Below are 55239 nucleotides of genomic sequence, written 5' to 3'. Positions count from 1 at the left end.
AATGCCGGATCCTCGACGTAGTCTGGCCCCGCGCCGTACACCGCGGCCGACGAGGCGTACAGGAAAGGCACCATCACGCGCTGACAGTACTCGAACAGCTCCAGCGTGTAGCGGTAGTTGTTCTCGAGCATGTAGCGCCCGTTGCGCTCGGTGGTATCCGAGCACGCGCCCTGGTGCAGCACGGCCCGCACCGCCGGCAGCTTGCCATGCGCGACGCGCTGGCGAAACTCATCCTTGTCCAGGTAGTCTGCAATGGCGCAGTCGGCCAGGTTGTTGAACTTGTCGCCGTCGGTCAGGTCGTCGACCGCGATGATGTCGTGGATGCCGCGTTCATTCAGCCCCTTGACCAGGTTGCTGCCGATGAAGCCCGCGGCGCCGGTGACGATGATCATGGTTGCAGTTCCTCGGGGGTGATGATGGAGGTGCCGAGCTTGCCGACGACAATGCCGGCGGCCCGGTTGGCCCATTGCATCGCAGCGTGCCAGTCCAGCCCGGCCGCGCGGCACACCGCCAGTGTGGCGAGCACGGTGTCGCCGGCGCCCGAGACGTCGAAGACTTCGTGCGCCTGGGCATCGACGTGATCGCGGCCGGCGTCCGTGAAGAGCGTCATGCCCTGCTCGGAGCGGGTGACGAGCAGGGCCTCGATGTCCAGGCGCGAGCGCAGGGCCTGGGCGCGGCCGAGCAGGTCGCCTTCGTCGCGCCAGCGCCCGACGGCGTCGAGCATCTCCGAGCGGTTCGGGCTGACCAGGCTGGCGCCCCGGTACCGATCGTAGTCGTCGCCCTTGGGGTCGACCAGCGCCAGCTTGCCGGCCTCGCGGGCCGCCGCGATCAGGGCCTGCACCTGGCCCAGCGCGCCCTTGGCATAATCGGACAGGACCACCACGTCGTGGCCCGCGATCAACGGCAGCACGCGCGCCGTGAGCCCGGCCACCGCCGCGGCGTCCGGCATCGCCTCGAAATCCACCCGCAGCAACTGCTGCTGACGGCCGAGCACCCGCATCTTGACCGTGGTCGGCGCGTCCGCGGCCACGAGCGCGTGCGCAATGCCTTCGGCTTCGGCCAGGCGGGCCACCACGCCCGCGGTCTCGTCGCGGCCGACCAGCCCGGCCAGCGTCACCTGAGCGCCGAGCGCGGCGATGTTGCGCGCCACGTTGGCGGCGCCGCCTAGACGGTCCTCGCTGCGCGAGACGTGCACGACGGGTACCGGCGCCTCGGGCGAGATGCGGTGCACATCGCCGAACCAGTAGCGGTCGATCATGACATCGCCGACGACCAGGATGCGCGAACGCGCAATGGCCTCGGCGGGGAATACGGAATCAGGAGCCTTCAAGTTCTTCGAGCCGCTTGGGCAAATAGGTTTCCCAGGCATTGCAGCCGGGGCACTGCCAATAGAACCGCTTGGCGCGGAACCCGCACGCCCGGCAGGCATAGCGCCCGAGCCGCTGGGTATGGCGGTTGATGAGGCTGCGCACCAGGGCCGCGTCCTCGTCGGAAATCCATTCGTCGCGCTCGTCGGCGCCGCGTTCCGGCGCCTCTCCCAGCGGCCGCTGCAACTGAGCCTGCAGCAGGCGGTCCAGGCCGAGTAGCGAGGGCCGTTTCTTCAGCGCCTGGCGGGCGAACACCCAGGCCGCACCGACGCCCCGATCGGCGTTCAAGCCCTGGAAGATGGCGTCGAACAGGTCCTGGGAAGGATAGCGCGCGTACACGTCCTGCAACAGCGCGAGCGCATCGGCCGGATTGCCGTCCTTGCGGTAGTTGGCGATCAGCGCAGGTGCGGCCATGCCGGCGAAATCCGGGCTTTCGCTCACCACGTGCTGCAGGAAGGTGCGCTCGGCCCGAACATCGCCTTCCAGCGCCGCGAGGCGGGCCTGCAGCAGGGCCACGCGTACGCGTCCGGGCGCGGTACCGGGCCGCGCGGCGGCGTCCGCTGCGTCGACGTCCATGCCGGCCAGCCGGGTGGCGGTATCCAGGGCTCGATGGGCCGCGTCCAGATCCGGCGGTGTCTGCGCCAGCGCAGCACCGGCCTGCTCGCAGTAGTAGTGCACGGCGAACGGCATCGGCTGGTCGACCAGGCCCTGCAGGGTGTTGACGGCCGCGATCGCCTTGGGCCAGTCGTGCTCGGCCTCGTAGATGCGGATCAGCGCACGCAGGGCCTCTGCGGCAAAGCGGGTGGACTTCAGGCGCTCGAAGCCGTCCTCGGCCCGGTCCAGCATGCCCGCCTTGAGATAGTCCTGGGCCAGTTCCAGCAGCGCCTGATCGCGCTGGTTGTCCGGCAGGTCATTGCGTTGCAGCAGATTCTGGTGCACCCGGATCGCCCGTTCGAGTTCGCCGCGCCGGCGAAACAGGCTGCCCAGGGCGAAGTGCAGCTCGACCGTCTCGGGATCGAGCTTGGCGACCTCGATGAAGGCGTCGATCGCGCGGTCGGGCTCTTCGTTGAGCAGGAAGTTCAGACCGCGGAAATAGGAGTCCGGCAGCTTGCGGTGCTCGGACAGCATCTGGCGCACGTCCACGCGCGCCGCGATCCAGCCGAGCCCGAAGAGCACCGGAACGAGAATGAGCCACCAGAGATCGAAATCCACGTGTTGCGTCCTGCCGTGAACCGCGCGCTCAGATCGGCGACAGCGGGGCGACCTCGTCGGGCGACGGCTGGGCCGTCGTGCTCTCGCGCCCGGCGCGGCTCGCCTCGGCCTCGCGCAGCCGCTCCAGCTCGCGGCGCACCTTGGCCAGTTCGCGCCGGCGACGCAGCCCGGCGGGCACCGTCAGCAGCAGCCCGAAGATGCCGCCCACGACGAAAGTCGCCAGCATGACCACGATCAGCGGGACTTCGGCGACGAGATGATCGGCATAGAAACGCACCGTGACCGGGTCGGTATTCTTGAGTGCGAACATGAGCACCGCGACGAACACCAGCAGCCGCAGGGCCCAGATCAGATAACGCATGTTGTCCGCTCCGGAAAATGGGAACCGTGATTGTAGCGGGTCGCTGCGCCCGCCCGGCATGCCGAGGATGCGCTGCGCGCTATGTGCGCCGCAGGCGTAGCTGGGTGCTCGCGCGCAAATCCGCCTCGGCCTCCTCCTGCGTCGTCGGCAAGAAACGCACCGGCTCCTTGGGCCGCGCCTGACAGACGCGCCCGAAGTCCAGCGGGTGCACGAAACCGATGACCGGGTAGCCGCCCATGGTCTGCCGATCCGCAGCCAGTACGATCGGCTGGCCATCGGGCGGCACCTGGATCGCACCCCAGACCATGCCCTGCGACCACTGCCGCGCGGGCGCCGACAATGGGCGCTCGCCCTTCAGGCGGATGCCCTTGCGATCCGAATCCACCGAGACTTCCCACGGCTGTCCATAGAAACGCTCCATCGCGTCGGGCTCGAAGGCGCCCTCGCCGAGATTCGGAATGACGCGGATGACGGCGTTGCGCGCGTAGTCGGGGACGAGTTCGGCGACGGGCCGCGCGCGGTGCCGATGCGCGTGCGGTGCCGGCGCACACGCCAGCCAATCGTCGCGCCGCAGCGGCGCGCCGTCCCCGTGCAGCCCGCCCAGCCCGTCCTGCACGTGCGTGGCCACGCTGCCGAGTACCGGCGTGGCGGCGAAGCCGCCGACCGCCGCCAGGTAGGCGCGCTGCCCCCATCGCGCATAGCCCAGCACCAGATGCTGCCCCCGGCGCACCGCAAACCTAGACCAGCCGGCCAGGCGGCGGCCATCCAGGGTCAGGGGCATGTCGGCGCCGGTGACCGCCAGCCACGTATCGACCTCGACCGCGAAGGCCACGCCCCCCAACGCCATCTCGACCACCGACGTGTTGCGCGGGTTGTCGAGCAAGCGGTTGGCCCATGCCGCGGCATACGGGTCCATCGGCCCCGCGGGCGACACGCCGATGTGCTGCCAACCTCGCCGGCCGCCATCCTGCAGCAGGCTGAGCGGCCCGGACTTGATGACGCGCAAGCCGCAGGCAGGCTCGGCCTGCGTGGCGTCGCCCGTGTGCGCCCCCATTTGCACTGCGTCGCGCTTCATGCCTGCCCTCCCGCCGCCCGATAGAAGGCTTCGTCCACGGCCTCGAACCGCACATGGTCGCCCGCCGCGATCAGGCACGGCGGGTCGCGGCGGGCGTCGAAGGGGCGCCATGCGGTGTAGCCCAGCACGTGCCAGCCTCCTGGCGAGACCTGGGGATAGATCGTGCTCTGCCGCTCGGCGATCGCCACGCTGCCCGCGGGCAGGCGCACGCGGGGCGTGCGCCGGCGCGGCAGGGCCAGGCGGGCGTCGAGCGGGCCGAGATACGCCTGGCCGGGCGCGAATCCGATGGCGCCGACGAGGAACTCCTGTCCGCTGTGCAAGGCGACGACTTCGTCCTCGCCCATACCGCAGGCCTTGGCGACGGCGGCCAGGTCGGGGCCTGCATACCAGACCGGCACCACGTGCAGCGCGGATGCGCGCTCGGCAACCCGCGCGCCCTGCTGTTGCCAGGCCTGGAGCACCGGCGCAAGGCACTCGCGCAATTGCGCCAGCGTGAGCGCGAACGGGTCGTAGTGCACCGTCAAGGTGTTCCAGCCGGGAACCAGGTCGGTCAAGCGCGCGCCCAACGCCTGGCGCACACCGTCGGCCAGCGCTTCGATGCGTGCGGGCGTGTCGCGCTGCGGCTCCTGCGGCAGGCTCAGGCAGGCGGCGCCGATGCCGAAACCGTCGATACGCATCAGAGAGCCTCCAGCGCACGGCGCAGCCGCGCCACGACGGCCAGCGATTCGGCATTGTCGCCATGCACGCACAAGGTGTGCGCTTCCAGGCGGACCGGCTCCCCGTCGAGACCGTCGAACGCCTCGCCGCGGGCGATGGCCAGGCCCTGCGCGAAAATGCGCTCGGGATCGTGGTGCACCGCGCCCGCGACGCTGCGCGGCACCATCTCGCCACCGTTGCGATAGGCCCGGTCGGCAAAGGCCTCGAACAGCAAGGGCACGCCCGCAGCCTGGGCGAGGCTGCGCTCGCGCGCGTTGTCCGCGCACGCGCCCGTCATCAGGGGCAAGCCGCCCAAGCTCGCACACGCGCGCAGCACGGCGCCGAAAACGGCGTCGTCGCGCGCCATATCGTTATAGAGGGCGCCATGAGGTTTGACGTAGTCCACCTGGGTGCCGTGGGCCCGGCAGAACGCCTGCAGCGCCCCGACCTGATACATGACGATGGCCTGAATCTCGTGCGCGGCGCAAGCCATGTGGCGGCGGCCAAAGCCGACCAGGTCGGGATAGGCAGGGTGGGCCCCGATGCTCACACCATGGCGCGCCGCCAGCGCCACCGTGCGCGCCATCGTGACCGGGTCGGACGCGTGAAAACCGCAGGCGAGATTGGCCTGGTCGACATGGACGATCGCAGCCTCGTCATCGCCCATGGTCCAGGCGCCGAAGCTCTCGCCCATGTCGCAATTCAAGAGTAGACGTTTCATGCAGACCCCGCTCGGCCACGACGACGGCGCGAACGCGCCTGCCAGGGGCCAAGCATAGCCCAGGAGCCCGGCAGGCGTAACCGGGCGCGGACGGGCGAGGCATCTGCCGCGGCGCCATGGCACGGCAGCCGGAAAGCACGAAGCCCTCCTTGCGGAGGGCTTCGTTCCTGCTTCATCGAGGCCAGCGTCAGCTTACTGGCCCGTGGCTTTCATATCCACGCGTTCGCGCAATTCCTTGCCGGGCTTGAAGTGCGGCACCCGTTTCTCGGGTACCAGCACCTGCTGGCCCGACTTGGGATTGCGCCCGACGCGCGGCGGCCGGCATGACAGCGAAAAGCTGCCAAAACCGCGGATCTCGATGCGCTGGCCGGCCTCGAGGGCCTGCGCCATGGCGTCGAGCACGGTCTTGACGGCCAGGTCCACGTCGCGCGCCGCCAACTGCGGGTAGCGCGCGGCCAGACGTGCGATGAGTTCCGACTTGGTCACGGGCTCGTCTGCGCGCCGCGTGACTTAGTTGTCACGCTGTTCGAGCTTGGCCTTGAGCAGCGCACCCAGGTTGGTCGTACCCGAGGAAGCGCTGGCGTCGGACATGCGCTGGATCGCGGTAGCGGTCTCGGCATTGTCCTTGGCCTTGATCGACAACTGGATCGAACGCGCCTTGCGGTCGATGTTGATGATCATGGCTTCGACGGTATCGCCGGCGTTCAGCACCGTGGTGGCGTCCTCGACGCGGCCCTGGGAGATTTCCGAGGCGCGCAGGTAGCCGTCCACGTCCACCGACAGGGTCACGACGGCGCCCTTGGGCTCGACGGACTTGACGGTACCCGACATGACGGCGCCCTTGTCGTAGGTGGCCACGAAGTTGTTGAACGGATCGCCTTCGAGCTGCTTGATGCCCAGGGAGATGCGCTCCTTGTCGGTGTCGATGCCGAGCACGACGGCCTCGACTTCGTCGCCCTTCTTGAAGTTGCGCACGGCTTCCTCGCCCGTCTCGCTCCAGGAGAGGTCGGACAGGTGCACCAGGCCGTCGATGCCGCCGGGCAGGCCGACGAACACGCCGAAGTCGGTGATCGACTTGATGGCGCCGCGGACCTTGTCGCCACGCTTGTGGTTGATCGCGAACTCTTCCCACGGGTTGGCGCGGCACTGCTTCATGCCCAGCGAGATGCGGCGACGGTCTTCGTCGATCTCGAGCACCATGACTTCGACTTCGTCGCCCAGGGTCACGACCTTGCGCGGATCGACGTTCTTGTTGGTCCAGTCCATTTCGGACACGTGGACCAGGCCTTCGATGCCGGCTTCGACTTCGACGAACGCACCGTAGTCGGTCAGGTTGGTGACCTTGCCGAACAGGCGCGTGCCTTGCGGGTAGCGGCGAGCCAGGCCGATCCAGGGATCTTCGCCCAGTTGCTTGACGCCCAGCGAGACGCGGTTCTTTTCCTGGTCGAACTTGAGGACCTTGGCTTCGACTTCCTGGCCCACGGACAGGACTTCGGACGGGTGACGCACACGGCGCCAGGCCATGTCGGTGATGTGCAGCAGGCCGTCGATGCCGCCCAGGTCGATGAACGCACCGTAGTCGGTGATGTTCTTGACGATACCCTTGACGATCGCGCCTTCGTGCAGCGTCTCGAGCAGCTTCTCGCGCTCTTCGCCCATGTTGGCTTCGAGCACGGCGCGGCGCGACAGCACCACGTTGTTGCGCTTGCGGTCGAGCTTGATGACCTTGAATTCGAGGGTCTTGCCTTCGTACGGCGTGGTGTCCTTGACGGGACGCAGGTCGACCAGCGAGCCCGGCAGGAACGCGCGGATGCCGTTGGTCATGACCGTCAGGCCGCCCTTGACCTTGCCGGTGATCGTGCCGGTGATCAGTTCGCCGGTTTCCAGCGCGGTCTCGAGGTTGAGCCAGGCCGACAGGCGCTTGGCACGGTCGCGCGACAGCACCGTGTCGCCGTAGCCGTTCTCGAGCGAGTCGATGGCCACCGAGACGAAGTCGCCTTCTTCGACTTCGAGCTCACCCTGGTCGTTGAGGAATTCCTCGAGGGGGATCAGCGCTTCGGACTTCAGCCCGGCGTTGACGACGACGAAGTTGTGGTCGATGCGGACCACTTCGGCGGAGATGACCTCGCCGGACTTCATCTGCTGATTCTTGATGCTTTCTTCGAACAGGGCGGCGAAGCTTTCCAGGCCGCTCTCGGGGGTTTGGGTGGAAACCGAAGACATTAAGTTGGATCCATGGCCAACGTTGGCCAGTTGCACACCGACGACGACGGGATTGCCGTGCCAGTGGTGTTCAAAAACCCCGGGTCGTATGGACGAACCGAGGGCCTCGTTTGCACTGCGAAACTACGAATCTGGGGTGCTGCAAGCGGGTTTCAAGGCCTGGCCGGTTGCCAGGCGCCGCACCCGCTCATAGCGGGCGCGCGGCGTTACGCGCGCGAATCCGCGGGCGACGATACACCAGCATTGCCATACCATGTCAAGATCTGCTGCACGGTTTCTTCGATGCTGAGCTCGGACGAATCGAGGATTCTGGCCCCGTGGGCGGGCTTGAGCGGCGCGGCCTGCCGGCCCGTGTCGCGCGCATCGCGTGCCTGCAAATCTTCTAGCAGGTCTCGAATATTAGCAGAAATACCCTTTTCCAACAATTGCTTATAGCGGCGTTCGGCGCGCGCCTGGGCGCTGGCGACCAGGAACACCTTGAGCTGGGCGTCGGGAAACACCACGGTGCCCATGTCGCGCCCGTCGGCCACCAGGCCAGGCACGCGACGGAACGCCTGCTGGCGCGCGAGCAGGGCCTCGCGCACGGCCGGATAGGCCGCCACGCGCGACGCCAGATTGCCGACCGCCTCCTGGCGGATCGCCTCCGAGACCTCCTCGCCGTCCAGCCAGACGCCGTCGCCGAAGCAGACGTCGAGCTCGCGCGCGAGACGCGCAGCCTGCTCCGGATCGTCGCCGCTCACGCCCGCGCGCCGGCAGGCCAGCGCGGTGAGCCGGTACAGCGCGCCGCTGTCCAGCACGTGCCAGTCGCCCAGCGCGCGCGCCACCAGTGCCGCGATCGTCCCCTTGCCCGAGGCGGTGGGCCCGTCGATGGTGATGACCGGAATATTCATGGCTTTAGCTCCTGTCGCCGGGCGGCCGGGCTGGGGGCGCTCATGCCACCAATCCCGCGTAGACATCGAAATAGGTCGGGAAGGTCTTGCCCACGCAGCCGGGGTCGAGGATGGTGACGGCGGTGGGGCCGAAGGCGGCGAGCGAGAAGCTCATGGCCATGCGATGGTCGTCCCAGGTGCCGATCTCGGCGGCGCCGGCCCAGCCTCCCGCCAGTTCGGGCGGCGTCACGCGCAGCCAGTCGTCGCCAGTCTGCACGCCGGCGCCGAGCTTGGCGAGTTCGACCGCCATCGCGTGGATGCGATCGGTCTCCTTCACACGCCAGCTCCCGATGTTGCGCAAGCGGCACGGGCCGTCCGCATACAGGGCGAGCACGGCGGCCGTCATCGCCGCGTCGGGAATCAGATTGAAGTCGGTGTCGAAGGCGCGCAGGCGCGCGCCTGCGGCCACCGGCGCCCCGCGCGTCTCGATCCAGTCCGCGCCGCGGACCACCTCCGCCCCCATGGCGGCGAGCGTGTCGGCGAAGGCGATGTCGCCTTGGATGCTGTTCGCGCCGACGCCGGTGATGCGCACCGGGCCGCCCCCGAGCAGGCCGAGGGCGAGGAAATACGAGGCCGACGAGGCGTCGCCCTCGACCGCATAGGCGCCCGGCGCCCGATAGGCGGCCGTCGCGGGTACCCGGAAGCGCCGCCAGCCCTCGCGCCCGACCTGCACGCCGAAGCGCGCCATGAGGTTCAGCGTGATGTCGATGTACGGCTTGGAAATGAGCTCGCCCTGCACCTCGAACACCACGTCTCGCCCGGCCTGGCGTGCGACCAAAGGCGCGGCCATCAGCAGCGCCGTGAGGAACTGGCTCGAGACGTTGCCGGCGACCGGAATCGGCGCCTCGGCGCACACCTGAGCGAGCGCCTCGATGCGCAGCGGCGGATAGCCTTCGTTCGTCTCGTAGCCCACCTGCGCGCCGAGCGCGCGCAAGGCATCGACCAGATCGCCGATAGGCCGCTCGTGCATGCGCGGCACGCCGCTCAGGCGATACCGGCCGCCGTTGCCGGCGAGCGCGAGTGCGGCCGTGAGCGGCCGGAACGCCGTGCCGGCGTTGCCGAGGAAGATGTCGGCCTCGCGCACCGGAAACCGCCCCTCGCCGCGCACGATCACGTCGCCGGGCGCACTGCCCTCGAGGGCCACGCCGAGTGTGCGCAAGGCCGCCAGCATGACGCGCGTGTCATCGGAATCGAGCAGCCCCGAGATACGGGTCTCGCCCTCGGCGAGCGCGGCCAGCAGCAGGGCCCGGTTGGAAATGCTCTTGGAGCCGGGCATGGGCGCGACACCGCTGGCGCGGCGCGCGCGCGGCAGGGCCAGGCGGTCTGGACGATCGGACGAGGAGGACATGTGTGGCATGGGAACGACAATTCGACGGGGAGCCCGGCCTGGCGGCCCTTATGACCGAAGACCGCACCTGCGATAACTCCGGATTAGAACAAAAAGGCGCAAAATGTGCGCTATGCCCGCGCGGGCAGCCGGCTCGGCAATCCGCGCGATGCACACATCGCATTCGTCCTGCCTGCGCCATGAACGCCGTCTTGTCCCCTGCGCCCTGCCCGTCCACGTTCCGCCTGCTCACGTCAGAAGAGCGGCAAGCCTCGATGCACGCCACGCTGGCCTGCGGCTGGAACGGCAGCGAGGACGTCTGGATATTCGGCTATGGCTCGCTCATCTGGCGACCCGAGTTCGACCACGCCGAGCAGCGCCTGGGCCTGGTGCGCGGCTACCATCGGTCGCTGTGCCTCTGGTCGCGGATCAACCGCGGCACTCCCGAGAACCCCGGGCTGGTGTTCGGACTGGATCGCGGCGGCGCCTGCCGCGGCATGGTGTTCCGGCTGCGCTCGGACGACGTGGCCATGGTGTTCCCTGCGCTCTGGGAGCGCGAGATGGCCTCGGGCGCCTACCTGCCCCGCTGGCTGCGCTGCGAGACGGTCCATGGCGACGTGCGCGCCCTGGTGTTCGTCATGGACCGCGACAGCCCCAGCTATGCCGGCCAGCTCGCCAGCGACGCGGTGCTGGCCGCCGTGCGCAACGGGATCGGCAAGTACGGCCGCTGCGTCGAGTACGTCGCCAGTACCGCACGCGCCCTGCGCGAGCACGGCATTGCCGATCACCGCCTGGAGCGCATCGTCCACCAGCTCGCCGAGTAGGCCGGCGCGGCCGGTTACACTCGAGGCGCACGCGCGCTTCCCATCGAGGCGCGTGCCGCCCCCACGAGTCCACCCCATGTCCCTAGCCGATCTTCGCGAAAACTACGAGAAAGGCGTGCTGCTCGAAGCCGACGTTGCCGCCTCGCCCTACGTGCAGTTCCAGCACTGGTTCGACGAGGCGCTCGCCGCCCGCGTGCCCGAAGCCAACGCGATGACCCTCGCCACGGCGAATCCCGACGGCAGGCCCGCCGCACGCATCGTCCTGCTCAAGGGCTTCGACGAGCGCGGCTTCGTCTTCTACACCAATTACACCTCGCGCAAGGCCGAGGAGATCGAGGCCGGCCGCTGGGCGGCCCTGCTCTTCTTCTGGCAGCCGCTGGAACGGCAGGTCCGCATCGAAGGCCGCGTCGAGCGCGTCAGCGACGAGGAGTCCGATGCCTACTTCGCCAGCCGCCCGCTCGGCTCGCGCATCGGCGCCTGGAGTTCGCCCCAGAGCCAGCCCATCCCCGATCGCGAGGTGCTGGTGCTGCGCGAGGCCGAGATGCGCCAGCGTTTCGGCGACGCTCCGCCCCGTCCGCCGCACTGGGGCGGCTACCGTGTCATCCCCGATGCCATCGAATTCTGGCAGGGCCGCTCTTCGCGCCTGCACGATCGTCTCGTCTACCGTCTCGATGCCCAGGGCGCCTGGCGCATCGTCCGCCTCGCCCCCTGATGTCGCCCTCCACTGCACGCGCTCCCGAATTCGACGATCTCGCCTTTCGCCGCACGCTCGGGCGCTTCCCGACCGGCGTGACGATCATCACCGCCCGCGGCGCGGACGACCGCCCGGTGGGCCTCACCGTCAGCTCGTTCAACTCCGTCTCGCTCGCGCCACCCCTGGTGCTGTGGAGCCTTGCCCGGCGTTCGACCTCGCTGGAAGTCTTCCAGACCGTGGAACGCTACGCCATCCATGTGCTTGCCTCGGGCCAGGCCAGCCTGGCCCGCCAGTTCGCCTTGCCGGGAGACCGCTTCGCCAATGTCGACTGGTCGTTCAACGCCGACGGCGTGCCCATCCTGCGCGACGCCTGCACGGCCGCAAGGCTGGAGTGTTTCAACCGGAGCCGTTACCCTGAAGGCGATCACATCATCCTGGTCGGCGAGGTCGAACGCTGCGAGCACAACACGCAGATGCCCCTGGTCTTTCATGCCGGAGGCTTCCACCTGACCCCGGGACACGAGACACCCTAACGCCGGTCGACGCCGCGGCTGCCCCTGCGTCAGCCGGCACAGGCCCGCAGCCTGAACGCGCGGGCCTTGCATCGGAGACACGCGCATGAGCACCCAACCCACCACGGCAAGCTCCCCGGCCCACGATGGCGCACACCGCGCGCCCGGCGCCCGGCCCGGAGGCCGCATCCTCGTCGACCAGCTACGCGCGCATGGCGTGCAGCACGTGTTCTGCGTGCCCGGCGAAAGCTATCTCGCCGTCCTCGACGCCTTGCACGACACCGAGGTCGCGATCACGGTTTGCCGTCAGGAAGGCGGCGCGGCCATGATGGCGGAGGCCCACGGCAAGCTCACGGGCGAACCCGGCATCTGCCTCGTCACCCGCGCGCCCGGCGCGACCAACGCCTCGGCCGGCATCCACATCGCAATGCAGGACTCCACGCCGATGATCGTGTTCGTCGGCCAGATCGAACGCGGCATGCGCGATCGCGAGGCCTTCCAGGAACTCGACTACCGCGCCGCCTTCGGCGCGCAGGCCAAATGGGCCACCGAAATCGACGACGTGCGCCGCCTGCCGGAGATCGTATCCCGGGCCTTTCACGTCGCCACCTCGGGCCGGCCGGGCCCGGTCGTGATCGCCCTGCCGGAAGACATGCTGACCGAGGTCGCGGACGTGGCCGACGCACCGCGCTATGCGCCGGTGCAGCCCTCCCCCGCCGCGACGCACCTGGCTCAGTTGGGCCACCTGCTCGAACGCGCCGAGCGTCCGCTCGCGATCCTGGGCGGCAGCACCTGGGATGCCGAAGCGGTCACGCGCTTTGCCCGCTTCGCCGAGCAGAGCCAATTGCCGGTCGCCGTCTCGTTCCGTCGCCAGATGCTGTTCCCGGCCACGCATCCCTGCTATGTCGGAGACCTGGGTCTGGGCGCCAACCCCGCCCTGCTCCAGGCGGTGCGCGAGGCCGACCTGATCCTCATGGTGGGCGGCCGTTTCTCCGAAGTGCCCAGCCAGGCCTACACCCTGCTCGACATCCCCGCGCCGGCGCAGACGCTGGTCCACGTGCACCCGGACAGCAACGAGCTGAACCGCGTCTACCGCGCCGCCGTGCCCATCAATGCCGACGCGCGGGCCTTCTGCTCGGCCCTGGGCGTGGTCCCCAACCTGGCCGGCATCCCATGGGCCGAGCGCACCCGGGCCCTGCACGCGTCCTATCTGGCCTGGAGCGATCCGGGCGCCATCCGCAGCCCCGGGCCCCTCCAGATGGGCGAGATCATGGCCTGGCTGGGCGAGCACCTGCCGGCCGACGCCATCCTGTGCAACGGCGCCGGCAACTACGCCACCTGGCTGCATCGCTTTCACCGCTACAACGCCTACGGCACTCAGCTCGCTCCCACCTCCGGGTCCATGGGCTACGGGGTGCCCGCCGCCATCGGCGCCAAGCGCATCCAGCCCGAGCGCACCGTCGTGGCCTTCGCGGGCGACGGCTGCTTTCTCATGCATGGGCAGGAGTTCGCCACCGCGGTGCAATACGGCCTGGCCGTCATCGTCGTCGTGATCGACAACGGCATGTACGGCACGATCCGCATGCACCAGGAGCGCAACTATCCGGGGCGTGAATCCGCCACTGCGCTGCACAACCCCGATTTCGCCGCCTACGCGGTGGCCTTCGGCGGCCACGGCGAGCGGGTCGAGCGCACCGAGCAGTTCGCCCCGGCCTTCGAGCACGCGGTGGCCAGCGGCAAGCCGGCCATCCTGCACTGCCTGCTCGATCCCGAAGCGATCACGCCCAGCGCCACGCTCAGCCAGATCCGCGAGCAGGGCTTGCGCGCACAGGGCTGAAGCGGGCCGCGGCTCGCGCTCGGCGGTTCATGCCGCCGTGTGATCCAGGGCCTCTCCAGCGCGGGGCCTGCCGCGGCATGGCCCGCCGGTCGTCCTGGCGCTTGTTGACAGGCCCTAAGGGTTTTCCGGACTGCCCCGCCCCGCTCAAGCTCTCTAACCTCGGGTTTCCGGCCCACACCCGGGCCGACACCACAAAGGGGGAGACGATGCGCAGTTCCTGGAGCAAGCGCCTGCGGCTGGGCCTGATCGGCACGGCCTTCGTGGCGGCACCCGCCCTCGCGGCGGACTATCCCGAGCGCGACATCACCATGGTCGTGCCGTTCCCGCCTGGCGGCACGACCGACATCATCGGGCGCATCGTCGCCAACGACCTCGGCAAGGCCCTGGGCCGCAACGTCATCGTCGAGAACAAGGGCGGCGCGGGCGGCAACATCGGCGCGGCCGAGGTCGCGCGCGCCAAACCCGACGGCTACACCATCATGATGGGCACGGTCGGCACCCAGTCGATCAACCAGTATCTGTACGCCAACCTGCCCTACGACCCCGACAAGGATTTCGTGCCGGTGGCCCTCGCCGCCTCGGTGCCCAACGTGCTGGTCCTCAATCCCGGGTTCGCCGAGAAGCACCAGATCGCGAGCGTCCAGGACCTGATCAAGTACCTGCAGGCCAACCCGGGCAAGGGCAACGTGGGCTCGAGCGGCAACGGCACGTCGATCCACCTGGCGGCCGAGCTATTCAAGAGCATGACCGGCACCGACTTCGCCCATGTTCCGTTCCGCGGCAGCGGCCCCGCGGTGACGGCGCTCATGGCGGGCGACGTGGACTTCATGTTCGACAACCTGCCTTCGTCCATGGGCGCGATCCAGGGCGGCCGCCTCAAGGCGATTGCGGTGACGAGCGCCGAGCGCTCCGAGTCGCTGCCCGACGTGCCCACCATCGCGGAGTCCGGCGTACCGGGGTTCGACGCAACCAGTTGGTTCGGCGTAGTCGCACCGGCCGGTACGCCACCGGCTGCGGTGGCCAAGCTCAACCAGACCATCGTTCAGAACACCCAGCGTCCCGAGGCCCAGGAGCAGTTCCTCAAGCAAGGGGCGGTGGCATCGGACATGGACCCTCAGGCCTTCGGCGAATTCATCGCGCGCGAACGGGAGAAGTGGGCCAAGGTGGTCAAGGAATCCGGCGCCAAGGTCGACTGACCTCGCCTGTTCCGGCTGCTCCCGCACGAGCAGAAACGACGATCCCCCTGCGCCGCACCGGCACAGGGGGATCGCTCACGTTCACGCGCCGGCGGGCGGATGCCGCCGCCGCGCGACCGCTCAGCCCTGGCGGTTGGTGACTTCCACGAGGTGATAGCCGAACTGCGTCTTCACCGGGCCTTGGACCACACCGACCGGCGCGGAGAACACCACCTGGTCGAACTCCGGCACCATCATGCCGGGGCTGAAGGTGCCCAGTTCGCCGCCTTGCGCACGCGAAGGGCAGCTCGAGTTCTCGCGGGCGACCTGGGCGAAGTCGGCGCCGTTTTCAATGGCGGTCTTCAGTTCGTTGCACTTGGCCTCACTGGAGACGAGGATGTGGCGGGCGGATGCTTGAGCCATGATTGCTCCGTCAAAAAGGACCTCATAGCGTAACCGATCCGCCGCAGCCAGGCAGGCGCACAACGGCGATCACCGTGAGCGGCTCTACATCACCGTCCCCTGGCCGCCAGCGCCCTGTCGGGCAGCGCACCGCCCGTTCAAACCGTATGTCCACCTGCCGATCCAGCCGCACTGTGCGGCCATCTGCGTTCAACGTACGTAAACACCATTCATCATCTGCGTCTTGTGTTTCGCATTCAACGAAAGCCGTTTCGCTATGCGAACGGCATGGCGCCGTTTCGTTGACGAAACAGAAAAGCTTTCAATACTCTCGGCGGCCTGGCTTTCCGAGCCATCCTCATCCATGCATTCATAGATAGAGACAGACGCAACATGCAACGCTCCCGCTTCCTGGGCTTTGGCGCCTCTCTGGCCTGCGCCTTCACCTTTGCCGCCGCTCCGGCGCTCGCCGCCGACTACCCCGCACGCGACGTCACCCTGATGATCCCCTTCCCGCCCGGGGGCACGACCGACATCATCGGCCGCATCGTCGGCAACCAACTGAGCAAGGCCTGGGGCAAGAACGTCATCGTCGAGAACAAAGGCGGCGCCGGCGGCAACATCGGCGCCGCCGATGTGTCGCGCGCCAAGGGCGACGGCTATTACCTGCTGATGGGCACGGTCGGCACGCACGCCATCAACCAATACCTGTACGCCAACCTGCCCTACGACCCGGACAAGAGCTTCGAGCCGGTCGCGCTGGCCGCCACCGTCCCCAACATCCTGGTTCTCAACCCCGCGTTCGCCGAGCAGAACCAGATCGACAGCGTGCAGGATCTCATCGAGTACCTGAAGGCCAATCCGGGCAAGGCCAACGTCGGCTCGGCCGGCAACGGCACGTCGATCCACCTCACCGCCGAACTCTTCAAGAGCATGACGGGCACCGATTTCGCCCACGTACCTTTCCGCGGCAGCGGCCCCGCCGTGACCGCGCTGATGGCCGGCGACGTCGATTTCATGTTCGACAACCTGCCTTCGTCCATGGGCGGCATCCAGGGCGGCCGCCTCAAGCCCATCGCGGTGAGCAGCGCCACCCGGTCCCCGTCCCTGCCGGACATCCCGACCATCGCCGAATCCGGCGTGGACGGGTTCGACGCCGTCAGTTGGTTCGCCATCTTCGCGCCCGCCGGCACCCCGGATGAAGTCGTGGCGAACATCAACAAGACCGTCGTCGAGATGGCAGGCAACGCCGACGTGAAGGCCCAGTTGCTCAAGCAAGGCGCCGAAACCTCCGACATGTCGGTCGAGCAGTTCGCCCAGTTCGTCAAGGACGAGCAGGCCAAGTGGTCGGTCGTCGTCAAGGAATCGGGCGCGCGCATCGACTGATCGACATTCGTTCGACACTCTCGGCTGGGATGTGGCGCCCTGCGCGTGCGCCACATCCCAGCGGCAAGCCGGCGGAGATTGCACCGAGATAAAAACCCGGTGCCTCGCTTGACACTCAGCTTTGAAACTTGCTATAGTCCTTTTCTCGCAACGACGAGCGCAAAACAAAGCAGCTCTCGGCGCGATGAGCAGAAAAAGCAGTACCCAAGCGGGAATAGCTCAGTTGGTAGAGCGCAACCTTGCCAAGGTTGAGGTCGCGAGTTCGAGACTCGTTTCCCGCTCCAAGGATTTTGTTCCATGGACGTCTATAGAAATCCATAGAACACAGAGAAAAGGAGCTTCGGCTCCTTTTTTCGTTTCTGGAGCGTCCATCAACACCCAAGGACGTCCACCTACAGCCAGCGTTTTTTAGGCTCCATTTAAGGCCATAATTGATCCGGCGCCGAGGCACTTACATAGGCGACGCTGGCTGAGAGGGCTACGATTCAAGTTCCTGCACTGCAAGAGGAGCATGAACGCCATGCCACTCACAGACATCGCAGTCCGGCAGGCCCGCCCCGCGGACAAGGCCTACACCCTTAGTGATGGTCGCGGACTGGGTTTGTGCGTGACGCCCAGCGGGGGCAAACACTGGCATTTCCGCTACTCCTGGTCAGGCAAGCAGCATCGCATGACGTTGGGGGCCTACCCCGAGATCAACCTGAAAGAGGCTCGCGAGCTGCGAGAAGCGGCTCGGGCTCAGGTCGCACGAGGTATCCACCCTCAGAAGCACCGCAAGCAAGAAATGTTGGTGAAGCGTCTGGCTGAAGACCGGCGGTTCCAAGGCATCTTCGACCAATGGCTCGCACACCGCAGCCGCACCTTGCAACCTGGGCGCCAAAGCACGCTCGGCCAGATCGAACGAATTTTCCGCAGGGATATCTCCCGACCTTGGCTAAACGGTCTACAGGACCAATTACTTCGCGGAGTGACCCAACCCATCATTCCACCGGACCTTGCGCATGAAGCCGCGCAAGGCTGGTGAACTCAAACGTTAAGCGTACTTTGCCGTGTCCGTTGACCTGAATTCTCCCGAAGCAGCAGCGGCCGCAGAACGGCTAAACGCGTACCGACGTAATCTCATAGAGGAGCGTTGGCTAAGCACGATCATCCTGAGCATCCACCTCGAGCTAGAGGCGATGCTGGAATACATGCTCGTGGCAAATGCCGGCAAGCCGACGAAGTCCCTCGGCAGAGCAGGCTTCGCCAAGAAGCTCTCCTTGTGCGAAGCAGCAGGATTCGTTGATGCACCGCTTGCCACCACTCTAGGAGCTGTCAACAGGCTCCGCAACGAACTCGCGCACCGTCTAGACAACAAGCCAACAACTGACAGCATCTTTCGCTTCATTGAAGCGATGTCTGTCATGCATCCACTGCAAGTGGTCCCTCCAGAAGATCCGGTCCCGGTCAAATTGCATATGTTTGAGCAAATATCCCAGTACTTCAGAGGCGACCGTCTCGAAGAATCGGAGGGAATCGTGTTCACCTCACTGATGCTACTAAGGGCGAAAATGCTCGTGCTGGTCGAGGGTACGCCTAACCCCTCCGTCAAGGGGACGTCTTGCGGCAAGCCGCAGGTCGCCCCTTACGTCGAAAGTTAAGTGGCCGCTTTCGGGCGTCGATTTCGTCTGGCCGTATGTCTGCAGCCGCCGCCGCTAGTCGACACTAGATGGTTCACAGCTTCAAGCACTGGCTCCGGAACACACCGATGCGCGCCCGCGCTCGAAGGCAGGGGACGAATCAAGCCATTCGAACCTATTGAACGAATCGAACGATTGAGGTAAGATGGCTCGTAGACTTGCACGAGGAGTCCGAGATGCAAACCTTTACTGCCAATGAGGCAAAAACTCGATTCGGTGAACTGATCGACCGGGTGCAACGCGAGCCGATTCAGGTCACGCGGCGCAACCGGGTTGTCGGCGTTATGGTATCTGCGGAGGACTACCACGCAATGCGTGAGTTCTATGCAGATCGGCTGCGACGCAACTTGAAGCAAAGTGCCGAAGAAGCCGCCAGCAAGGGCTTGACGGACGAGAAGCTGGAACAGCTCCTGGCCGATGAGGATTGAGCGCGCTGTCATCGATACCAACGTTCTGATCAGTGCAGCGCTATCGCCACGATCTGCCCCGGCGCAGATCGTGGATTGTCTTCTGCAACACGCGACGTTGGTGTTTTCACGAGAAACCTTCGAGGAACTTGAAACCAGGCTCTGGCGTCCAAAATTTGACCGCTATCTGGACATGGAGCGTCGGCGCCTGCTGTTGCATGACTTCGCTGCCTCGGCTCAGTGGATCGATTTGCCTGCGCCGCCCAGACTAGCGTACAGCCGCGATCCTGGTGACGATGTGTTTCTCCATACGGCCCTACAATGCAAGGCGGAATGGCTGATCAGCGGCGACAAGGATTTGCTGGAGCTTCCACCGGCTGACTGGGGATTCGAAATCCTGTCGCCGGCGCAGGCTCTAGAGAAATGGCATCAAAAATAAGCTTCTTGGAAAATGGCCAATCGAACAACTATTGAGCACTCGCACACGCTTCCCCAGGCATTCCTCACTTTGCTAGATCGGGATATCGACACTGGCGCCAATGTCCGGCCACTTCCGGAGGATTTGGCTCAGTTCATGCTGGCACAAATCGCGCTTCTCCCCAGTGTTGATCTGGATGAAGCGTTCGAAGCTGATATTGACCTGTGACAGGTCCTACCCCTAACAAGGATAGGCGTGCCTTGCGTACGTGTGCTGATCTATATCGCCAGCACCAACGTCTATGTGCTGTGGAAGTTCATGGCTACCTGTGGACGGCAATGGAACAACTTGGTTGTCGAGGGTAAAAAATAAGGCTACAGTTGAGGCACCCACAGCTCACTGTGGCAAAGGAAGTTTTTTGCAAAACAACGACTTAAGATCCTAGGTCGAGACTCGTTTCCCGCTCCAATTTATGATCTACAGACTTCCATTACGTCTGTAAGTCGCTGAAAAAAGGAGCTTCGGCTCCTTTTTTTCATTCCAGCGAAAGCCACGTAAATCCACCGACTGCGCCCGGCGACCCCGATCAGTTCGACCCCGGCCGCGGCGCGGCCTCACGGTTTTCGGTGCACCTCGCCAGGACAAGTTCATTTTCAGACAGCTATAGGGCGCGCCAACTGACGTTCCCGGACGCTTGTCACTCACTCGGCGGGAAATCCGCGCTGAAGGTGAGGTCCGACCAGCGGATCATCTCGGCCTGACGCGCGGCCATGATCTCGCCGACCTGCTTGAAGCCCATCGATCCCAGCAACAGGCGGCGCGGCGGGTTGTCCGCATTGACCACCTGGATCATCGCGAGCGCGGCGCGTGCCGGATCACCCGGCTGCCGTCCGTTGCGCTGCTCCAGCGCTTTCGTCATCGCGCCGGCGGTAGCCTGGTAGTCGTCGATGCGGGTTTCGGCGTGCTCCATCGAACGGCCGGCCCAATCGGTACGGAACGGCCCCGGCTCGATCGCGGTGACGCGGATGCCCAAGGGCGCGACCTCCTGCGCGAGCGCATCGGTCAATCCTTCCAGGGCATGCTTGCTGGCGTTGTAGACGCCCAGGCCCGGGAATGTGATCAGGCCGCCCGTCGAGGTCAGGTTGAGGATGTGACCGGAACGGCGCCGACGCATACCCGGCAGCACGGCCTTGATCGTCGCCAGCGCCCCGAAGAAATTCACGTCGAACTGGCGGCGCGCCTGCGCCATGGTCAGCTCTTCGATCGCGCCCTCCAGGCCATAACCAGCGTTGTTGACCAGGACATCGATGCTGCCGTGGGTGGCCTCGACCTCATCGACCACCCGCTGGATGGCCGGCTCGTCGGTCACGTCGAGCAGGACGCCGTGGGCGAGCTGCGGATGCAGCGCCTCGAAGGCAGCGCGTTGCGCCTCGGTGCGCAGGGTGCCGACGACGCGATCGCCGGCGTCGATCACCTTGAGCGCCAGCTCGCGGCCGAAGCCGCTGCTGACGCCGGTAATGAACCACGTTTTCAGGACGGACATGGTGCTCTCCTTTCAATGGGCTAATGGACGAGCGCTACTTTAGTGCGCGACCTCTCAGGTGATAACGGGGCGAAGAGCCAATGGGCTTTCAAGCGTTTCTTAACAGTGGGCCGATGCCCTGGGGGGCGGCTGGCCGCCCGTCGCAGGTGTCCAGTCGTGCGACCGACGCGCGATCCCGGAGATCGCGGCCAGCTCGTCGGCTCTCCTGGCGTTGCGGCCGGCGACCTCGCGCATCGAGGCGCACACGGTGTGGCCGGCGCCCCAGGGCTTCGACGCGCAGGCGATGGCGTGTCCGGGATCGGAACGTGGTCTCCGGTGGCAGAGGTGGACTGGGTTCGCATGGCTCCATCGTGATAGCTTATTGAGCCAGGCTGAACAATCCATGCGCAGCCTCCCTTCCCGGAGAGAAGAGATGCGCCAAGATCATCTGGACGGACTTATTGCCTTCACCACGGTCGCCGAGGTGAACGGCTTCACCGCCGCGGCCGTGAAGCTGGGTGTTTCAACCTCAGCGATCAGCCAGGCCGTTCGCAACCTGGAGGAGCGGCTCGGGCTGGTGCTCTTTAACCGCACCACGCGCAGTGTCAGCCTGACCGAGATCGGTGAGCGCTATCTGGAGCGGGTCCTGCCGGCACTGGAGCAGTTGACTGCCGCCTCCGAGGAGCTTGGCCGTGAGGCCGGGCATCCGGCCGGTCAACTACGCATCAATGTGCCCCGTGCCGGACACCTGATCGTGCTGCAGCCCATACTGCGCCGCTTCATGGACGCGTACCCTGACATCAACGTCGAGGTACGGGTCGAGAACCTGCTGGTCGATATCGTCTCGCAGGGATACGACGCCGGTATCCGCTTCGGTAAGCTGGTCGAAAAGGACATGGTGGCAGTGCGCGTCGGCCCGCCGATGAGCACGCATATCATTGCATCGCCGGAATATCTGGAACGTCGCGGAGTGCCACGACATCCCCGCGATTTGCTCGAACATGACTGCATCAACTATCGCCACATTACCACCGGGTTGATGGAACGCTGGGAGTTCGCTCGTGGCGACGAGAAGCTCGACCTGGCGGTGAGCGGCCGCCTGACTGTCAATGATTCGGAAATCCTCGTGCGCTCCGCGCTTGATGGTCTGGGCATTGCCAACATGATCAACGGCTACATCGAGCCTTTCCTTGAAAGCGGACGTCTTGTGCGACTGCTGAGCGAATGGAGCCCGGAGATTCCCTCGCTGCATCTGTACTACCCTGATCGACGCCGCGTGCCGGCCAAGCTGCGAGCATTGATCGACTTCCTGCGCGCGGAGCGCGACGCACCAGTGCGGATGGACGACCTGCTGCTCTAGACAAGTAGTGGCTCGCGAGAATCATCGACGAGGGAAGCATCCGCCATGCGGGATCGAGCGAGGTATCCGTTGCCGGCATCGAAGCCGCTGCGCGCTTGTTCCCGGTGGCCACGGTACAGAACCGCTACAACCTGTCCGATCGCGGCAGCGAGGATGTGCTCGAATACTGCGAACACCATGGCATCGGATTCATCCCGTGGTATCCGCTGGCAGCAGGGCTGCTGGCGCAGTCCGACTCCCCGCTGCAAGCCGCCGCGCGGCGTCGTCAGGCAGCCTCGGGACAGACCGCGCTGGCATGGCTCCTGCGGCGCAGCCCTGTGATGCTGCCGATCCCCGGAACGGCCCGCGTCGCGCATTTGGAACAGAATGTCGGCGCCGCCGGAATCACGCTGTCGGATGAGGAGTTCCGGGCCATCGATCAGGCCGTGTAACGCGCTATACGGCGATCCGTGCTGCAACGATCAAAGTCAATCTCACCTGGCAGCGATTGATTCAATGTGACTCGGCACGGCCAGTACGGCCTGATGGTCGTCCCAAAGCCCAGTCGGACCTTGATACCCCCACGCTACGTCTGCACTGCCTGCACCAGTGCGCTCAGCGTGCGGGGCGCGGGAGCGAAGAACACGGCGCCAGTGTGCGCGGTCGAGAAATCGAGCAGGCGGTCATGCATGCCCGGCGGATCACCGAGGAACATGCGCTCCAGCATCTTCTGCGTCACCCACAGATGCCTTGAGTAGCCGATGAAGTAGGTCCCATACTCGCCGTGGCCGGGACGGCCGAAGGGCATGTTGTCGCGCAGGATGTCGTGCTCGGTGCCGTCATCGTCCACGATCGTAGCGAGAGTTTTGTGCGACTTCTGGCCGCTCGCCGCGTCGGGCAATTCGACGTTGCTGACGATCTCCCGGCCGATGATCTGCTCCTGCTCGCCCTTGGAAAGCCCGGCCCAGGGCTGCATCTGGTGCAGATACTTCTGCACTACCACGTAGCTGCCGCCGGCGAACTCCGGATCCTCACTGCCGACCAGGGTCGACGCGCCGATGTCGTGGCCAGTCGGGTTGGCCGTGCCATCGACGAAGCCAAGCAGGTCGCGAGAGTCGAAGTAGCGAAAGCCCGCAACCTCGTCGGCCAGCGCCACACTACTGCCCAGTTGGTCCAGCAACAGGCGCTCGAATTCAAAGCAGAGATCCTCGCGTTCGGCGCGGATATGGAAGAAGAGGTCGCCGGGCGTGGCCGGCGCGGTGTGCTTGGCGCCCTCGATGGGCACAAAGGGCCGCAGTTCCTGCGGGCGCTTGCTGGTCTGGAAGCGGTCCCACAGCCCCGATCCCAGGGCGGTAATACACGACAGCCGGCCGTTGAGATCGCGAAAGCCGACTGTCTTGATCAGGTCGTCGAGCCCGTCCAGGACACCGGCGACGGCCTGCAGGGCCTCGCGGCCCTCGCCGACCGTCAACGTGAGAAACACCGCCGCGCGTGACAGCGGCGCATCGATGCTTTGCGAGTCGATTGGCACGCGATCCCAGCCATTTCCAACCATTTGCGCCTCCAGGAAACCAGGTGAATCCATCATATTGCCAGAGATGGAAGCGCCATCGACTCTGCTATGCCTGGTGCCCTGTCGCTCAGCCCGACTCCTGCTCCGGCACTCACCGATAAGCTCTCACGCCCTCTTCAGGACGCTTCGGGAATCGCCAAATGCGCCAGGCAGTCTCCGGCTTCGACATGCGCGAGCGGTCGATAGCAGATGGCCAACCCGTCCGCTTGAAACAGCACTTCACGGGGTGCATTCCAGGGCTCGGCCGGATCATGGATGAAGCCCGCCCGCTGGCCGGCAACGATCGAGTCGCCAAGGCTGAACGACGGTTCGAAAAGGCCCCCGCGCGGTGCGTACACGTAGTGCTCGGCCCGCGAGTAGTTGAAAGACTGGATGTTGACAAGGGCCGGCCGGGATATCTCATCATCGGCGCCAAGGACGCCGAGTTCGTGCAGCACGCGCAGCGTTCCCTGCTCGACGAGCGTGACCCCCTCCTTGCTCACCGAGCCGCAGCCCCCGAACTCGCCCGACAAGAACACCGCGCCGCGGCGACGGGCTGCCGCACCGGAAGTCCGGTCTTCGTTGAAGGCCAGTTGATCGATGTACCGTACGCGCTCGCAGCCGAACGCGCGGACGATACGGTCGGTAAGCGACTGCGAGGCGGCATCGGTGGGGCGCAGGACGAACAAGATGGGCAGATAGCTGAGCGTCTTGCCGCCGGAATGAAAATCGAAGACGAAGTCTGCCTGCGAAATCAGTTCCGTCTCGATGTAGTGCGCGAGCATTTCAGTGGGCGTGCCGTGCCGCTTGCCGGGGAAACTGCGATTCAAGTTCACCTTGTCGATGGGCGAGGTTCGTGTCCCGGCGAGCACGGCGGGCAGGTTCAATGTGGGCAGGACGATCAAGCGTCCCTGCAGTCGCTCCAACGCCAGGCCGTGCAACAGATGCATCAAGCCAATGGGCCCTTCGTACTCGTCGCCATGATTCGCGCCCAGCATCAGTACCGTAGGGCCCTCGCCGTTGACCGCGACAAAGACGGGGATGGGAAGGTAGCCGTAGGCAGAGCGGTCCACTGAATGCGGGATTCGCAAAAAGCCTGTCTGGATGCCCCCTTTATCGAAATTGACAGTCGCGGTGATGAGGGATTTTCCGGAATCGGTCATGCTTACTCCACCTTGAGGCCGGTCTGCTGGATGAAATCATTCCATATTGGCTGTTCCTTGGCGATCAGACTGCCAAACTCGGCTGGAGAAAGCGCTGTCGGCTCCAGCGTCATGGAAGTCAGCCGCTCGCGAACCTCAGGCTGGCCCAGCGCCCGGGCGGCGGCCTCGTGCCAGCGGGCAATGACCGCTTCCGGCGTACCGGCTGGAGCGAATAGCCCGAACCAGACCACCAGCCTGAAGTCGCTGAGCCCGTAGCGCTCGGCAGCATCACTCTGCGCCACGGTGGGCACATCCGGCAACCCAGCCACCCTGCTGGAGGAGGTCACAGCGAGCGCGCGCAACCGATCTGCGGCGATGAGCGGCGCGGCCTCGGCAACCGTGACGATGGCAAACGTGAGCCGGCCGGAGACGACATCGTTCAAATGACCCGACTTGTAGGGTATGTGGAGGGCTTGCACGCCGGCGCGCGTGAGTAGCAGCTCCGCGCCCAGGTGACCGAAGGCGCCGACGCCGAGCGATCCGTAAGTGCCATCGGCCTTTCTCAGATAGTCGAGCAGGTCCGCCAGCGTTCGAGGAGAATCGGGCGTGGCTCCGGTCACGATCACGTAGGCGGACTCCGCCAGCCCTACGATCGGCGCAAAACTCTCCACCCGATATTTCACGCTCGAGTTCAGCGCCGGCGACGTGATGATCGTGCTGGTGCTGCCGAGCGTTACCGTATAGCCGTCGGCGGGCACGCGGGCGCCATAGTCCGTACCGACGATGCCACCCGCGCCAAGACGATTATCCACGACGACAGGCTGACCGAAGAATTCTCCTATCGGATTCTGCAGGAGGCGGATCATTCCATCGCCCGTGGAGCCGGCCGCCGTTCCGACAACGATGTGAACCGGCTTGTCGGGAAATTCCGTTGGCGTCTGCGCCTGTCCAATCGGTAGACAGCACAATTGAAAAAGCGTCGCGAGTATGGTGATCGAGGAAGTTTTCACGTTGTTCCTTGGGTTGATGGGTCATACCGAACCGCATTCACCACAGAGCAATGAAACGCGGGCGTCGGCGAAGCCCGCACACCGATATTGCGCTCAGTCGAACAGATCCGGCTCGGACCGGGCGATTGCCTCGTACATCGGTTGAAAGTGCAGCCAGGCTAGAAACGGTGTACCGAGATGCTCCGACGAATGCGCCGCCGCTGCGGGGCTGATGAGCTTGAGCGGATGGCCGGTGGCCTCGGCCTTGAGTTGGATCTCGCAGGCCCGTTCGGCTGCGATGAACCACCACGCGGCTTCATCGACGCTCTCGCGACCCGCCGAAAACAGGCCGTGGTTCTGGTGTATGGCGATCTTGTTTTGGCCAAATGCTGCGGCGACCGCATGACCGGCGTCGTGCTCGACGACAACCGCGCCGGCCTCTTCGGTGATCACGGCATGGTCAAGGTGAAAGGACGCGGCGGTCTGCGTGATCGGGTCGAGCTTGCGGCCCAGCGCGGCCCAAGCCATGCCGTTGGTGGTATGAGCATGGCACGAGGCGAGCACATGAGGATGCGCCTGGTGAATCGCGGCGTGCAGGACGAAACCCGCGCGGTTGACGGCCCACGACCCCTCGACCACCGTTCCCTGGTGGTCGACGAGCAGCAAATCCGACACCTTGACGAGCGAGAAATCCATGGCGAACGGATTCGTCCAGTACAGGTTCTCGTGCTCGGGATCACGCACCGTGATGTGCCCAGCCATCCCGTAGCCGTAGCGCAGCTTGGCAAACACCCGGCACACGGCTGCCAACCGCTGCTTGCGATGGAGACGCTCGTCTTCGACGTTATCGAAAACCGGTGGCCTGGGGAAATACAGTTCGCTTTGTTCGGGCTCGTAGACCGAGAGGCGGGCTTTGGATGGTTGGCTCATGAACGTTCGTAGATGTTCCGGCTTTCGCCGTATTGAAGGTGGCACGCTATCGGGACGGTCAATCCCGCACGAAGTCGGGGCAGGCGCGGTGTTACGCGTGCGTTGGCCCCATATTTTCGATAGCTATGATTTAACGCTTCCGGCGAAAAGGAAAAAAACGATATGTATTTGCGGATACATGAAAATATTTCGTCGATCGAGTTAAAATCGAACACCTCTCGGCCGCCCCACGGCCAGACGCGTTTGCACCTTTTCGAGTGACAAACCCGGGACCCGGCCATGAGCGAACCGCCCTGTCGTCCGTCTGCGCCGGCGCCGCACCCTAGCGTTCGCCGGCCCGCGCTGCGCTCGCTTACCTCCTTTGAGGCAGCCGCCCGGCTGGGCAGCTTTCAGGCCGCGGCGACGGAGCTCAGACTCACGGCATCGGCAGTCAGTCATCAGATCATTACGCTCGAGGATCTCTTAGGAATCCAACTGTTCGCGCGTGTCGGGCGCGGCATCCAGCTCACGACGCCGGGCGAGCAGTACCTGCAGAAGGTCCGACAGGTTCTGGCAATCCTCGACGATGCGAGCCGAACCGCGACGCAGTCCGGCGCCACCGAAGTCGTAAGGGTGCACACGCCGCCGTCCTTCGCCAGCAAGTGGCTCTTGCGCCACCTGCCCGCGTTCCTGCTGGACAATCCGACCATCGATGTGCGCGTGAACGCGGAGTCCAAGCGTACGGGCTTCAGTTGGAGCGTTACGGATTTGGCAGTGTTGTACACCGGCGAACCGAAGCGGGAACCATCAGCGATCACGCTGCTCGAGGACACGGTACAACCGATGTGCAGTCCGAAGCTGCTGACGGACCGTCCGGTCGGCATGCCACGGGACCTGCTCAACCACACGCTCATTCACACCAGGGGTAACGTCATTACCTGGAAGGAATGGTTCGCCGCCCAAGACCTGACGGCATTCGGCCGACATGAAAGGCTTCAAATCGATCCGTCGCACATCGCAATCGATGCGGCGATCAAGGAGTTCGGCGTGGTGCTGGAGAGCGAGGCGCTCGTGCAGGATGAGTTGGCTTCCGGGCGCCTGGTGACCCTGCTGCCAGAGACCGCAATGGGCGGGGTTTTCTGGATGTTGTCGTGGACACCAGGCGAACGGCTGCGTCCCGCTGCCGCCAGATTCAGAGACTGGCTCAAGGCTGCGGCTGCGGATTCGAGCGGTGGTTAGAAGGGTCATTGCGCCTCCAGTCCTTCGATGAGCCTTGAGGGCCGGTGACGACGAGCAGATGTCTGTACAACGGCTGATGCGCCTCGATCGATGGCCACGCACCCGCAGAGAGGACGAAAGCCCGGCTACCGACGGCGACAATGTCCCCGAACGCAGCCCCGGCCGTCGTGCCGCCGGTGCCGGAGCCTGCATTTTTTGCATAGCTGAATGATCAACACAGAATCTTCGACGACTCCTCCGAATCCAGCCATGACGATGCGTCGATTGGAATATGGGCCATTTGATTTGAATCAATGAAGCCCACCCTCTTGGGCATTAAAATCGTCCCGGATCATTAAAAAAAGAAAATCCGACCACATCAGGTCATGCGGTGGTCAGAATCACCGCACTCCAGCCGGCGCCAGGCCGCGGTGAAACTTCCGCTCATGCTGAAATGGCTTTTCGCAGGCTTTGACGCAACACGGCCATCCACTTCCCAAGCGAGCACTGCCAATACGCATTGGCTCGCAATCCTGCGAAACCGGCAATAAGACTTTCTGTCCGTAGCCAATTCATGGCTCAACCTCACGGAGACTTTCTTTTAATGCAGTTCTCTCCAGATTTGATCCATTGGGTCCTTGCGATTTTGCCGATAGCCGTCCTCATTGTGCTCCTGGTCGGGCTGCAATGGACTGCGCAGCAAGCTGGAACAACAGGTATTTTCATTGCCTCGGCGATTGCGCTGTTCGGGTTCTCAACCCCTCTGGATACGCTGGCAGTGGCATCGGCCAAGGGCGTCTGGGACGCGATTTTCATTCTTTATGTGATTTGGCCGGCTCTGCTGCTCTACCAGATCATGAGCCACTCCGGGGGATACGATGCCCTGCGGCGGGGCATCGAACGCCTGTCCCGTAACGAACTGTTTGTCGTGGTTGCCCTAGGGTGGGTGTTCACCTCTTTCCTGCAGGGAATAGACGGCTTCGGCACCCCTATTGCCGTGGTGGCGCCCTTGCTTGTGGCATTCGGCATGCGACCGGTCTATGCGGTCGCAATACCGATCATTGCCCATATCTGGGCCAAGTTCTACGGAACTCTCGGCGTTGGCTGGCTTGCCACCCTTCAGGTCGTGGACATCGATGCCGCCACCGCACTGTCGACTGCGTGGCAGTCTTCAGTACTGATGTGCATTCAAGCCGTTCTGGGCGGCTTTACGATCGTATGGATGTACGGCAAATGGGCGGCAGTCCGATCGGGGTGGCCTCTAATCCTGATCATTTCCTTCATCCAGGGCGTCGGGCAAGTATTCGCCGTCTTTGTCGATCCCGTGTTGGCAGCTTTCCTGCCTGCCAGCGCCGCCCTGCTCGCGCTGTACCCGCTTTCACGGTGGTCTCGCTACCGGGAAGCAGACGCGGCGATCACAGATCGCCCCGCGATGCTCGCTCGGTCCTCCGCCACGACGCAAGACGCCGTTCCGCCCATGGGCCTCTGGACAGCACTGGCTCCATACGGGCTGCTCACCCTTCTGGCGCTGAGCGTCTCGATGATCGACCCCTTGCACAACGGGTTGAACACGTTCGCCTTTGGACTGCCCTTCCCGGAGGTCTCCACAGGGATAGGCATGATCACTGCCGGGGCGGCAGAGTATTCCGCGCTGCGCCCATTCAACCACCCGGGGGCATACATTCTGCTCACCGCCATCGTTACCTACCTGGTGTTTGCCAGGAAGGGGTATTTCCAGCACTGGGCGGCACAGAAGGGCGAAAAGATGGCCAGGATATTGCCAGGCTTGGCCCAAAGCGCCGTGCCGGCCTCCATACCCATCATCGCGTTCCTGGTGATGGCTTCGATCATGAAGCACTCGGGTCAGAACATCACGCTGGCGATGGGAATCGCAGCAGTGGCGCCCGCCTACCTGTTCGCATTCCTGGCCAATGCCATCGGCATCCTCGGTGCCTTCATGACATCGAGCAGTACATCCTCGCAAGTCATCTTTTCCGATGTGCAGGTCCGGTTGGCCGAAGCCAAGGGACTGCCGGTATCGACCATCCTTGCAGCACAAAGCGCCGGGGGTGCGACTGGCAATGCCATCGCACCGGCCAACGTAGTGATGGGTGCAAGTACGGCTCGAATCACCGGACAAGAAGGCGCGATCATTCGGAAGACGCTGCCATGGACCATGATGACATTCATATTGACCGGCATGGCGACCGTTCTTCTGGTTTTACTGACTCGGTAATGGTGAAGAACATGATCAAACGTATTCTGCAAAACCGGATGTCCTATCTTAGCCTGTCGTTTGCGCTGTTTCTTGTCGCACTGCCATTGATCAGCCTGGGCTCGGCTGAAAACTCGGACACCCTTTTCTGGCTTGGGTTCGTATCGATGGGTATAGCTTCTGCCATTCCTCCGATTCAGAAACTGGCAACCCGCAAAAAATCGTCTTGAGTCGCTTCCGCGCTCGTCTATTTTGACATAGCTAAAGCAATGATTCATCATGATGGCCAATGAACCGGGCAAGCAGTCGGTCAAGCTGCATAGAGAATTTCCCGATGGCTACCGCCCGAAATGACTTCCATCTAACGAGGAATTGATATTCATGTTCAAGAAAATTCTGATTACGACTGACGGCTCGGCCTTGGCTGCGCAAGCCGCCAATGCTGGTATTGACTTTGCGCGCTCGGTAGGCGCGCAAGTGATCGCGCTTTCCGTCATAGAGCCTTTTGTGACGACTTCGGCATTCGACGGACTCGCATCCGGCTACGGGGTCGATCCGGTCGATATTGATGAAGCACTGGCGAAGAACGCCGCGAAATACGTATCGCAAATCATCGAGCGCGCAAAAGAGGCTGGTGTCCACGCGGAACCCTGTGTCGTTTCCGGTTTCAACGTCGCCGAGGCGATCGTGAATACCGCAGCCGAGCAGGGCTGCGACTTGATTTTTATCGGCAGCCATGGCCGTAGCGGCTTTTCGCGTTTACTGCTGGGGAGTGTCACGGCGAAGATCCTGCCGCTATCTACGACTGCGGTATTGGTTTATCGCGCCCAGGATGACAAGGCCTGACGCGCCGCGTTCTGCTTGTCGGTGATCAATGCCCACCATCCAAGGGGATGTGGGCAGCGCGCCCCCAAGTGCCACCATCCAGAACTAGAGCGCCGTCGCCCCCTGACCTTTCCCCGGCCCATCCCCAGGCGACGACACTAGCCAATCGAGCGCCCACTGCCCGGCCGGGCCTAGCGGCGTGTCGCATCGGTGAATGGCGAACAAAGGCATACTGCGGCTGCGTGGCTGACGCTCCGCCAGGTTCAGTTCGATCAACTGCCCGGCGCCCAGGTCTTCCTCCACAAAGGTCCGCGGCATGAATCCCCAGCCCAGTCCGGCGCACAGCATCGCACGCTTGGAGCCCAGATCGGCAGTAAGAATCCGCTTCTCGGAAAATACGGAGAACGTACGCCCTTCGGTGCGTCCGCTGTGGTCGGTCAGCACGATCTGCGTGTGTTCGCTCAGCGCTTGGATCGGAATTCTGCCCTGGCTGGCCAATGGGTGAGTGGGAGCGGCGACAGGCACGAGCGCAATTTCCGCCAATGCCTGGCTGGCCAATTCCGGCGCGATGTCCGGCAGCGAGCCCTGGACACCCAGGTCGTACTCGCCCGCCAGCACCCGCTGGGGTACACCACCCAGCACGTCGATACACAAGCGCAGAGCCACTCCCGGAAAAGCCTGCCGGAATCTCGTCACCAATGCCACCAGACGGGCCGTGGGAAACATGACGTCGAGGACTACCGACAACTCGGCCTCCAGCCCCTGGGTCAATCCCAGCGCTCGAGATTTGAATTGATCGACGCGGGCGAGCACGGCCCGCGCATCGATCAACAGGGCATGGCCGTCGGTGGTCAATTGAGGCTTCCAGCCACTGCGGTCGAACAGGGCAACGCCCAGCGCACCTTCCAGGTTGATGATGGCGTTGCTGACCGCCGACTGCGCACGGCGCAGGTGTCTCGCCGCGGCCGAGAAGCTGCCCTGGTCGGCGATCGCGACGAACACGCGCAACTGGTCCAGACTCAGCGGGTCAATCATTATCCGTTTATCCGATCGAGTTGATCTGAATTTTATCTCTCCCGAAGATGGAATACAGGCCCCATCATGGACCTATACAAACGGAAAGGAGAAGCCCGTGAAAACTTCGGCCCAAGAGGTTTGCACCATCGCAGAATTGCTCGCAGGAGCGGCCGACTCGCAGGTCACCCATATTCGATTGGCGGCCCCCTGACCGATGTGCCGAGCGTGCGCCTGCCTCCCGGCCAGACCCTGAGCGGAATCGGCCCGCAGTCGTCGATACGCTTTGCCGCCGGTCAGGACGGCTTGCAGCTCGCGGCAGACAACCAGGTCAAGAACCTCACGCTTGCCACCGATCCCGAGCGACGCCCGATATTCAACGACCCCGGTGTTGCGCATTGGGGCCGGCTGACGCTGCGCGGCCTGGCGGGAGCCGGCGGCGGTTTCGACACAATCTGATGACATACGGAGATTCATGATGGAACGAACAATCACCCGCATCGTGCCGGCCGGGACCGTCGTCGACGATGGCGACATGCGCCTGCTGCGCGCGCTGCCTCAGTCACAGCAGGTGGCGGTCGGCCCCTTTGTCTTCATCGACCACTACCGTCACCAGGGCCTGCGCGGCATAGGCGACCGGCCGCATCCGCATGCCGGCATAGAGGTCGTGAGCTACCTGCTCGAAGGCGGTGTCGAACACCGCGACAGCATGGGATCGCGCGACCGGCTCGAGGCGGGCGACGCGCAGTTCATCCGCGCCGGGCGCGGGATGCTGCATGCCGAGCAGCCGCTGAGCGGCCGCCATGGCTTGCAGTTGTGGATCAGCCTGCCGCCCGAACTCAAATTGGCGGAGCCCAGCTACACCTCGATCCGCGCGGCCGACATTCCGCGCGTCGATGGCACCGGTTCGCGCGTGTATGTCGTCGCTGGCGACGTGAACGGCGTGCGCGGTCCGATGGCGCTCAGCGGTGGTGCCGTGTTTGCACGCCTGCAGCTCGACGCCGGCGCCCAGACCGCGCTGGCAGTCGATGCCGATCCGGAATTGAGCCTCTATGTGCTCCAGGGGCAGATCGAGGTCGGCGGTACAACCGTGCCCGCCGGCGAACTGGCGCTGCTCGGCAGCGGCACGCAGGTGCGCATTGCGGCGCGGGGTGAAGACGCGACGGAAGTCGCACTGATCGGTGGCCAGCCGGTGCAGGGGGAACTCCTGTTCTCCGGGCCTTTTGTCATGGACACGCCCGAGCGCCTGACGCAGGCCAAGCGGGATTTCGTCTCCGGCCGCATGGGGCGAATGGAAGGCGTGCCGTACTGATCCAGGATGATGGCAGTCGCAACTGTTCGATCAGCGCGAAGACCCAGGCGGATGCCGCGGGCGGGGCAGCCCTGCTCCTACCGCCGGCACCCCGCTCCGGGTCAGCCCATGTACGTACACCGCGGCTTGCGTCACGGCTCATGGTCACTTCTGTGCCAGCACTCCTTTCATGCGTTCGTAGTCCTTCAGATACCGAGTCGCCAGACGGTGCTTCTGTGATTCGGTCAGGATCTTGCCGGATATCTGGAAGAACTTTCTCTCCTCCTCGCGCAGATGGTGGTGCACCTCCTCGGAGAGACTCTTCGCCTTGTCCAGCCAACGCTCGCCCTGAGGGTCTGCCTTGCCCAGCGCCTCCACAAGCTCGTCGATTTCATGGTGCTCGGCCAGGGCGTGGCGCGATGAGTCCAGGCCCATATCGTCCATGAGCATGGGAGCGTATAGAAAGCGCTCCTCGGCGGCGGCGTGCGCGGCCAATTCGATGCGCAGCTCGCGGTAGATCTGCGTACGGCGCTCACCCTGCGGTGCGGCGCGCAGCAGCTTGCGACAGAGCGAACGCTGCAGCTCGTGACTCGCCCGCAACGCTTCGTAGATATTGGCTGACATGTGTCGCCCTCGCTAGACGAAACGGCTGCGCCGAGCAAGTTCGGTGCCACGGCCTGCGCCGGCCTGGGCCTGGGCTGCCAGCTTGATGGCCGAGTTCGAGGCGCCATAGCCGGCATAGCCATCGCTACGCTGCGTCAGCTCGAAGCAGAAGCGCTCGCTGACGTCTTCAGTGTAAATGTGGAAATAATCGCCCGCGGCATCACGATCGAACAGAACGCCGTGATTGCGCAGGCGCGCCAGCAGGTCCGGATCGAGGTCGAATCGGGTCGCCAGATCGTCGTAGTAGTTTCCTGGAATGGCGACAAAGGCCACGCCTTTGTCGCGCCACGCACGGACCTCGGCAAAGATGTCATCCGTGCTCAGCGAGATATGGCTCACCGCCACGCCACCCTGCGCATTGGCGGCCAGCGTAGCGCGGGTGCGCTGGCTCTGGGACACGGCCAGGACGAGGCGCACGCTGCGCTCGCCGCTGCTGACGCCAAGGCTGCTGGTCAGTCCGTAGGGGTCGGCATACTGTTCCCGCGCCTCGGACGCCAGGCCCAGCACCGCGCGGGCGAACAGCACCCAGGTATCGCGCTGGTCCAGGTTCAGGCACAGGGCAACATGATCGATGACTGTGCCCGCGGCGTCAGCCGCGCTCCAGGGCCGTTCCAGTGCAAAGTCGGCGCCGAACAGCCCCGTCTGGCCCAACGCCGACGGGATGAAATGGATGACGATGCCGCCCGGCGACACGATCGCCGGCGTCACGATCTCCCCTGGCCCCACCGGGCTGTCGAACGGCATCGAACACAGGGCCGTGGCCCGCTCGAGGGCGCCGTCCGGATCGTCGACGCACAGCCCGATCGCACAAACCGAAGCGCCGAAACTGCCGAAGCGCGCACGCGCAAAGGAACCCGGTTCGGTATTCAGGACCAGCGCCGCATGCCCTTTGCGATAGAGGGTGGCCGCCTTGCTGCGATGATCTCCCTCGCGCGTGAACCCCGTTTTCTGCAGCACGGCGCCAAGCAATTCGGCATGCGGCTCGTCCACGGCGAACTCGACGAACGCGATCGCTTTCAGCGAGGGCGCGGGCGGTAGCGACAACAGCGGCACCTGGACCTGCGCCTGCGGGCCCTGCACGACGCCGGCCGGCTCGGGCCGCGCCTGCACGGTTTGCAGCCGATTCAGCACCCTGTTTTCCAGATACCGCAGCGAACGCATGGCATCCACGGCAATACGCCTGTTGGACGCCTCGCGAAAAACGTCGTTGAATATTTCCAGCGACAGTGGCCCGGCATAGCCCGAGCGCAGCGTTTGCAGCAGGAAGCGCTCGACATCCAGCTCCCCCTGCCCCGGGAAATTCCGGTGATGCCGCGCCCACTGCATGACGTCCATGGACAGCAGAGGCGCATCGGCCATCTGCAGGAAGAAGATCCTGTCGCCGGGGATGTCGGCGATGCCGGCAGGGTCGTCGTGCAGCGACAGCGTATGAAAGCTGTCCAGTATCAAGCCCAGGTCGGGGTGCTCGGCTTGCTGCACGATGGACCAGGCCTGTCCGTAGTAGCGTGTGTGCCGCCCCCAGGCCAGCGCCTCGAAACCTACGCGCAGGCCGCGCCGGCTCGCGCGCTCCGCCAGCTCATGCAAGTGGGCTGCGGCAAGCGCCTGGTCGTCCATCGCCAAGGGCGATGTATTCGAACAGCACAGCATGAGCGGCACGCCCAGGGCCTGCATGAGGTCGAACTTGCGCTCGGCGCGCTCCAGGCTCTTGCGGAACTGCGGCTCCGGCATGCCCTCGAAGTCGCGAAACGGCTGGTAGAGATCGATGCTCAAGCCCAGGTCCGCCGCCCTCGCCCGCAGTTCGCCGGCCGTCCCGCGAAAGCCGATGAAGTCGTTCTCGAAAAGCTCGATACCGTCGAATCCCGCGGCCGCGATCGCTTCGAGCTTCTCGGGCAGCGTGCCGCTCATCGAGACCGTTGCAATGGACTTGTGCATGGCTATCTGCCGGAGATGTCGAAGAGCATGTAGGCCAGCCCATAGGTCGCCACCTCGCAGCCGCCGACGGCGTCCGGTTCCGCATGAAGGATCGCCTCCATGTCCGGCGCCGCGGCACGCATGGCCTCCAGGCCGATGCCTTCGGCCATCAGCACGGCGTCGAATGCCGTGGCCTGGGGCCGCAACGAGAGTGACTGCTCCGACAAGGGGCGACGCTCCACACGGCCGACAATACCCAGGTGCACCGACGTGACGTGCCGCAGCTTCGCGATCCCGTCCACGATGCGCCGTCCGGCCAGGCTGAACACATCCCTGGGCGCGGCGGCGCCGGCCCCGGGCTGCGCAAAGTGGATGCGCGCCGTCGCCAGCCCGCCGCCGATGCCCCGGCCGCGCGTCATGAACAGATGGCACGGCGCGCGCCGGAAGTTCCGAAAGGCGGGATGCACGCGCTGCGTCCAGTCGGAACGCGCGTTGGCCGTGGCGAAGTAGCCATCGGAGGCGAAGACCTCGAACGACTCGGCTTCATACAGCGTGAAGTAGCGATGCAGCGACGCGTCCGGGTCGGCGTAGCGGCGCCCGACCACGATACCCGGGGTGTCCACGCGCTCGGGAATGTGTTCCACGGTATGCCAGACGTTGAACTCGTCCTCCATCTGCACGTCGACATCGTGCCAGATGGGAAGGAATGCAGAGCCGCGCAAAGTCATGATGAAAACCCGTGTGTGCGCTTACAGCGGCTTGATGTCCGCCGCCTCGATGACTTCGGCCCACTTGGCCTCCTCCGCATTCAGCAAGTCCTGGAAGCCGCTGCGCGTCTCCGGCCTGGGCGTGACGCCCATTTCCTTGAACTTGCCGACGACTTCCGGCTGCTCGAGAATGACGTTGACCTCCCGATTCAGCCGGTCGAGTATGGCGTCGGGCGTGCCCGCCGGCGCGATCAGGCCGTTCCAGTTGCTGGCCACCAGCCCGGGCCAGCCCTGCTCGAGCACTGTCGGTACATTGGGCAGCAGGGGATGGCGCTCGGTGCTGCTGACGGCGATGGCGCGCAGCTTGCCCGCATCGATCAGGCTGGTGACGTTGGGCAGCGCCGCCCAGGTCATGTCCACTTCGCCGGCCGCCACCGCAACCGCTGCCGGGCCACCGCCCTTGTACGGGATGCTCAGGATCTCCAGGCCGGCAACGTCCTGCATTTGCTCGGAGAGCAGATGCTGCACGGAGCCGCTGTTCGGAATGGCGATATTGAGCGTGCCGGGTTTCTCCTTGGCCAGCCGGAACAGATCGGCCAGAGACTGGGCCGGCGAGGCGGCCGGCACAGCCAGTACGAAGGGCGTTTCATAGGTCAGCCCGATCGGCGCCAGGTCGGTCTTGGGGTCGTATGGCAGGTTGGTGAACAGCCGCTTGCCGATCACGACGGGCCCCGAGGTCGCCACGCCCAGGGTATAGCCATCCGGCTTTGCCCTGGCCACGGCGTTCACGCCGATCGCCCCTTCCGCGCCAGGCCGGTTTTCCACGATAACCGGCTGGCCCAGCGACCTGGACAGGCTTTCTCCAATGATGCGTGGAACGAGATCGCCCGCCCCACCCGCCGGAAAAGGAACGATGATGCGCAACGGCTGCGACGGCCAGGTTTCGGCCCGGGCGGTCGTGGTCAGGCCTGCGGCCAACAGACTGCCTGCCAGCCCGAGAAGCAACTGCTGTTTCCAGCGGATCATAAGGTTTGTCTCCATGTGAACCACATGCTCCTGGCAGTGCGAGCCTGCCTTCCACCAGAACGGATGTGGCATTGTCTTTGTGAAGCCCGTGGTCAGGCCGCCGTATCGCCGGGCCGGGTGATCTGCCGGAAGTAGCGCTGGCCCTGCGCCAGGGTTTCGAACGCATCGCCCGCGCCCTTGTATTCGATGACCGTCCACCCCGTGAAGCCGGCCGCCTGCATCATCTTCACCGCAAGGCGGTAGTCGATGTCGCCTTCGCCCAAGGGACGTTCGACAAAGGCGGCACGTTCGATTTCCGGGAAGTACACGCGCTGCAGGTTGTTGACGTGCCAGAGATTGGTGCGGGGAGCGAGCCGGCGCAAGGCGTCGGCCCAGGATTCGGGCGGCACGGCGTACGCGCGGTAGCCATTGCACAGATCCGGATTGGCGCCGACGTTGGGCTCGCCAACCTCGTCGAGTATGCGCAGCAGCGCGGTACTGGTATCGGCCAGGCTCCGGTCGTGCATCTCGATACTTAGGCTCATGCCGCGCTCGCGCCCCATGCGGGCCAGTCTGCGCAGGCGCTGCGCAGTGATCGCGAAGTCGCCGTCGCTTGCGCCCAGGCTGCCGCCGGGAGAATGCGCTGCGCCCATGACCGGCGTCACGCCCGGCGTGCGGGGGACGGCCAGCGCCACGTTCAACACCTGCGCGTCCAGCCAGCCGGCCGTATCGAGCGCACGCTCCAGCGCCTGCAGGTTGCGCTCGCCCAGCTCCGGATGGCACAAGGTCTTGCCCATGCCGCTGACGGTGGCGACCGCCAGCCCATGGTCGGCCGCCAGCGCCCTGGTCCGGCTCGCACCGGCCTGGTCCAGCGTGTCGAATGGCCAACTGTCGGAGATATCCACGCCGTCGAAGCCCTGCCGGGAGACCCAGCCAAACAACTGCTCCTGCTCGGCAAGCGTAGGCGCAGCGGCTTTCCAGTGCAGACGGGTGGGATGAACGTGGAAAGCGATCTTCATGTTGCGCACGCGAATGTCACGGTAGCGGCCTCCGACGCCGGCAGCCGGCCTCCTGCCGGTCGGGCCGACGCGCAAGCGCCGGCGACGACAGCATGCGGCCGATGACCTTCATTGTCTAATTCATAATAATCAGATTACGATAAATATTATTCATAAATAACCCACCGCCGGCCCATGGAACTGCGAGACCTCAAGTACTTCGAGCAAGTAGCCCGCCTCGGGCACTTCGGTCGCGCCGCCGAGGCCGTGCACCGTACGCAACCCGCCGTCAGCAAGAGCGTTCAACGCCTGGAAGCGGAGTTCGGCACAGCGCTCTTCGCCCGGGAGGACGGCCGGCTGGCCCTGACCGCTGCGGGGCAGGCACTCATGCGGCATGCACAGGACATCCTGAAGAGCCTGGACGCCACCCGGCGCGACGTCACCGCCGTCGCCTCCGGCGTGGCCGGCCATGTGAGACTGGGCGTATCGGCCACCGCGGCGGAATTCCTCCTGCCCGTGCTGACCGAACGGCTGTTGCCGGCCTATCCCGACATCACCATCGAGATAGAGCTCGGCATGAACGACTACCTTGCCGGCGCATTGACTCGACGTGAACTGGACCTGGTGCTGGCGCCCTACACCCAGACGGCCGAAGCCTGCGATTTCGCGCAGATCGCCATCGACCATGTGGTCGTGGTCGCAAGCCGCGAGCACCCCCTCTTTCGCCAACCCGCCATCGCCATGCAGGATCTGCAGGCATACCGCTGGGTGCTGCCGTCCAAGTCGGGCGCGACGCGCAAATGGCTCGAACAGGCCTTCGAACGGCGCGGCCTGAAGCGGCCCGTGGCGCAGATCGAGTCCAATGCCATCTCGCTCATTCCCCGGCTCATCTCGAGCACCACGCTCCTCAGCTTCATCACCCGGCGCAACCTGCACATGGAACAACTGGCCAAGAGCGTGCGCGAAATCGAGATGCCCGAAACCACCATGACCCGCGAATTCGGCGTGTTGTACCGCTCGGAGCGATATATCGCTCCTGCCGTCAGCTCCGTGCTGCACATCATGCTGGGCAAGTGATCGTTTCGCGCCTGTACATTCGCCGACCGGCGCATGCTGAGGACTGGCGTTGGACGCAGCAGCCCGCACAGGCGCTCGATGCCTGCACGGCGCCCTGCTCTGCCGCCCGAACATGATGCGAAACCTGCCCACCCGGCCTGGCCGGCTGTCGCCGGGCGGCAGTTGCAGGGCCCTGAAAACATGTCTATAATCTTGTTCGTCGCTGCTCAGGGCAGCACCGGAAACCGTCGAAAACGTGGCCGGGTGCGCAGCACTCTCCTGGTTTTCGATCGAGTTTTCCAGAAGGAAGTTGAATTACCTGCTTCCTTTTAAGTGCGTTCTTTTCGAGTGCGCGTGTCGATAGACATGCCTGCCGGCGCAATGGCAGAGTGGTTATGCACCGGACTGCAAATCCGTTGACGTCGGTTCGATTCCGGCTTGCGCCTCCAGAACGTAACATGCGGGAATAGCTCAGTTGGTAGAGCGCAACCTTGCCAAGGTTGAGGTCGCGAGTTCGAGACTCGTTTCCCGCTCCAATTCTTACGCTGCAGACATCCATCAACGTCTGCAGCGCCTTGATTCCACAGGGTTTTCTCCTTGTGGAGCATCCAGCAAGTTCTGCTGAAATCCACTGCCAACCACGCCGGACTAGTACATAAATCAGTACATGGAATCCGGGTGCGCGACAGTGCGCATTGTTTGCTGAGTCGCCTCTGACAAGCGCGGTACACCTCCCTCACCAGAAGGAGATGCACCCATGGCACTCACCGACGCAGTCGTCCGACAGGCGAAAATCACTGACAATAACTATACCCTCAGCGATACCGGCGGCCTGCTGCTGTTCGTCAGTGGCAAAGGCGCAAAGAAGTGGCACTTCCGCTTCTCGTGGCATGGCAGGCAGCAGCGTATCGCCCTGGGCGCCTATCCCGATTTGTCCCTCAAGCAGGCACGCGAGCAGCGTGATGATCTGCGTGCGCAGATCGCCCAGGGCATCGACCCGCGTATCCATCGCCTGCAAACCAAGGCGGCGGCGCTGGCGGCGCCTTCACACACCTTTGCCGCTGTGTTCAAGAACTGGCGGGACTTCAAGGCACTCAGCCTAAAGAGCGGTCGCCAGAGCACGCTGTCGCAGATCGACCGTATCTTCCCCAAGGATGTACTGCCTTGGCTGGGCCAGATGTCCATCTTCGACGTGGACAATCCCCACCTTCTCGACGTACTGCGCCGCATCGAGCGCCGCAAGGCTTTCACCACCGCCGAAAAAGTCCGGGGCTGGCTCAATCAGCTATTCCGCTACGCCATGGTCGAGACAGGCCTGCGCTACAACCCGGCCAGCGATCTGGATATCGTGGCTGCCCCGAAGCCGCCGGTTTCGCACAATCCGTTTCTACGCATGGAAGAGCTGCCGGCGTTCCTGCAGGCGCTGCGTGCCTATGGCGGCCAGGAAACCACCAAGCTGGGCCTGCGCCTATTGCTGGTGACTGGCGTTCGTACCGGCGAACTCCGGCTGGCGGTGCCGGAGCAGTTCGACCTGGAGCGAGGCTTGTGGATTATTCCGCCCGTCATCGTCAAGCAGTTGCAGGTGAAGCTGCGCAGGGAAGGAAAAACGATTCCGCCCTATATCGTGCCGTTGCCGCAACAGGCCATCACCATCGTGCGGCACCTGCTGCAGGAGCACGCCCGGCGTCCAGCGCAGCGCTATCTGCTGCCCCATCGTAGCGACCTCAAGGAACGTATCAGCGAAAACACACTGAATGGTGCGTTGCATCGCATGGGCTACGCCGATCGGTTGACCGGTCATGGCATCCGCGCCACCTTATCCACGGCACTCAACGAACTGGGTTATCGCAAGGAGTGGATCGAGGTGCAACTGTCGCATGCCGATCCTAACCAAGTCCGAGCGGCGTACAACCATGCGGCCTATGTGGAACAGCGCCGGATGATGATGCAGGACTGGGCAGACCGGCTCGATCGCTGGGAGCAGGGAGAGCCAGCCGGAACATCGACCTCGCCGCCTCTGTCACCCGACAGCATGGAAGCCGTTGAAGCCTATCTCAAGGCGCTGGTGCAGGGGCAGTTAACGAGTCCGATGCCGCGTCCACGCTTGCCATCAGCCCCCGCTAAGAGACGCTGTGACCAGCTCAAGCTGGTACGAGTGCAGGCTGTGAGCGATCCTCCTTTTCCCTTTTCCAGATAAGGCCATTGACCCTTGCAGCCCTTCCCTTGATACCTTTTGGCATTTGGCAGTCATTCGTCTCGCTGGGTGCGCAGACGAGCAATGAACTGTTCCATCAGGATCCACAAGGTCCCATTATCGGACCGCAGCAAGTAGGTGGTAAGGATCGCCGATTCGATTGCCAAAGGCCGGAACACGACGTCGGGATGGCGACAGATCGCTGCTTGTGCTGCGGTGGTGAAACCAATGCCATAGCCTGCACCTACCAGTGTCAACACCATGCCCAGCGAAGCAACACGCTCAACGATGGTCGGCTCGTGCTCCAGTGAGCGTAGCAGCCTGCCCAGCTCCCGGCAGTAGCCCTTACATACCTGCGGGTCGCACAGCACCAGCGGATGAGAAGCGAGTTCGTGAAGCGGCACCTCTTTGTGGACGAGAAGTTGGTGCCGGGCAGGTACTGCCAGCACCAATGGGTCTTGCCAGATCGGTTCCGCAACAATCCCATCGCCGACATCTGCGGTGTGAGCAAACCCGATCGTGAAGTCGCCTGCCCGCAATCCGCGCAACTGTTCAGTCAACGAGACTTCTGACAGGTGTATCTCGATCTCGGGCGCCTCTGCGCGGCAACGGGCCAGAAAAGCCGACAACCGAGGATCGATCGCCCCGTCCGAGACGGCGATGCGGATGCTCCCTCGCAAGCCAGAGCCGACGGCCTTAGCATTTTCTCGCGCCTGCTCCAGAACGGCGAACAGCCTGCGAACGTCCTGCAAGAACGTCGCGCCTGCTGCCGTCAGCACGGTTCCTCGGCGGTTCCGATCGAAAAGCAGCACACCCAGTTCTTCCTCAAGCTCTTTGATGGCTCGCGACAGAGGCGGCTGTTCAATATGCAAGCGCTCAGCAGCGCGTGTGAAATGCAACTCCTCGGCCAGAACGACAAAACAGCGAAGATGTCGCAATTCCACAGGTGAGCCTCCTTGAGTAAGAACGTCCTTTTATGCGGTTGTTTCGCAGGCTTACGCCCTATCTACCACCGGCCCCCCAGGAAATCTCATGACTCGACCAGCGTGCAATTAATCAGGTCTTAGCCATCGCCCGCTCAATGCCTGGTGCGCAAGCCAAACGGGGCGACCCCTGAATGGCTGGCACGGTGTGCGCAGAGCCCCTCGTTGAGGCTCTTCTAGCTATCTCATGAAGCAGCAACGCCTGAAACGTGTCTGCTCCATGTTCGCTGGGCATCAAGGAATCAGCAAGGTCTTGATCGCACGACGTTCGTCCATCGCCCGATAGCCCTCCGCTACCTGATCCAGCGGTAGCGTCAGATCAAACACCTTGCCAGGGTTAATCTTTCCCTGCCAAACCAGGTCAATCAACTTGGGGAGGAATTGACGCACCGGTGCAGGACCGCCATGGAGATGAACGTGTTCAAAAAACAGTTCTTCGCCGCTGAGCTCGACACCGTGCGGAACGCCGACGTAACCCACATACCCCCCTTGGCGAGCGCAGTGGATCGCTTGCATCATGGATTCCTGGGTGCCAACACACTCCAGAACAGAGTCGGCACCGAGGCCGTTGGTCATTTCCATGATGCGCGCCACGCCATCTTCTCCGCGCTCGGTCACGATGTCTGTCGCACCGAACTCCAGAGCGAGCTTTTGCCGGGAGGGATGACGACTCATTGCGATGATCCGTTCGGCACCCATCTGCTTGGCAGAGAGCACACCGAGCAGCCCGACCGCGCCGTCACCAACGACAACGGCTGTCACCCCTCGCTGGACATTGGCAGCCACAGCGGCAAACCAGCCTGTGCCCAACACATCGGATGCGGTCAGCAGACTCGGAATCAATTCTCCCGAGGGGATGCCCGGCGTGGCCACCAATGTGCCGTCGGCGAGGGGGACGCGCAGTAGCGGTGCTTGAGCACCGCCGACAAACTCAGCCTGCTGGCAGGACGACTGATAGCCATGCTGGCATACCGGGCAGGCATTGTCTGAGGCGAAGAACGAGCCGATAACGAACTGGCCCGGCTTGACGTGGCGCACTTCGCTGCCGACTTCTTCCACCACGCCACAGTACTCATGTCCCATCGGCATGGGTTCGGTGATGGTCTGGATGCCACGGTACGGCCACAAGTCCGATCCGCACACGCAGGCAGCGGCAATACGCACGATGGCGTCAGTGGGCTTGAGAATCTGCGGGTCGGGACGATCCTCGAAGCGGATGTCGCGCGGCCCGTAGAGCATGGTGGCTTGCATAGTCATTCGGCTCCCGACGTGGTAGCCAGATGCCGCTCCAGCGCCTCGCGTGCGCGCCGGGCGTGTTCGGCATCCACGCGGTCGGCCAACACCTGGGCGAGCTGGCGCAACTGGCTGGCCGTGAGGCCCGTGTTCATGCTCATGCTCATGTGCGACTGCAACTGCGACTCGGCGCCCGCCAATGTCGACAGCATGCCCACCGTGGCCAGCTCGCGGCTTTGCCAGTCCAGATTGTCGCGCTCGAAGATGGCACCGAACAGATGGACCTTGAGGTATTCGTCAATAGCAGGCGCGAAGTCGAACAACGGACCTTGGACCGGCCCGCCCACCAGTCTGGTCTGGTTTGCTGTACCAGCGGCCAGTAGTGCATCACCCTTCGGGATAGCGCGGCTGGGCTCTTGGCCTGGCGCATCCTGGATGCCGCTCTGCTTGCGCGCCTCCAGCACATTAATGAGTTCGCCCAGTGCATTGAGGCTACGCGGAAATCCGGCGTAAGCGTAGAGTTGCACCAGGATTTCCTGCGCGTCACTCACAGTCAGGCCGGCATCCAGCCCTTGGTTCAGGGCTGCGTTCAGCTTCGCCATGTCGCCCGCGGCAGCGAAGGCCGCGATGGGGATGATGGCCTGCTGTCGGGCAGTGAGCGTTTCGGAAACACTGGGTATGGTGGCTTGTGTACGGTTCATTCCTTGGGACTCCCGCACATCCGCACTGGCATAGCTTAGGGACGCCGACAGACTCAGGCCCAGGGCGACCACGGCCAAGGTACTCGCCATTGGCCGCTTTTTTTCGTGCTTAGTGATCATGGTATTGCTCATCAGTGACTTTCTCCATCCAATCGACGTTCTTGTCATCCACGGTGCCGGTGACGGTCAGGTAGGTCACGGCGGTCTTGGGCGCGGCGCCGTGCCAGTGTTTAACCCCAGGAGGGCACCAAATCGCGTCGCCAGGACGAACGACCTGGACGGGCTGGCCCCACTCCTGAACAAGCCCGACACCCGAACTCACCACCAGCCTCTGTCCGTAGGGATGGGTATGCCACGCCGAGCGGGCACCGGGCTCGAAAGTGACCATCGCGCCAGCGGCGTTGATGTCCTCGTTGGCCGACCACAGCGGGTCGATCCGTGCCCGGCCGGTGAAAGTCTCGGTAGGACCGGAAATCGAGGGCTGACTGCCTGCAAGCACGATTTCTTGTTGGGCGGGCGCCGATGTGGCGCTATCGGCCTGGGGTGCGGCAGCAACGGCCGTGGCGGCCTGCAGCGCGGTTGCGGTCAGGAGAATTCTGAAAAATGGGATATGCATAAAAGGCTTTCCTGGTTGGGGAGGTTTGTCGGTAGCCGTTCAGCCGCTCTCGCAACACCAGCCGCATGGGCGGGTTCATCAATCCTGGCAGGCGATGTGCTGAGACCTTGTGGCGAGTCGCGCGCCGGGGACGCCTAAAACGGGGCGTTTGGGCAGCCGGGATTGACGAAAGGATGTCGCGAACGCTTGCTCTCTCAAAGCGTTCCTGTCAAATGTAGTTGAAGCGATCTCGCGCGACTAGACGATAGAAACTACATGCAGCTATAAATGCCACTCATGAATTGGAACGCTGCTCTGTCCTCGATCGCGCTAGCGCCGGTAGCGCAGTTCCTCGACGATCAGGGATAGTGCTGACGACGATTGACGCCGATTGGCGAAGAAAATGTGGAGACCAGGAAAAGTCGGGCACCAGTCCTTGAGCACGGCGCGAAGTCGGCCGCTTTTTATATGCGGGCGCGCCAGCTCTTCCGGCATGTATGCCAGGCCAAACCCTGCGAGAGCAGCCTCGACAACCGGATAGATGCAGTTGAATGTCCACGAACCGTCAACCCGCACCTGCAAGTTTCGTGTGCCCTTCTTGAGTTCCCAGGCGTACACGCCGCCGCGTACGGAGAAGCGCATATTGATGCACTCATGCTCGGTCAGGTCCGATGGGGTCTTGGGCAGAGGTCGTCCTTCCAGATAGGACGGTGCCCCAACGATCACCATGCGAATGTCCTTCGAAATCCGAACCGCCGTCATGTCCTTGGCGATCTGATCGCCGAAACGAACACCGGCGTCGAAGCGCTCCGCCACGATGTCGGTCAGTCCCGGCTCGATCGCGATCTCGATCTTGACGTCGGGATACTTCGGCTGGAGCTTGGAGAGCTTGGGCCAGAGGATCATGTTCGCCGCGAAATCAGAAGCGGTGATGCGCAGTGTCCCGGCGGGCTTGTCGCGAAGCTCCTCGAATGCAATCAGTTCCTCGGTGATCGCCTCGAATCGTGGGGCCACTCTTTGAATCAGGCGCTCGCCTGCCTCTGTCGGCGCCACACTGCGGGTCGTGCGGGTCAGCAAACGCAGCCCCAGCCGCATCTCTAAGGCACGAATGGTGTGGCTGAGCGCCGACTGGGAAACACCTAATTGGGCCGCCGCGCGGGTAAAGCTCCTTTCTCGCGCAACGGCGAGAAAGGAAAGGATGTCGCGAAAATTTTCACCAGACATGCCAAGTACTCCGCTGCTAAAACCTGTAGCGCAGGGCTTCGACCAGCAAGGTCATCGCGCGCGAAGGCTGGCGTCTATTGGGATAGTAGAGGTGGAATCCGGGCCATACCGGACACCAGTCTTCCAGCACCGAAACGAGTTGTCCCTTTGACACCAAGGGACGAACCATGTCTTCCGGCAGGTAGGCCAGCCCGAAGCCAGCCTTGGCCGCCTCGAAAATGTCATAGGCGTTATTGAAGGTGACCGCTCCATCCACCCGTGCATTCACGGTGCGCTTGCCCTTGGCGAACTCCCATTCGTAGAGGCCGCCATACGTGGACGTGCGCAGGTTGATACAAACGTGATCGGTGAGGTCGCGCGGTGTCTTGGGTGGCCGGCGCCCCGCGAAATAGGACTTCGATCCCACCACCATGTTACGGACGTCCGGGCCGATCCGCACTGAAATCATGTCCTGGGCCAGTTCCTGGCCGAACCGCACGCCGGCGTCGTAGCCGCGCGCAACGATATCGACGCTCTCGTACTCGTTGACTAGCTCGACCTTGATCTTGGGGTACTTCGGCAGGAACTTCGCCAGCTTAGGCCACAGCGTGCTTCGGATGGCGTAGTCGATGGCAGTGATGCGGATCGTTCCCATGGGTTCGTCCCGAAGCTCGCCGAGCGACTGGATTTCGGCCTCGATCTCATCGAACTCCGGCGCGAGACGATCCAGCAGCCGCTGGCCCGCCTCGGTAGGAGACACGCCTCGCGTGCTGCGCGTGAGAAGGCGAACGCCCAGCTTCTCCTCCAACGTCCGGATGGTGTAGCTCAGGGCGGGTTGTGTGACCCGAAGCTGGGCTGCCGCGCGCGTGAAGCTGCGAGCGCGCGCTACGGCGATGAAGGCCAGCAGGTCGCTGAAGTTGTCGCGCGACATTGATGAACTTCTTTTATAGGACGAGCTACATTTTACAGGCTTCGTCTGATCTTTGCTCGAAAACCGATCGTACTTCATCCCTCAATTCATGAGTGCAACTTATGGGGGTATGCGAATTCTGCCGTCTATTCAATGTCTGGCGCGCGACCTAAAGTTCAGTATCAGCCAAGGAAGGCAGACCTTCTGCCCGGAAGGCTAAGCCCTGCAAGCGAGTATTGAAGCGCCGCAGAAGCACCCGCCCCAGCCATCATGGGCCTCTCGCATGGGTTGCCCGATTGCATGATTCGGATGAGCGTCAGCATGGCGCTAAACGTCACGATCGGCCGAATTGGGAACGCCTGGTGCAGGCTGGATCGTCGCGTCGCTATACGACGCTTTTTGTCCCCTGAATAGTGAAGGAGCAGACCTGATGAACGAGCAAATTTCCTCCAGCCGACGCGACCTGCTGAAGGCAAGCGCAGCCGTATGTGCCACGCCTCTCATGATGGGAACGGCCGTCGCACAGCAAGCCACAACGACTTCATCGGGGAGCAATGCCATGGACCTGCCCAACATCACCAAGCAGCGAACCCTTGGTTCAGGCGACTTCCGCATGGAGGTGTCCGCCCTGGGCTTCGGCGTCATGGGCATGAACTACAACCGCGGCGTCCATCCCGACCGCAAAGCCATGATCGAGCTGCTGCATCAGGCAGCCGAGCGCGGCGTCACGCTGTTCGACACCGCGCAAATCTACGGTCCTCTGATCAATGAAGAATTGGCCGGTGAAGGGCTGTACCCGTTCCGGGGCAAGGTGAACATCACGACCAAGTTCGGGCACCGCATCGTTGACGGCAAGTACTTCGAGGGTGAGCTGGACAGTACGCCCCAGAACATTCGGCGTGTCGCGGAAGAATCGCTCAAGCGTCTGCGGGTCGAAACCATCGAACTGTTCTATCAGCACCGTCTCGATCCCGCTGTGCCGATCGAGGACGTCGCGGGCACCGTCAAGGATTTGATCCAGGAAGGCAAGGTCAGGCGCTTTGGGCTTTGCGAGGTCAATGCGCAAACTATCCGCCGAGCCCATGCCGTGCAGCCGGTGACCGCCGTGCAGAGCGAATACCACCTGATGTGGCGCGGCCAGGAAAAAGAGGTGTTTCCAGTGCTCCAGGAATTGGGGATCGGCTTCGTGCCCTACAGCCCGCTCAACCGAGGATTCCTTGGCGGCGGCATCACCGAATACACGCGCTTTGATTCCGGCAATGACAACCGCAACACGCTGCCGCGTTTCACGCCGGAAGCCATCCGGGCGAATCTGGCGGTGGTGGAAGTGCTCAACACGTTCGGCAGAACCCGGGGGCTCACCTCCGCGCAGGTGGCACTGGCCTGGATGATGGCGAAGGCCCCCTGGATCGTGCCGATTCCCGGCACCACCAAGCTGGCCCACCTGGACGAGAACCTGCGCACCGCCGAAGTGGCGCTGACCCCGGCGGAAGTGCAGGAACTGGAGACCGCCGTCTCCAAGATCCAGATCGTGGGCGATCGCTATCCGGCCTCGCAGCAGAAACAGGTCGAAAGCTGATGGTGAAAGGTGGCCGCGCATTTCCGCCCCTTCGCCAACCCGGAGCCACGAACATGATGATGAGCAGAAGGAGTCTTGTGGGATTCGGCGCCGCCGCAGTGCTGGTCGGCAGCGCGCTGCTGGCCGCTCCCCCGTCGAGCAAGGCCGCCACCGCACAGGCTTCAGGAGAATCACGAATGAATTGGTCAAGTGAAGAACTCAGCAAGATCGTCAAAGCCGACGATCTCCACATCGCGCCGTTCCGCGAGGATGGCGTGACCTATGGCACGCCCACGTGGATCTGGTGCGTGGCCGTCGATGGCGATCTCTACGTGCGCGCCTACAACGGGGTCAACTCTCGGTGGCATCAGGCTGCGATACGCGAGAAGGCGGGCCGAATCGTCGCAGCCGGCATGACAAGAGAGGTTTCCTTCGAGCCGGTCGCAGGACCGATCAACGACCGCATCGACGACGCCTACCGGACAAAGTATTCGGGAAGCCAGTATCTACAGCACATGATCGGCGAGCGCTCGCGCGCCGCGACGGTGAGGATCATTCCCCGCGACTCCAAACAGTGAAGGAATCGAAATGTCCATCTTGAAAAACTCATTGATGTCCGCCGCGATCCTGTTCGCGATGCCCACGTTTGCGCACGCCGCCGAACCCACCACCGTGGCGCAAGGCGTGAACGTGGTCGGCTCCCAGAAAGTCACGTTCAACAACGGCGGTATCCAGATGGCCGGCAATCTCTACTTGCCCGCCAACTACGACAGCAGCAAGATGTACCCGGCGATCGTTGTCGCGCACCCCTGGGGCGGCGTGAAGGAACAGACCTCCGGCCTGTACGCGCAGCAACTCGCGCGCAAGGGCTTCATCACGTTGGCCTACGACGCCTCACACTACGGCGAGAGCGGCGGCGAGCCGCGCGACCTGGAAGATCCGGCCGACCGCGTGCAGGACATCCGCAGCGCGGTGGGCTACCTGGCCAGCCTGCCGCAGGTCGATGCGACCCGCATCGGCGCGGTCGGCGTCTGCGCCGGCGGTGGCTACACGTTGCACGAGGCCCAGACCGATCTGCGCGTGAAGGCGGTGGCCAGCGTGGTTGCCTACGACATTGGGGATGCGACCCGCACCGGCATCCAGGGCCTCCCGGTCACGGCCGAGGATCGCCAGAAGCTGCTGCAGAGCGTGGACGAGCAACTGAACAAGGAAGCTGCAGGCGCGCCCGTGCTGGTGCAGCAATTGCTGCCGTCGCGCGATCAGGTGAATGCCAGTACCGACAACTTCACCCGCGAGGCGACCGAGTACTACCTGACGCCGCGCGGTGCGCATCCGAATGCCCGCAACCGCTTCGTCGTGACCAGCCCCGGCCTGCACATGGCGTACTACCCGCTGGAACACATGGAACTGATCTCGCCGCGGCCCGTGCTGCTGATCGCGGGCGAGCGCGCCGAGACGCGCAAGTTCAGCGAAGCGGCGTATGCCAAGGCCCAGCAGCCCAAGGAACTGATGATCATCCCCGGTGCCTCGCACTTCGACCTGTACGACAAGCCGCAGTACGTGACGCCTGCCGTGGACAAGATGGCCGAGTTCTTCGGCAAGCACCTGTGAACAACGAATGACAGGGAGTCACTGACATGAGGCCATTGGTCATCGCCCTGTGCATCCAGGCGCTGTCGGTGTGTGCCGCCCCAGCGGCTCTGGCGCAGGATGCGGCCGGCACCGTGCGCATCCAGGCCACCACGCCCGGCGACTGGTCGATGCAGGTGGTGAGCGAGGGCCTCGACTATCCCTGGGACATCGCGCGTGCCGGCGACCGGTTCGTGCTGACCGAGAAGGCCGGCAACATTGTCGTGATCGAGAACGGCCGGCAGCAGCGCTACCCGCTCCAGACCTCCGACCCCATCGTGGATGAAAGCGGCGCGGGCCTGCTCGGCGTGGCGCTGTCGCGCGATTTCGCGCAAAGTGGCATCGCCTACTTCTACCATTCGTACCGGGCCGATGCGGGCCTGACCAACAAGGTCATCCAGGCGCGGTTCGACGGCACCGCCTGGCGCGAAACCCGCGTGTTGCTGGCGGGCATCCCCGGCCACCGGCTCTACAACGGCGGGGCCATCGCCATCGGGCCAGATGGACACCTGTACGTGACTACCGGCTGGACGGCCAACCGCGAGCGGCCGCAGGACCGAAACAACCTGGCCGGCAAGGTGCTGCGCATGACGCTGGACGGCCGGGCACCGCAGGACAACCCCTTCCCGGGCTCGCTGGTCTATTCCTACGGCCATCGCAATCCGCAGGGCATCGCGTGGAATCCGGCCGGCGAGCTGTTCGTGGTCGAGCACGGCGAGTTCGGCCACGACGAGATCAACCGGATCAGGCCGGGCACGAACTACGGCTGGCCGCTGACCCAGGGCGCCGAGCGGCGCAGCGGCATGGAGCCGGCCTGGATCGAATCAGGCCGCCGCACCTGGGCGCCAGCAGGCGCCGCGTTCGCCGGCGACGAGCTGCTGGTTGCGGCCCTCGGTTCGCGCGAACTGCTGGTGGTGGACGACGAGACCAGGATGCTCAAGCCCGTGTTCAGCTCCGGCGACCGCATCCGAAGCGTGCTGCCGGTCGGGCGCGACCTCTACGTGATCACGACGAATCGGTCCCCAAGAGGGGAAGGCCCCTCGAAGGACCGATTGTTGCGACTGTCGCCGAGGCCATGACATGAATCGCCGAAATCTGCTCGCACTCGCGCTCGCCAGTCCCGTGGCCTTCTCCGTGGCACGCGCTCAAACGCTGTCGTCCGGCGACTACCGTCAGATGCAGGCGGGGCATGACGACCCCATCCTGGAGCCGGATCTCCCCATCATCGACGCGCACCACCACCTGTTCGATCGGCCCGGGCTGCGCTACATGATCGACGACTATCTGGCGGACACGCGCGCCGGCCATCGGGTTGTCGCTTCGGTGTACGTGGAGACCTTGGCTTTTGCGAGGACGGACGGCCCCGAAGTGCTGCGCCCGCTCGGCGAGATCGAATTCGCCAACGGCATCGGCGCGATGTGCGACAGCGGCCGCTACGGCTGCCGCGTCTGCGCCGCCATCGTGGGCCACGCCGACCTGCGGCTGGGCGACCAGGTGGCCGAACTGCTGGACCGGGCGATGGAGCGCGCACCGGACCGTTTCCGGGGTGTGCGCCAGGTCACCATCGAAGACCCGTCCGAGGCGCCATACCGCTTCATTCCGACCCGGCCGCCGAGCGGCGTGATGAAGAGCGCGGGCTTTCGCCCGGCCTTCGCCCACCTCGCCAGGCGCGGTCTGAGCTTCGACGCGGCGGTCTTCCATCACCAGTTGCCGGAGGTGATCGAGCTGGCGGATGCGTTCCCCAACACCACCATCGTGCTGAACCACTGCGGCCATGCGATGGCGATGGACCTGGACGCGCCGGCACGGGAACAAGTGTTTCGGGAGTACCGCCGGCTGATGACCGAGGCGGCCCGGCGCCCGAACATCCACTGCAAGGTGGGTGGCCTGGGCATGCCTTTCTGGGGCTTCCGGTTCGAGGAGCGCAAGGACCCCATCGGATACCGCGAGCTGGCGGTGGCCTGGCGCCCCTATGTGGAAACCACCATCGAGGCGTTCGGCGCCGACCGTTGCCTGATGGAAAGCAACTATCCGCCGGACGGTCGCTCCGCGGGCTTCGTGCCGCTGTGGAACGCACTGAAGTACATCGTCCGGTCGGCTTCGGCCGATGAGAAGGCTGCGCTGTTCCACGGCACAGCCGCGAAGGTTTATCGCATGCGCGTGCCCATTGCGCAGAGTGGAAAGGCATCAGGCACATAGGCCCAAGGGGCGTGACTCCCAGGAACAGCGCGATGTATTGCGCCCTGGAGCCGGGCCATTCCAATCCCATCGCCCCATCGTCATCCGAAACGCATATCCAACAGAGGTACTGACATCATGAACGTCTCTTTCGAAAATCAAGTGGCACTCGTCACCGGCGCAGCGTCGGGCATCGGCCTGGCGACCGCCAAGGCCTTCGCACAGGCTGGCGCTTCCGTTGCGCTGGCGGACGTGAACGGCGACGGCGCACGCGCCGCCGCCGACGAGCTGGTAGCGGCTGGATTCAAGGCCATTGGCATCCGCTGCGACGTGGCCGATCTGGGCGAAGTCGAAGCGATGGTCCAGGAAACCGTCTCCACCTTCGGCCGCCTGGACGTGGCATTCAACAATGCCGGCATCCAGAACGCCCTCGCGGAGACCGCCGACGCCACGGTCGAGGACTTCGACCGTGTGAACTCGGTCAACCTGCGCGGCATCTGGGCGTGCATGAAGTACGAACTGCAGCACATGCGCCAGCAAGGAAGCGGCGCCATCGTCAACTGCTCGTCGCTGGGTGGGCTGGTCGGCGGTGCCGAGCGTGGCACCTACCATGCCGCAAAGCACGGTGTTCTCGGGCTGACCAAGAGCGCGGCATTGGAATGCGCTACGCGCAACATCCGCGTCAATGCCGTGTGCCCCGGCCTGATCTGGACCCCGATGGCGGAACAGATGGCCGCCTCGGGCCAGAAGGAAGCCCTGGACGCCATGGTCGAGGGCATTCCCATGCGTCGGCACGGCCGCGCCGACGAGATTGCAGACGCCGTGCTGTGGCTGTGCAGTTCGGCTTCCAGCTACGTGACCGGCCAATCCATTTCGGTGGATGGCGGGCTCATCATGCGTTGATCGCATTCGGCCTGGTGACCGTGGCCTTCGGGCTCTCCATCATGGGTGGGTTCAGCAAAGGATGCTTCTTGATTACATCATCGAGTCGCGCAGGGCTTGAAGTTGGATCGAAAGAAGCCCTATCTTCCGAGATAGCCAGCAGTGATTTTCGGTCTTTCATGCCCTAACTCCCGGCTGATCGTCTGACGTGCATGGGCATCCAGCACACGTTGCGCAGAAGTCAATGTCTCGGCCATAGGCCCACCCGCTGCTGGCGCCTTCCAGCCAGTCAACGCTTCATATCGACTTTGCGCGTACTGATGCCGAAGGCCATGCATGCAGCTCAGCCCCGCCCTTTTGCACTGGCCATCGTAGACGTGTCGCTGCTGGATGAAACTCTTGTGTGCCGGGATCAATGACCCTGCTCCAGCCAGACGGTGTGCGGCCTGGAGCACTTCGCGCTGTTCGGGCGTGGTGACGGGTACGGTTCGAGCTTTCCCGCCTTTCGTCCATGGCCCTTTGAGGGCCAGATGATCGCCCCGGTCTGCGTAGCTCGGCTGGAACTTGATGGACTCTTCCCGGCGCAAACCAAACGCGGCCTGTAGTTGCAGGCTCATGCGTACATGGGCATCGGTGATCTGATCGAGCCCCGTTCCCAGCTCGCGGGCCTTGCTGATGTTGGTCACGTAACGGCGCTCGGCCACGCCAAGCTGCGTGTTGTCTGCCGGCAGGACGCCAGCCTTGCCGATCTTCTCGGCCCACCAGCGCATATGTGAGAGACGGTTCTTGATGGTGCCAGAAGACAAACCTTCGCCTTGCCAGCGATCCAGCAGGGCCTGGACGTGCTTGCCTTTGAGCGACGAGGCCCTCATCTGCCGGAATCCGGCCTCGCGTAATTGCCGGGCAACCAGCGTCAGCGAACGCATGCGGTCTGCCTGGGTGGTGTGGCTACCGTCACGGTTGCGGTGGCAAAGCTGCCGCAGGGTATAGGTCAGATCGTCCATCGTTTGCCTCATGACGATGCGTTGCGGGTGGGTGTTGCTGCTGCGTTGTCCTGAAAATCATTGGTTAGTGTTGGTGCCAACTCGCTAGACGAGATCCCGTGAGGGCAAGGGCATGGTGTTCAGGAGACACCAGGGCCTCGAATGAGGCATCCGTCTTGCTTCCTGCTGGAAGGCCGGACGGAGGAATTACAGGATGAAGGAGCGATAGGCGTGGATGAATCCTCCTTGTTGAAAGTGAGTGGGATGAAAACGCCCCCCTTGCGCACGGCACGCAGGCGGAAGTCACCGTGGGGGAGATGCGCCGCAGGCGCGGCATGGACGAGTGCGAACGGATGAAGATGGCTCTGTCCCATGGGTAGGGAGCGGCGTGCAAGTCGAGCCTGGGCGCGCCTGGGAGTGGTTCCGCCCTTGCGGGCCAACGCTTGCAGGAACCTGCGTCGTGGGGATGCCGGTGTACGAAGCCCACCGGCCTTGGCAACTGTCCGGTCAGTGTAGGGCGGGCATCATCATGTATGCCGCACACAATAGGAATCTGCGCTCGCCCGTATTGTTGCTGGGGTTCGTGGGG

At 64.1% G+C, this 55239-nt stretch carries 56 protein-coding genes, 3 tRNA genes and 1 pseudogene (1 of these 60 only partly in view); 30 read left to right on the top strand and 30 right to left on the bottom strand.

The window, feature by feature from the left end; all coding sequences use genetic code 11:
* The 11 genes from rfaD to aroA all read right to left on the bottom strand — a co-directional run.
* Positions 1-392: the 5' end (the start) of an ADP-glyceromanno-heptose 6-epimerase gene (rfaD, locus tag FOZ76_RS08740; RefSeq protein ID WP_143947764.1), read on the bottom strand. It extends 595 nt beyond the left edge of the window; the window shows 392 of its 987 coding nt (coding positions 1-392); the start codon lies at positions 390-392; its stop codon lies off the left edge, out of view.
* Positions 389-1369 carry a D-glycero-beta-D-manno-heptose-7-phosphate kinase gene (gene rfaE1 / locus FOZ76_RS08735; protein WP_143947763.1) on the bottom strand — a complete coding sequence of 327 codons (981 nt, stop codon included), beginning with the start codon at positions 1367-1369 and terminating at the stop codon, positions 389-391. The genes rfaD and rfaE1 overlap by 4 nt, the downstream gene beginning before the upstream one ends.
* A complete protein-coding gene (gene lapB, locus FOZ76_RS08730) occupies positions 1317-2579 on the bottom strand; it encodes a lipopolysaccharide assembly protein LapB (protein WP_143947762.1) in 1263 nt (420 codons plus the stop codon). The genes rfaE1 and lapB overlap by 53 nt, the downstream gene beginning before the upstream one ends.
* Before the next feature lie 28 nt (positions 2580-2607).
* Positions 2608-2940: a LapA family protein gene (locus FOZ76_RS08725; protein ID WP_143947761.1), complete on the bottom strand. Its 333-nt coding sequence runs from the start codon at positions 2938-2940 to the stop codon at positions 2608-2610.
* Positions 2941-3019: 79 nt separating this feature from the next.
* Positions 3020-4015: a 5-oxoprolinase subunit C family protein gene (locus tag FOZ76_RS08720; RefSeq protein WP_211366143.1), complete on the bottom strand. Its 996-nt coding sequence runs from the start codon at positions 4013-4015 to the stop codon at positions 3020-3022.
* Positions 4012-4692: a 5-oxoprolinase subunit B family protein gene (locus FOZ76_RS08715; protein WP_143947760.1), complete on the bottom strand. Its 681-nt coding sequence runs from the start codon at positions 4690-4692 to the stop codon at positions 4012-4014. The genes FOZ76_RS08720 and FOZ76_RS08715 overlap by 4 nt, the downstream gene beginning before the upstream one ends.
* Positions 4692-5432 carry a 5-oxoprolinase subunit PxpA gene (locus FOZ76_RS08710; RefSeq protein ID WP_143947759.1) on the bottom strand — a complete coding sequence of 247 codons (741 nt, stop codon included), beginning with the start codon at positions 5430-5432 and terminating at the stop codon, positions 4692-4694. The genes FOZ76_RS08715 and FOZ76_RS08710 overlap by 1 nt, the downstream gene beginning before the upstream one ends.
* Before the next feature lie 192 nt (positions 5433-5624).
* Positions 5625-5918 (bottom strand): integration host factor subunit beta, encoded by a 294-nt coding sequence (locus FOZ76_RS08705; RefSeq protein ID WP_143947758.1) that lies wholly within the window; start codon positions 5916-5918, stop codon positions 5625-5627.
* Positions 5919-5942: 24 nt separating this feature from the next.
* The gene (rpsA, locus tag FOZ76_RS08700; protein WP_143947757.1) at positions 5943-7655 is read right to left on the bottom strand and encodes a 30S ribosomal protein S1; all 1713 of its coding nucleotides are present in this window, start codon (positions 7653-7655) and stop codon (positions 5943-5945) included.
* 206 nt (positions 7656-7861) lie between these two features.
* Positions 7862-8545 carry a (d)CMP kinase gene (gene cmk, locus FOZ76_RS08695; protein WP_143947756.1) on the bottom strand — a complete coding sequence of 228 codons (684 nt, stop codon included), beginning with the start codon at positions 8543-8545 and terminating at the stop codon, positions 7862-7864.
* Between the two features lie 40 nt (positions 8546-8585).
* On the bottom strand, positions 8586-9932 hold the full coding sequence (gene aroA / locus FOZ76_RS08690) for a 3-phosphoshikimate 1-carboxyvinyltransferase (protein ID WP_143947755.1): 1347 nt from the start codon (positions 9930-9932) through the stop codon (positions 8586-8588).
* A 179-nt stretch (positions 9933-10111) separates the two neighbouring features.
* On the opposite strand from aroA, the gene FOZ76_RS08685 reads away from it, so the two are divergent.
* The 5 genes from FOZ76_RS08685 (at position 10112) to FOZ76_RS08665 (ending at position 14974) form a co-directional block, all read left to right on the top strand.
* Positions 10112-10735, top strand: coding sequence for a gamma-glutamylcyclotransferase (locus tag FOZ76_RS08685; RefSeq protein WP_143947754.1), 624 nt, complete (start codon positions 10112-10114; stop codon positions 10733-10735).
* A 76-nt stretch (positions 10736-10811) separates the two neighbouring features.
* Complete coding sequence (pdxH, locus tag FOZ76_RS08680; protein WP_143947753.1) at positions 10812-11447, top strand: pyridoxamine 5'-phosphate oxidase; 636 nt, start codon at positions 10812-10814, stop codon at positions 11445-11447.
* Positions 11447-11962, top strand: coding sequence for a flavin reductase family protein (locus tag FOZ76_RS08675; protein ID WP_143947752.1), 516 nt, complete (start codon positions 11447-11449; stop codon positions 11960-11962). Before pdxH ends, FOZ76_RS08675 begins: the two co-directional genes overlap by 1 nt.
* An 85-nt stretch (positions 11963-12047) precedes the next feature.
* Positions 12048-13778, top strand: a complete 1731-nt coding sequence (locus FOZ76_RS08670) for a thiamine pyrophosphate-binding protein (RefSeq protein WP_143947751.1) — start codon at positions 12048-12050, stop codon at positions 13776-13778.
* A gap of 206 nt (positions 13779-13984) precedes the next feature.
* Positions 13985-14974, top strand: a complete 990-nt coding sequence (locus FOZ76_RS08665) for a Bug family tripartite tricarboxylate transporter substrate binding protein (RefSeq protein ID WP_143947750.1) — start codon at positions 13985-13987, stop codon at positions 14972-14974.
* 120 nt (positions 14975-15094) lie between these two features.
* Here the strand turns inward: FOZ76_RS08665 and FOZ76_RS08660 are convergent, their stop codons facing one another.
* Positions 15095-15376, bottom strand: coding sequence for a peptidylprolyl isomerase (locus tag FOZ76_RS08660; protein ID WP_143947749.1), 282 nt, complete (start codon positions 15374-15376; stop codon positions 15095-15097).
* 372 nt (positions 15377-15748) lie between these two features.
* On the opposite strand from FOZ76_RS08660, the gene FOZ76_RS08655 reads away from it, so the two are divergent.
* From FOZ76_RS08655 to FOZ76_RS27900, 7 genes are all read left to right on the top strand, one after another.
* Positions 15749-16741 (top strand): Bug family tripartite tricarboxylate transporter substrate binding protein, encoded by a 993-nt coding sequence (locus tag FOZ76_RS08655; RefSeq protein ID WP_143947748.1) that lies wholly within the window; start codon positions 15749-15751, stop codon positions 16739-16741.
* 208 nt (positions 16742-16949) lie between these two features.
* Positions 16950-17025: transfer RNA gene (locus FOZ76_RS08650), tRNA-Gly, on the top strand.
* A 236-nt stretch (positions 17026-17261) separates the two neighbouring features.
* The gene (locus tag FOZ76_RS08645; RefSeq protein ID WP_170235356.1) at positions 17262-17765 is read left to right on the top strand and encodes an Arm DNA-binding domain-containing protein; all 504 of its coding nucleotides are present in this window, start codon (positions 17262-17264) and stop codon (positions 17763-17765) included.
* Between the two features lie 25 nt (positions 17766-17790).
* Entirely contained in the window at positions 17791-18381 is a 591-nt protein-coding gene (locus FOZ76_RS08640) for a hypothetical protein (protein WP_143947746.1), read from the top strand.
* A 215-nt stretch (positions 18382-18596) separates the two neighbouring features.
* The gene (locus FOZ76_RS08635) at positions 18597-18848 is read left to right on the top strand and encodes a type II toxin-antitoxin system Phd/YefM family antitoxin (protein WP_143947745.1); all 252 of its coding nucleotides are present in this window, start codon (positions 18597-18599) and stop codon (positions 18846-18848) included.
* A complete protein-coding gene (locus FOZ76_RS08630; protein WP_143947744.1) occupies positions 18838-19266 on the top strand; it encodes a putative toxin-antitoxin system toxin component, PIN family in 429 nt (142 codons plus the stop codon). Before FOZ76_RS08635 ends, FOZ76_RS08630 begins: the two co-directional genes overlap by 11 nt.
* 12 nt (positions 19267-19278) lie before the next feature.
* The gene (locus tag FOZ76_RS27900; protein WP_246129367.1) at positions 19279-19473 is read left to right on the top strand and encodes a hypothetical protein; all 195 of its coding nucleotides are present in this window, start codon (positions 19279-19281) and stop codon (positions 19471-19473) included.
* A 469-nt stretch (positions 19474-19942) separates the two neighbouring features.
* Here FOZ76_RS27900 and FOZ76_RS08620 read toward each other — a convergent pair whose 3' ends face one another.
* On the bottom strand, positions 19943-20788 hold the full coding sequence (locus FOZ76_RS08620; RefSeq protein ID WP_143947743.1) for an oxidoreductase: 846 nt from the start codon (positions 20786-20788) through the stop codon (positions 19943-19945).
* Between the two features lie 412 nt (positions 20789-21200).
* Between FOZ76_RS08620 and FOZ76_RS08610 the strand changes: the two genes are divergently transcribed.
* Together FOZ76_RS08610 and FOZ76_RS08605 are read left to right on the top strand one after the other, a co-directional pair.
* Positions 21201-22127: a LysR family transcriptional regulator gene (locus FOZ76_RS08610; RefSeq protein WP_143947741.1), complete on the top strand. Its 927-nt coding sequence runs from the start codon at positions 21201-21203 to the stop codon at positions 22125-22127.
* A 20-nt stretch (positions 22128-22147) separates the two neighbouring features.
* On the top strand, positions 22148-22558 hold the full coding sequence (locus FOZ76_RS08605; RefSeq protein ID WP_143947740.1) for an aldo/keto reductase: 411 nt from the start codon (positions 22148-22150) through the stop codon (positions 22556-22558).
* A gap of 134 nt (positions 22559-22692) precedes the next feature.
* Here FOZ76_RS08605 and FOZ76_RS08600 read toward each other — a convergent pair whose 3' ends face one another.
* From FOZ76_RS08600 to FOZ76_RS08585, 4 genes are all read right to left on the bottom strand, one after another.
* The gene (locus tag FOZ76_RS08600) at positions 22693-23661 is read right to left on the bottom strand and encodes a Dyp-type peroxidase (RefSeq protein WP_143947739.1); all 969 of its coding nucleotides are present in this window, start codon (positions 23659-23661) and stop codon (positions 22693-22695) included.
* A gap of 134 nt (positions 23662-23795) precedes the next feature.
* Complete coding sequence (locus FOZ76_RS08595; protein ID WP_143947738.1) at positions 23796-24821, bottom strand: succinylglutamate desuccinylase/aspartoacylase family protein; 1026 nt, start codon at positions 24819-24821, stop codon at positions 23796-23798.
* Between the two features lie 2 nt (positions 24822-24823).
* Positions 24824-25810: a Bug family tripartite tricarboxylate transporter substrate binding protein gene (locus FOZ76_RS08590; protein ID WP_143947737.1), complete on the bottom strand. Its 987-nt coding sequence runs from the start codon at positions 25808-25810 to the stop codon at positions 24824-24826.
* Positions 25811-25903: 93 nt separating this feature from the next.
* Positions 25904-26719 (bottom strand): class II aldolase/adducin family protein, encoded by an 816-nt coding sequence (locus FOZ76_RS08585; protein ID WP_143947736.1) that lies wholly within the window; start codon positions 26717-26719, stop codon positions 25904-25906.
* Positions 26720-26998: 279 nt separating this feature from the next.
* Here FOZ76_RS08585 and FOZ76_RS08580 point away from each other — a divergent pair, with 279 nt between their 5' ends.
* The 4 genes from FOZ76_RS08580 to FOZ76_RS08565 all read left to right on the top strand — a co-directional run bounded on the left by FOZ76_RS08580 (position 26999) and on the right by FOZ76_RS08565 (position 30977).
* On the top strand, positions 26999-27937 hold the full coding sequence (locus FOZ76_RS08580; RefSeq protein WP_143947735.1) for a LysR substrate-binding domain-containing protein: 939 nt from the start codon (positions 26999-27001) through the stop codon (positions 27935-27937).
* 583 nt (positions 27938-28520) lie between these two features.
* Positions 28521-30152: an L-lactate permease gene (locus FOZ76_RS08575; RefSeq protein ID WP_143947734.1), complete on the top strand. Its 1632-nt coding sequence runs from the start codon at positions 28521-28523 to the stop codon at positions 30150-30152.
* A gap of 11 nt (positions 30153-30163) precedes the next feature.
* The gene (locus FOZ76_RS08570; protein ID WP_143947782.1) at positions 30164-30361 is read left to right on the top strand and encodes a hypothetical protein; all 198 of its coding nucleotides are present in this window, start codon (positions 30164-30166) and stop codon (positions 30359-30361) included.
* Positions 30362-30512: 151 nt separating this feature from the next.
* On the top strand, positions 30513-30977 hold the full coding sequence (locus FOZ76_RS08565) for a universal stress protein (RefSeq protein WP_143947733.1): 465 nt from the start codon (positions 30513-30515) through the stop codon (positions 30975-30977).
* Positions 30978-31061: 84 nt separating this feature from the next.
* Here FOZ76_RS08565 and FOZ76_RS08560 read toward each other — a convergent pair whose 3' ends face one another.
* Positions 31062-31991, bottom strand: coding sequence for a LysR family transcriptional regulator (locus FOZ76_RS08560; RefSeq protein ID WP_143947732.1), 930 nt, complete (start codon positions 31989-31991; stop codon positions 31062-31064).
* A gap of 207 nt (positions 31992-32198) precedes the next feature.
* On the opposite strand from FOZ76_RS08560, the gene FOZ76_RS08555 reads away from it, so the two are divergent.
* Together FOZ76_RS08555 and FOZ76_RS08550 are read left to right on the top strand one after the other, a co-directional pair.
* Positions 32199-32429 carry a hypothetical protein gene (locus FOZ76_RS08555; RefSeq protein WP_143947731.1) on the top strand — a complete coding sequence of 77 codons (231 nt, stop codon included), beginning with the start codon at positions 32199-32201 and terminating at the stop codon, positions 32427-32429.
* Positions 32430-32505: 76 nt separating this feature from the next.
* Entirely contained in the window at positions 32506-33282 is a 777-nt protein-coding gene (locus tag FOZ76_RS08550; protein ID WP_170235355.1) for a pirin family protein, read from the top strand.
* Positions 33283-33426: 144 nt separating this feature from the next.
* On the opposite strand, the gene FOZ76_RS08545 is transcribed toward FOZ76_RS08550, so the two are convergent.
* From FOZ76_RS08545 to FOZ76_RS08525, 5 genes are all read right to left on the bottom strand, one after another.
* Complete coding sequence (locus FOZ76_RS08545) at positions 33427-33885, bottom strand: hemerythrin domain-containing protein (RefSeq protein ID WP_143947729.1); 459 nt, start codon at positions 33883-33885, stop codon at positions 33427-33429.
* A gap of 12 nt (positions 33886-33897) precedes the next feature.
* Entirely contained in the window at positions 33898-35856 is a 1959-nt protein-coding gene (locus tag FOZ76_RS08540; protein WP_143947728.1) for a bifunctional sugar phosphate isomerase/epimerase/4-hydroxyphenylpyruvate dioxygenase family protein, read from the bottom strand.
* A 2-nt stretch (positions 35857-35858) separates the two neighbouring features.
* A complete protein-coding gene (locus FOZ76_RS08535) occupies positions 35859-36563 on the bottom strand; it encodes a hypothetical protein (RefSeq protein ID WP_143947727.1) in 705 nt (234 codons plus the stop codon).
* Between the two features lie 21 nt (positions 36564-36584).
* A complete protein-coding gene (locus tag FOZ76_RS08530; RefSeq protein WP_170235354.1) occupies positions 36585-37583 on the bottom strand; it encodes a Bug family tripartite tricarboxylate transporter substrate binding protein in 999 nt (332 codons plus the stop codon).
* Between the two features lie 77 nt (positions 37584-37660).
* Entirely contained in the window at positions 37661-38566 is a 906-nt protein-coding gene (locus tag FOZ76_RS08525; protein ID WP_143947725.1) for a sugar phosphate isomerase/epimerase family protein, read from the bottom strand.
* Positions 38567-38740: 174 nt separating this feature from the next.
* Between FOZ76_RS08525 and FOZ76_RS08520 the strand changes: the two genes are divergently transcribed.
* The 4 genes and pseudogenes from FOZ76_RS08520 to FOZ76_RS08505 all read left to right on the top strand — a co-directional run.
* Complete coding sequence (locus tag FOZ76_RS08520) at positions 38741-39622, top strand: LysR family transcriptional regulator (protein WP_143947724.1); 882 nt, start codon at positions 38741-38743, stop codon at positions 39620-39622.
* Between the two features lie 354 nt (positions 39623-39976).
* Positions 39977-40050, top strand: a tRNA-Cys gene (locus FOZ76_RS08515).
* Between the two features lie 11 nt (positions 40051-40061).
* Positions 40062-40137, top strand: a tRNA-Gly gene (locus FOZ76_RS08510).
* Between the two features lie 221 nt (positions 40138-40358).
* Positions 40359-41606 (top strand): annotated as a pseudogene (locus FOZ76_RS08505) (tyrosine-type recombinase/integrase); the annotation flags it as partial.
* 242 nt (positions 41607-41848) lie between these two features.
* On the opposite strand, the gene FOZ76_RS08500 reads toward FOZ76_RS08505, so the two are convergent.
* The 6 genes from FOZ76_RS08500 to FOZ76_RS08475 form a co-directional block, all read right to left on the bottom strand.
* Positions 41849-42739: a LysR family transcriptional regulator gene (locus FOZ76_RS08500; RefSeq protein WP_143947722.1), complete on the bottom strand. Its 891-nt coding sequence runs from the start codon at positions 42737-42739 to the stop codon at positions 41849-41851.
* Between the two features lie 273 nt (positions 42740-43012).
* Positions 43013-44029 carry a zinc-dependent alcohol dehydrogenase family protein gene (locus tag FOZ76_RS08495; protein WP_143947721.1) on the bottom strand — a complete coding sequence of 339 codons (1017 nt, stop codon included), beginning with the start codon at positions 44027-44029 and terminating at the stop codon, positions 43013-43015.
* A gap of 2 nt (positions 44030-44031) precedes the next feature.
* Complete coding sequence (locus FOZ76_RS08490) at positions 44032-44712, bottom strand: carboxymuconolactone decarboxylase family protein (protein WP_211366146.1); 681 nt, start codon at positions 44710-44712, stop codon at positions 44032-44034.
* Positions 44713-44821: 109 nt separating this feature from the next.
* Positions 44822-45328, bottom strand: a complete 507-nt coding sequence (locus FOZ76_RS08485) for a (R)-mandelonitrile lyase (protein WP_143947719.1) — start codon at positions 45326-45328, stop codon at positions 44822-44824.
* A 309-nt stretch (positions 45329-45637) separates the two neighbouring features.
* Positions 45638-46531 (bottom strand): LysR family transcriptional regulator, encoded by an 894-nt coding sequence (locus FOZ76_RS08480; protein WP_143947718.1) that lies wholly within the window; start codon positions 46529-46531, stop codon positions 45638-45640.
* A 16-nt stretch (positions 46532-46547) separates the two neighbouring features.
* The gene (locus FOZ76_RS08475) at positions 46548-47441 is read right to left on the bottom strand and encodes a LysR family transcriptional regulator (RefSeq protein WP_143947717.1); all 894 of its coding nucleotides are present in this window, start codon (positions 47439-47441) and stop codon (positions 46548-46550) included.
* Between the two features lie 409 nt (positions 47442-47850).
* Here FOZ76_RS08475 and FOZ76_RS08470 point away from each other — a divergent pair, with 409 nt between their 5' ends.
* From FOZ76_RS08470 to FOZ76_RS08445, 6 genes are all read left to right on the top strand, one after another.
* Positions 47851-48999, top strand: coding sequence for an aldo/keto reductase (locus FOZ76_RS08470; protein WP_143947716.1), 1149 nt, complete (start codon positions 47851-47853; stop codon positions 48997-48999).
* A gap of 53 nt (positions 49000-49052) precedes the next feature.
* Positions 49053-49556 (top strand): DUF2255 family protein, encoded by a 504-nt coding sequence (locus tag FOZ76_RS08465; RefSeq protein WP_246129365.1) that lies wholly within the window; start codon positions 49053-49055, stop codon positions 49554-49556.
* Between the two features lie 10 nt (positions 49557-49566).
* Positions 49567-50589, top strand: a complete 1023-nt coding sequence (locus FOZ76_RS08460; RefSeq protein WP_143947715.1) for an alpha/beta hydrolase — start codon at positions 49567-49569, stop codon at positions 50587-50589.
* A 26-nt stretch (positions 50590-50615) separates the two neighbouring features.
* On the top strand, positions 50616-51686 hold the full coding sequence (locus FOZ76_RS08455; RefSeq protein WP_143947714.1) for a PQQ-dependent sugar dehydrogenase: 1071 nt from the start codon (positions 50616-50618) through the stop codon (positions 51684-51686).
* A 1-nt stretch (position 51687) separates the two neighbouring features.
* Positions 51688-52806 (top strand): amidohydrolase family protein, encoded by a 1119-nt coding sequence (locus FOZ76_RS08450; protein WP_143947713.1) that lies wholly within the window; start codon positions 51688-51690, stop codon positions 52804-52806.
* A 117-nt stretch (positions 52807-52923) separates the two neighbouring features.
* Positions 52924-53688, top strand: coding sequence for an SDR family NAD(P)-dependent oxidoreductase (locus FOZ76_RS08445; RefSeq protein WP_143947712.1), 765 nt, complete (start codon positions 52924-52926; stop codon positions 53686-53688).
* 119 nt (positions 53689-53807) lie between these two features.
* Here FOZ76_RS08445 and FOZ76_RS08440 read toward each other — a convergent pair whose 3' ends face one another.
* Positions 53808-54671 carry a phage integrase N-terminal domain-containing protein gene (locus FOZ76_RS08440; protein WP_143947711.1) on the bottom strand — a complete coding sequence of 288 codons (864 nt, stop codon included), beginning with the start codon at positions 54669-54671 and terminating at the stop codon, positions 53808-53810.
* Positions 54672-55239: the final 568 nt, after the last annotated feature.

The organism is Verticiella sediminum (assembly GCF_007558815.1).
In the GTDB taxonomy this organism is placed as follows: domain Bacteria; phylum Pseudomonadota; class Gammaproteobacteria; order Burkholderiales; family Burkholderiaceae_B; genus Verticiella; species Verticiella sediminum.
The sequence above is the reverse complement of the archived record's forward strand: the minus strand, read 5'-3'. Positions and strand labels throughout refer to the sequence as shown.

Coding starts and splice junctions, on each gene's coding strand:
- FOZ76_RS08445 (WP_143947712.1), top strand. CDS start 52,924: ATGAACGTCTCTTTCGAAAATCAAGTGGCACTCGTCACCGGCGCAGCG.
- FOZ76_RS08565 (WP_143947733.1), top strand. CDS start 30,513: ATGTTCAAGAAAATTCTGATTACGACTGACGGCTCGGCCTTGGCTGCG.
- FOZ76_RS08470 (WP_143947716.1), top strand. CDS start 47,851: ATGAACGAGCAAATTTCCTCCAGCCGACGCGACCTGCTGAAGGCAAGC.
- FOZ76_RS08725 (WP_143947761.1), bottom strand. CDS start 2,940: ATGCGTTATCTGATCTGGGCCCTGCGGCTGCTGGTGTTCGTCGCGGTG.
- FOZ76_RS08520 (WP_143947724.1), top strand. CDS start 38,741: ATGGAACTGCGAGACCTCAAGTACTTCGAGCAAGTAGCCCGCCTCGGG.
- FOZ76_RS08485 (WP_143947719.1), bottom strand. CDS start 45,328: ATGCATATCCCATTTTTCAGAATTCTCCTGACCGCAACCGCGCTGCAG.
- FOZ76_RS08440 (WP_143947711.1), bottom strand. CDS start 54,671: ATGGACGATCTGACCTATACCCTGCGGCAGCTTTGCCACCGCAACCGT.
- FOZ76_RS08480 (WP_143947718.1), bottom strand. CDS start 46,531: ATGTCTGGTGAAAATTTTCGCGACATCCTTTCCTTTCTCGCCGTTGCG.
- FOZ76_RS08545 (WP_143947729.1), bottom strand. CDS start 33,885: ATGTCAGCCAATATCTACGAAGCGTTGCGGGCGAGTCACGAGCTGCAG.
- FOZ76_RS27900 (WP_246129367.1), top strand. CDS start 19,279: ATGGCCAATCGAACAACTATTGAGCACTCGCACACGCTTCCCCAGGCA.
- FOZ76_RS08560 (WP_143947732.1), bottom strand. CDS start 31,991: ATGATTGACCCGCTGAGTCTGGACCAGTTGCGCGTGTTCGTCGCGATC.
- FOZ76_RS08665 (WP_143947750.1), top strand. CDS start 13,985: ATGCGCAGTTCCTGGAGCAAGCGCCTGCGGCTGGGCCTGATCGGCACG.
- FOZ76_RS08495 (WP_143947721.1), bottom strand. CDS start 44,029: ATGCAAGCCACCATGCTCTACGGGCCGCGCGACATCCGCTTCGAGGAT.
- FOZ76_RS08710 (WP_143947759.1), bottom strand. CDS start 5,432: ATGAAACGTCTACTCTTGAATTGCGACATGGGCGAGAGCTTCGGCGCC.
- FOZ76_RS08525 (WP_143947725.1), bottom strand. CDS start 38,566: ATGAAGATCGCTTTCCACGTTCATCCCACCCGTCTGCACTGGAAAGCC.
- FOZ76_RS08635 (WP_143947745.1), top strand. CDS start 18,597: ATGCAAACCTTTACTGCCAATGAGGCAAAAACTCGATTCGGTGAACTG.
- pdxH (WP_143947753.1), top strand. CDS start 10,812: ATGTCCCTAGCCGATCTTCGCGAAAACTACGAGAAAGGCGTGCTGCTC.
- FOZ76_RS08450 (WP_143947713.1), top strand. CDS start 51,688: ATGAATCGCCGAAATCTGCTCGCACTCGCGCTCGCCAGTCCCGTGGCC.
- FOZ76_RS08465 (WP_246129365.1), top strand. CDS start 49,053: ATGATGATGAGCAGAAGGAGTCTTGTGGGATTCGGCGCCGCCGCAGTG.
- FOZ76_RS08645 (WP_170235356.1), top strand. CDS start 17,262: ATGCCACTCACAGACATCGCAGTCCGGCAGGCCCGCCCCGCGGACAAG.
- FOZ76_RS08720 (WP_211366143.1), bottom strand. CDS start 4,015: ATGAAGCGCGACGCAGTGCAAATGGGGGCGCACACGGGCGACGCCACG.
- FOZ76_RS08655 (WP_143947748.1), top strand. CDS start 15,749: ATGCAACGCTCCCGCTTCCTGGGCTTTGGCGCCTCTCTGGCCTGCGCC.
- cmk (WP_143947756.1), bottom strand. CDS start 8,545: ATGAATATTCCGGTCATCACCATCGACGGGCCCACCGCCTCGGGCAAG.
- FOZ76_RS08715 (WP_143947760.1), bottom strand. CDS start 4,692: ATGCGTATCGACGGTTTCGGCATCGGCGCCGCCTGCCTGAGCCTGCCG.
- rpsA (WP_143947757.1), bottom strand. CDS start 7,655: ATGTCTTCGGTTTCCACCCAAACCCCCGAGAGCGGCCTGGAAAGCTTC.
- FOZ76_RS08475 (WP_143947717.1), bottom strand. CDS start 47,441: ATGTCGCGCGACAACTTCAGCGACCTGCTGGCCTTCATCGCCGTAGCG.
- FOZ76_RS08585 (WP_143947736.1), bottom strand. CDS start 26,719: ATGAGCCAACCATCCAAAGCCCGCCTCTCGGTCTACGAGCCCGAACAA.
- FOZ76_RS08455 (WP_143947714.1), top strand. CDS start 50,616: ATGAGGCCATTGGTCATCGCCCTGTGCATCCAGGCGCTGTCGGTGTGT.
- FOZ76_RS08570 (WP_143947782.1), top strand. CDS start 30,164: ATGATCAAACGTATTCTGCAAAACCGGATGTCCTATCTTAGCCTGTCG.
- aroA (WP_143947755.1), bottom strand. CDS start 9,932: ATGTCCTCCTCGTCCGATCGTCCAGACCGCCTGGCCCTGCCGCGCGCG.
- FOZ76_RS08530 (WP_170235354.1), bottom strand. CDS start 37,583: ATGGAGACAAACCTTATGATCCGCTGGAAACAGCAGTTGCTTCTCGGG.
- FOZ76_RS08580 (WP_143947735.1), top strand. CDS start 26,999: ATGAGCGAACCGCCCTGTCGTCCGTCTGCGCCGGCGCCGCACCCTAGC.
- FOZ76_RS08660 (WP_143947749.1), bottom strand. CDS start 15,376: ATGGCTCAAGCATCCGCCCGCCACATCCTCGTCTCCAGTGAGGCCAAG.
- FOZ76_RS08595 (WP_143947738.1), bottom strand. CDS start 24,821: ATGACCGATTCCGGAAAATCCCTCATCACCGCGACTGTCAATTTCGAT.
- FOZ76_RS08490 (WP_211366146.1), bottom strand. CDS start 44,712: ATGAACCGTACACAAGCCACCATACCCAGTGTTTCCGAAACGCTCACT.
- FOZ76_RS08600 (WP_143947739.1), bottom strand. CDS start 23,661: ATGGTTGGAAATGGCTGGGATCGCGTGCCAATCGACTCGCAAAGCATC.
- rfaE1 (WP_143947763.1), bottom strand. CDS start 1,369: ATGCCTGGGAAACCTATTTGCCCAAGCGGCTCGAAGAACTTGAAGGCT.
- FOZ76_RS08610 (WP_143947741.1), top strand. CDS start 21,201: ATGCGCCAAGATCATCTGGACGGACTTATTGCCTTCACCACGGTCGCC.
- FOZ76_RS08550 (WP_170235355.1), top strand. CDS start 32,506: ATGCGCCTGCTGCGCGCGCTGCCTCAGTCACAGCAGGTGGCGGTCGGC.
- FOZ76_RS08630 (WP_143947744.1), top strand. CDS start 18,838: ATGAGGATTGAGCGCGCTGTCATCGATACCAACGTTCTGATCAGTGCA.
- FOZ76_RS08620 (WP_143947743.1), bottom strand. CDS start 20,788: ATGTCCGTCCTGAAAACGTGGTTCATTACCGGCGTCAGCAGCGGCTTC.
- FOZ76_RS08540 (WP_143947728.1), bottom strand. CDS start 35,856: ATGCACAAGTCCATTGCAACGGTCTCGATGAGCGGCACGCTGCCCGAG.
- FOZ76_RS08685 (WP_143947754.1), top strand. CDS start 10,112: ATGAACGCCGTCTTGTCCCCTGCGCCCTGCCCGTCCACGTTCCGCCTG.
- FOZ76_RS08460 (WP_143947715.1), top strand. CDS start 49,567: ATGTCCATCTTGAAAAACTCATTGATGTCCGCCGCGATCCTGTTCGCG.
- FOZ76_RS08535 (WP_143947727.1), bottom strand. CDS start 36,563: ATGACTTTGCGCGGCTCTGCATTCCTTCCCATCTGGCACGATGTCGAC.
- FOZ76_RS08575 (WP_143947734.1), top strand. CDS start 28,521: ATGCAGTTCTCTCCAGATTTGATCCATTGGGTCCTTGCGATTTTGCCG.
- FOZ76_RS08675 (WP_143947752.1), top strand. CDS start 11,447: ATGTCGCCCTCCACTGCACGCGCTCCCGAATTCGACGATCTCGCCTTT.
- FOZ76_RS08670 (WP_143947751.1), top strand. CDS start 12,048: ATGAGCACCCAACCCACCACGGCAAGCTCCCCGGCCCACGATGGCGCA.